This is a genomic window from Acidovorax sp. FW305-C-20-28, from assembly GCF_058783375.1.
Genome location: NZ_JBYSYM010000027.1, coordinates 1 through 52,937 on the forward strand (window position 1 = coordinate 1; position 52,937 = coordinate 52,937).

The 52,937-nt window shown below is 67.7% G+C and carries 62 protein-coding genes and 1 pseudogene (1 of these 63 running past the window's edge); 26 read left to right on the plus strand and 37 right to left on the minus strand.

Features of this window, described 5'->3' with window-relative positions; all coding sequences use genetic code 11:
- Nucleotides 1–113: 113 nt before the first annotated feature.
- The 6 genes from AC3WOH_RS25755 to AC3WOH_RS25780 all read left to right on the plus strand — a co-directional run bounded on the left by AC3WOH_RS25755 (nt 114) and on the right by AC3WOH_RS25780 (nt 5,530).
- Nucleotides 114–548, plus strand: coding sequence for an RNA 2'-phosphotransferase (locus AC3WOH_RS25755; RefSeq protein WP_492232182.1), 435 nt, complete (start codon nt 114–116; stop codon nt 546–548).
- Nucleotides 549–675: 127 nt separating this feature from the next.
- A complete protein-coding gene (locus tag AC3WOH_RS25760) occupies nt 676–1,521 on the plus strand; it encodes a hypothetical protein (RefSeq protein WP_492232183.1) in 846 nt (281 codons plus the stop codon).
- A 163-nt stretch (nt 1,522–1,684) separates the two neighbouring features.
- On the plus strand, nt 1,685–2,821 hold the full coding sequence (locus tag AC3WOH_RS25765) for a helix-turn-helix transcriptional regulator (RefSeq protein ID WP_492232184.1): 1,137 nt from the start codon (nt 1,685–1,687) through the stop codon (nt 2,819–2,821).
- Between the two features lie 95 nt (nt 2,822–2,916).
- Nucleotides 2,917–4,647 (plus strand): TPM domain-containing protein, encoded by a 1,731-nt coding sequence (locus AC3WOH_RS25770; protein ID WP_492232185.1) that lies wholly within the window; start codon nt 2,917–2,919, stop codon nt 4,645–4,647.
- Complete coding sequence (locus tag AC3WOH_RS25775; RefSeq protein WP_492232186.1) at nt 4,644–5,111, plus strand: lysozyme inhibitor LprI family protein; 468 nt, start codon at nt 4,644–4,646, stop codon at nt 5,109–5,111. The genes AC3WOH_RS25770 and AC3WOH_RS25775 overlap by 4 nt, the downstream gene beginning before the upstream one ends.
- Nucleotides 5,108–5,530 (plus strand): hypothetical protein, encoded by a 423-nt coding sequence (locus tag AC3WOH_RS25780; protein WP_492232187.1) that lies wholly within the window; start codon nt 5,108–5,110, stop codon nt 5,528–5,530. The genes AC3WOH_RS25775 and AC3WOH_RS25780 overlap by 4 nt, the downstream gene beginning before the upstream one ends.
- Here the strand turns inward: AC3WOH_RS25780 and phnX are convergent.
- From phnX to AC3WOH_RS25810, 6 genes are read right to left on the minus strand one after another with little or no spacing between them, the layout of a single operon-like run.
- The gene (phnX, locus tag AC3WOH_RS25785; protein WP_492232188.1) at nt 5,499–6,380 is read right to left on the minus strand and encodes a phosphonoacetaldehyde hydrolase; all 882 of its coding nucleotides are present in this window, start codon (nt 6,378–6,380) and stop codon (nt 5,499–5,501) included. The genes AC3WOH_RS25780 and phnX overlap by 32 nt on opposite strands.
- A 33-nt stretch (nt 6,381–6,413) precedes the next feature.
- Nucleotides 6,414–7,550, minus strand: coding sequence for a TIGR03364 family FAD-dependent oxidoreductase (locus AC3WOH_RS25790; RefSeq protein WP_492232189.1), 1,137 nt, complete (start codon nt 7,548–7,550; stop codon nt 6,414–6,416).
- On the minus strand, nt 7,547–8,245 hold the full coding sequence (locus tag AC3WOH_RS25795; RefSeq protein ID WP_492232190.1) for an HAD family hydrolase: 699 nt from the start codon (nt 8,243–8,245) through the stop codon (nt 7,547–7,549). Before AC3WOH_RS25795 ends, AC3WOH_RS25790 begins: the two co-directional genes overlap by 4 nt.
- Nucleotides 8,246–8,253: 8 nt before the next feature.
- Nucleotides 8,254–9,969 carry a putative 2-aminoethylphosphonate ABC transporter permease subunit gene (locus tag AC3WOH_RS25800; protein ID WP_492232191.1) on the minus strand — a complete coding sequence of 572 codons (1,716 nt, stop codon included), beginning with the start codon at nt 9,967–9,969 and terminating at the stop codon, nt 8,254–8,256.
- On the minus strand, nt 9,966–11,156 hold the full coding sequence (locus AC3WOH_RS25805; RefSeq protein ID WP_492232192.1) for a putative 2-aminoethylphosphonate ABC transporter ATP-binding protein: 1,191 nt from the start codon (nt 11,154–11,156) through the stop codon (nt 9,966–9,968). Before AC3WOH_RS25805 ends, AC3WOH_RS25800 begins: the two co-directional genes overlap by 4 nt.
- Nucleotides 11,156–12,190, minus strand: a complete 1,035-nt coding sequence (locus AC3WOH_RS25810; RefSeq protein WP_492232193.1) for a putative 2-aminoethylphosphonate ABC transporter substrate-binding protein — start codon at nt 12,188–12,190, stop codon at nt 11,156–11,158. The genes AC3WOH_RS25805 and AC3WOH_RS25810 overlap by 1 nt, the downstream gene beginning before the upstream one ends.
- Nucleotides 12,191–12,347: 157 nt before the next feature.
- On the opposite strand from AC3WOH_RS25810, the gene AC3WOH_RS25815 reads away from it, so the two are divergent.
- Genes AC3WOH_RS25815 through AC3WOH_RS25825 form a run of 3 tightly spaced genes read left to right on the plus strand, consistent with a single transcriptional unit; the run spans nt 12,348 to nt 14,541 of the window.
- Entirely contained in the window at nt 12,348–13,097 is a 750-nt protein-coding gene (locus AC3WOH_RS25815) for a phosphonate utilization associated transcriptional regulator (RefSeq protein ID WP_492232194.1), read from the plus strand.
- A 20-nt stretch (nt 13,098–13,117) separates the two neighbouring features.
- Nucleotides 13,118–13,678, plus strand: coding sequence for a phosphonate degradation HD-domain oxygenase (locus AC3WOH_RS25820; protein WP_492232195.1), 561 nt, complete (start codon nt 13,118–13,120; stop codon nt 13,676–13,678).
- A complete protein-coding gene (locus tag AC3WOH_RS25825; RefSeq protein WP_492232196.1) occupies nt 13,675–14,541 on the plus strand; it encodes an EamA family transporter in 867 nt (288 codons plus the stop codon). The genes AC3WOH_RS25820 and AC3WOH_RS25825 overlap by 4 nt, the downstream gene beginning before the upstream one ends.
- Here AC3WOH_RS25825 and AC3WOH_RS25830 read toward each other — a convergent pair.
- Nucleotides 14,519–14,893: a hypothetical protein gene (locus tag AC3WOH_RS25830; RefSeq protein ID WP_492232197.1), complete on the minus strand. Its 375-nt coding sequence runs from the start codon at nt 14,891–14,893 to the stop codon at nt 14,519–14,521. The two genes, AC3WOH_RS25825 and AC3WOH_RS25830, sit on opposite strands and share 23 nt — an antisense overlap.
- Nucleotides 14,894–15,039: 146 nt before the next feature.
- Here AC3WOH_RS25830 and AC3WOH_RS25835 point away from each other — a divergent pair, with 146 nt between their 5' ends.
- Both AC3WOH_RS25835 and AC3WOH_RS25840 read left to right on the plus strand, forming a co-directional pair.
- Nucleotides 15,040–15,861 carry a lectin gene (locus tag AC3WOH_RS25835; RefSeq protein WP_492232198.1) on the plus strand — a complete coding sequence of 274 codons (822 nt, stop codon included), beginning with the start codon at nt 15,040–15,042 and terminating at the stop codon, nt 15,859–15,861.
- Nucleotides 15,862–16,018: 157 nt separating this feature from the next.
- On the plus strand, nt 16,019–16,531 hold the full coding sequence (locus AC3WOH_RS25840) for an EF-hand domain-containing protein (RefSeq protein ID WP_492232199.1): 513 nt from the start codon (nt 16,019–16,021) through the stop codon (nt 16,529–16,531).
- A 106-nt stretch (nt 16,532–16,637) separates the two neighbouring features.
- On the opposite strand, the gene AC3WOH_RS25845 is transcribed toward AC3WOH_RS25840, so the two are convergent.
- The 6 genes from AC3WOH_RS25845 to AC3WOH_RS25870 all read right to left on the minus strand — a co-directional run bounded on the left by AC3WOH_RS25845 (nt 16,638) and on the right by AC3WOH_RS25870 (nt 22,782).
- A complete protein-coding gene (locus tag AC3WOH_RS25845) occupies nt 16,638–17,276 on the minus strand; it encodes a hypothetical protein (protein WP_492232200.1) in 639 nt (212 codons plus the stop codon).
- A gap of 5 nt (nt 17,277–17,281) precedes the next feature.
- Nucleotides 17,282–18,901 carry a T6SS phospholipase effector Tle1-like catalytic domain-containing protein gene (locus tag AC3WOH_RS25850; RefSeq protein WP_492232201.1) on the minus strand — a complete coding sequence of 540 codons (1,620 nt, stop codon included), beginning with the start codon at nt 18,899–18,901 and terminating at the stop codon, nt 17,282–17,284.
- A gap of 155 nt (nt 18,902–19,056) precedes the next feature.
- On the minus strand, nt 19,057–19,584 hold the full coding sequence (locus AC3WOH_RS25855) for a hypothetical protein (RefSeq protein WP_492232202.1): 528 nt from the start codon (nt 19,582–19,584) through the stop codon (nt 19,057–19,059).
- A 19-nt stretch (nt 19,585–19,603) separates the two neighbouring features.
- Entirely contained in the window at nt 19,604–20,206 is a 603-nt protein-coding gene (locus AC3WOH_RS25860; protein ID WP_492232203.1) for a hypothetical protein, read from the minus strand.
- Between the two features lie 109 nt (nt 20,207–20,315).
- Complete coding sequence (locus tag AC3WOH_RS25865) at nt 20,316–20,900, minus strand: hypothetical protein (RefSeq protein WP_492232204.1); 585 nt, start codon at nt 20,898–20,900, stop codon at nt 20,316–20,318.
- 58 nt (nt 20,901–20,958) lie between these two features.
- Entirely contained in the window at nt 20,959–22,782 is a 1,824-nt protein-coding gene (locus tag AC3WOH_RS25870) for a S8 family serine peptidase (RefSeq protein WP_492232205.1), read from the minus strand.
- Between the two features lie 186 nt (nt 22,783–22,968).
- On the opposite strand from AC3WOH_RS25870, the gene AC3WOH_RS25875 reads away from it, so the two are divergent.
- Nucleotides 22,969–23,433, plus strand: coding sequence for a PaaI family thioesterase (locus tag AC3WOH_RS25875; protein WP_492232206.1), 465 nt, complete (start codon nt 22,969–22,971; stop codon nt 23,431–23,433).
- 58 nt (nt 23,434–23,491) lie between these two features.
- The gene (locus AC3WOH_RS25880) at nt 23,492–23,944 is read left to right on the plus strand and encodes a PaaI family thioesterase (RefSeq protein ID WP_492232207.1); all 453 of its coding nucleotides are present in this window, start codon (nt 23,492–23,494) and stop codon (nt 23,942–23,944) included.
- A 12-nt stretch (nt 23,945–23,956) separates the two neighbouring features.
- Here AC3WOH_RS25880 and AC3WOH_RS25885 read toward each other — a convergent pair whose 3' ends face one another.
- From AC3WOH_RS25885 to AC3WOH_RS25900, 4 genes are all read right to left on the minus strand, one after another.
- Nucleotides 23,957–24,442 carry a MarR family winged helix-turn-helix transcriptional regulator gene (locus AC3WOH_RS25885; RefSeq protein ID WP_492232208.1) on the minus strand — a complete coding sequence of 162 codons (486 nt, stop codon included), beginning with the start codon at nt 24,440–24,442 and terminating at the stop codon, nt 23,957–23,959.
- Nucleotides 24,443–24,476: 34 nt separating this feature from the next.
- Complete coding sequence (locus AC3WOH_RS25890; RefSeq protein WP_492232209.1) at nt 24,477–24,887, minus strand: hypothetical protein; 411 nt, start codon at nt 24,885–24,887, stop codon at nt 24,477–24,479.
- A gap of 112 nt (nt 24,888–24,999) precedes the next feature.
- The gene (locus AC3WOH_RS25895; RefSeq protein ID WP_492232210.1) at nt 25,000–25,443 is read right to left on the minus strand and encodes a hypothetical protein; all 444 of its coding nucleotides are present in this window, start codon (nt 25,441–25,443) and stop codon (nt 25,000–25,002) included.
- Between the two features lie 41 nt (nt 25,444–25,484).
- Nucleotides 25,485–27,293 carry a S9 family peptidase gene (locus AC3WOH_RS25900; protein ID WP_492232211.1) on the minus strand — a complete coding sequence of 603 codons (1,809 nt, stop codon included), beginning with the start codon at nt 27,291–27,293 and terminating at the stop codon, nt 25,485–25,487.
- Between the two features lie 209 nt (nt 27,294–27,502).
- On the opposite strand from AC3WOH_RS25900, the gene AC3WOH_RS25905 reads away from it, so the two are divergent.
- The 4 genes from AC3WOH_RS25905 to AC3WOH_RS25920 are packed head-to-tail and all read left to right on the plus strand — an operon-like array spanning nt 27,503 to nt 31,229.
- Entirely contained in the window at nt 27,503–28,774 is a 1,272-nt protein-coding gene (locus tag AC3WOH_RS25905; RefSeq protein WP_492232212.1) for a hypothetical protein, read from the plus strand.
- Between the two features lies 1 nt (nt 28,775).
- On the plus strand, nt 28,776–29,777 hold the full coding sequence (locus AC3WOH_RS25910; protein WP_492232213.1) for a hypothetical protein: 1,002 nt from the start codon (nt 28,776–28,778) through the stop codon (nt 29,775–29,777).
- Nucleotides 29,753–30,244: a hypothetical protein gene (locus AC3WOH_RS25915; protein ID WP_492232214.1), complete on the plus strand. Its 492-nt coding sequence runs from the start codon at nt 29,753–29,755 to the stop codon at nt 30,242–30,244. Before AC3WOH_RS25910 ends, AC3WOH_RS25915 begins: the two co-directional genes overlap by 25 nt.
- A gap of 52 nt (nt 30,245–30,296) precedes the next feature.
- Complete coding sequence (locus AC3WOH_RS25920; RefSeq protein WP_492232215.1) at nt 30,297–31,229, plus strand: serine hydrolase domain-containing protein; 933 nt, start codon at nt 30,297–30,299, stop codon at nt 31,227–31,229.
- 18 nt (nt 31,230–31,247) lie between these two features.
- Here AC3WOH_RS25920 and AC3WOH_RS25925 read toward each other — a convergent pair whose 3' ends face one another.
- From AC3WOH_RS25925 to yidD, 7 genes are all read right to left on the minus strand, one after another.
- Nucleotides 31,248–31,580 (minus strand): hypothetical protein, encoded by a 333-nt coding sequence (locus AC3WOH_RS25925; RefSeq protein ID WP_492232216.1) that lies wholly within the window; start codon nt 31,578–31,580, stop codon nt 31,248–31,250.
- Nucleotides 31,581–31,593: 13 nt separating this feature from the next.
- Nucleotides 31,594–32,181: a hypothetical protein gene (locus tag AC3WOH_RS25930; RefSeq protein WP_492232217.1), complete on the minus strand. Its 588-nt coding sequence runs from the start codon at nt 32,179–32,181 to the stop codon at nt 31,594–31,596.
- Between the two features lie 36 nt (nt 32,182–32,217).
- Nucleotides 32,218–32,832, minus strand: coding sequence for a hypothetical protein (locus tag AC3WOH_RS25935; RefSeq protein ID WP_492232218.1), 615 nt, complete (start codon nt 32,830–32,832; stop codon nt 32,218–32,220).
- 71 nt (nt 32,833–32,903) lie between these two features.
- On the minus strand, nt 32,904–33,176 hold the full coding sequence (locus tag AC3WOH_RS25940; protein ID WP_492232219.1) for a hypothetical protein: 273 nt from the start codon (nt 33,174–33,176) through the stop codon (nt 32,904–32,906).
- Between the two features lie 100 nt (nt 33,177–33,276).
- Nucleotides 33,277–33,741, minus strand: coding sequence for a hypothetical protein (locus tag AC3WOH_RS25945; RefSeq protein ID WP_492232220.1), 465 nt, complete (start codon nt 33,739–33,741; stop codon nt 33,277–33,279).
- A gap of 81 nt (nt 33,742–33,822) precedes the next feature.
- Nucleotides 33,823–34,488 (minus strand): gamma-glutamylcyclotransferase, encoded by a 666-nt coding sequence (locus AC3WOH_RS25950; protein ID WP_492232221.1) that lies wholly within the window; start codon nt 34,486–34,488, stop codon nt 33,823–33,825.
- Between the two features lie 104 nt (nt 34,489–34,592).
- Nucleotides 34,593–34,958, minus strand: coding sequence for a membrane protein insertion efficiency factor YidD (yidD, locus tag AC3WOH_RS25955; RefSeq protein ID WP_492232222.1), 366 nt, complete (start codon nt 34,956–34,958; stop codon nt 34,593–34,595).
- Between the two features lie 188 nt (nt 34,959–35,146).
- Here yidD and AC3WOH_RS25960 point away from each other — a divergent pair, with 188 nt between their 5' ends.
- A complete protein-coding gene (locus AC3WOH_RS25960; RefSeq protein ID WP_492232223.1) occupies nt 35,147–36,529 on the plus strand; it encodes a TAXI family TRAP transporter solute-binding subunit in 1,383 nt (460 codons plus the stop codon).
- 125 nt (nt 36,530–36,654) lie between these two features.
- Here the strand turns inward: AC3WOH_RS25960 and AC3WOH_RS25965 are convergent, their stop codons facing one another.
- From AC3WOH_RS25965 to AC3WOH_RS25995, 7 genes are all read right to left on the minus strand, one after another.
- Nucleotides 36,655–37,335 (minus strand): hypothetical protein, encoded by a 681-nt coding sequence (locus tag AC3WOH_RS25965; protein WP_492232224.1) that lies wholly within the window; start codon nt 37,333–37,335, stop codon nt 36,655–36,657.
- A 17-nt stretch (nt 37,336–37,352) separates the two neighbouring features.
- Nucleotides 37,353–37,586, minus strand: a complete 234-nt coding sequence (locus tag AC3WOH_RS25970; protein WP_492232225.1) for a hypothetical protein — start codon at nt 37,584–37,586, stop codon at nt 37,353–37,355.
- A gap of 7 nt (nt 37,587–37,593) precedes the next feature.
- Complete coding sequence (locus AC3WOH_RS25975; protein WP_492232226.1) at nt 37,594–37,866, minus strand: hypothetical protein; 273 nt, start codon at nt 37,864–37,866, stop codon at nt 37,594–37,596.
- 94 nt (nt 37,867–37,960) lie between these two features.
- A complete protein-coding gene (locus AC3WOH_RS25980) occupies nt 37,961–38,977 on the minus strand; it encodes a DUF4259 domain-containing protein (RefSeq protein WP_492232227.1) in 1,017 nt (338 codons plus the stop codon).
- 121 nt (nt 38,978–39,098) lie between these two features.
- Nucleotides 39,099–39,500 carry a hypothetical protein gene (locus AC3WOH_RS25985; protein WP_492232228.1) on the minus strand — a complete coding sequence of 134 codons (402 nt, stop codon included), beginning with the start codon at nt 39,498–39,500 and terminating at the stop codon, nt 39,099–39,101.
- A 116-nt stretch (nt 39,501–39,616) separates the two neighbouring features.
- Nucleotides 39,617–39,976 carry a hypothetical protein gene (locus AC3WOH_RS25990; RefSeq protein ID WP_492232229.1) on the minus strand — a complete coding sequence of 120 codons (360 nt, stop codon included), beginning with the start codon at nt 39,974–39,976 and terminating at the stop codon, nt 39,617–39,619.
- 379 nt (nt 39,977–40,355) lie between these two features.
- A complete protein-coding gene (locus tag AC3WOH_RS25995) occupies nt 40,356–40,715 on the minus strand; it encodes a hypothetical protein (protein WP_492232230.1) in 360 nt (119 codons plus the stop codon).
- A gap of 631 nt (nt 40,716–41,346) precedes the next feature.
- Between AC3WOH_RS25995 and AC3WOH_RS26000 the strand changes: the two genes are divergently transcribed.
- Together AC3WOH_RS26000 and AC3WOH_RS26005 are read left to right on the plus strand one after the other, a co-directional pair.
- Nucleotides 41,347–41,841: a hypothetical protein gene (locus tag AC3WOH_RS26000; RefSeq protein WP_184861815.1), complete on the plus strand. Its 495-nt coding sequence runs from the start codon at nt 41,347–41,349 to the stop codon at nt 41,839–41,841.
- A 335-nt stretch (nt 41,842–42,176) separates the two neighbouring features.
- Complete coding sequence (locus AC3WOH_RS26005) at nt 42,177–42,743, plus strand: hypothetical protein (protein WP_492232231.1); 567 nt, start codon at nt 42,177–42,179, stop codon at nt 42,741–42,743.
- 96 nt (nt 42,744–42,839) lie between these two features.
- On the opposite strand, the pseudogene AC3WOH_RS26010 reads toward AC3WOH_RS26005, so the two are convergent.
- The 3 genes and pseudogenes from AC3WOH_RS26010 to AC3WOH_RS26020 form a co-directional block, all read right to left on the minus strand.
- A pseudogene (locus AC3WOH_RS26010) lies at nt 42,840–43,374 on the minus strand (P-loop NTPase family protein).
- 40 nt (nt 43,375–43,414) lie between these two features.
- A complete protein-coding gene (locus tag AC3WOH_RS26015) occupies nt 43,415–43,891 on the minus strand; it encodes a hypothetical protein (RefSeq protein WP_492232232.1) in 477 nt (158 codons plus the stop codon).
- A gap of 79 nt (nt 43,892–43,970) precedes the next feature.
- Nucleotides 43,971–44,900 carry a LysR substrate-binding domain-containing protein gene (locus AC3WOH_RS26020; RefSeq protein WP_492232233.1) on the minus strand — a complete coding sequence of 310 codons (930 nt, stop codon included), beginning with the start codon at nt 44,898–44,900 and terminating at the stop codon, nt 43,971–43,973.
- A 90-nt stretch (nt 44,901–44,990) separates the two neighbouring features.
- On the opposite strand from AC3WOH_RS26020, the gene AC3WOH_RS26025 reads away from it, so the two are divergent.
- Nucleotides 44,991–45,575 carry a DUF4865 family protein gene (locus AC3WOH_RS26025; RefSeq protein WP_492232234.1) on the plus strand — a complete coding sequence of 195 codons (585 nt, stop codon included), beginning with the start codon at nt 44,991–44,993 and terminating at the stop codon, nt 45,573–45,575.
- Between the two features lie 13 nt (nt 45,576–45,588).
- On the opposite strand, the gene AC3WOH_RS26030 is transcribed toward AC3WOH_RS26025, so the two are convergent.
- A complete protein-coding gene (locus AC3WOH_RS26030) occupies nt 45,589–45,753 on the minus strand; it encodes a hypothetical protein (protein WP_492232235.1) in 165 nt (54 codons plus the stop codon).
- A 101-nt stretch (nt 45,754–45,854) separates the two neighbouring features.
- On the opposite strand from AC3WOH_RS26030, the gene AC3WOH_RS26035 reads away from it, so the two are divergent.
- The 5 genes from AC3WOH_RS26035 (at nt 45,855) to AC3WOH_RS26055 (ending at nt 51,658) form a co-directional block, all read left to right on the plus strand.
- On the plus strand, nt 45,855–46,190 hold the full coding sequence (locus AC3WOH_RS26035) for a hypothetical protein (RefSeq protein ID WP_492232236.1): 336 nt from the start codon (nt 45,855–45,857) through the stop codon (nt 46,188–46,190).
- A 119-nt stretch (nt 46,191–46,309) separates the two neighbouring features.
- Nucleotides 46,310–47,245: a glycosyltransferase family 2 protein gene (locus tag AC3WOH_RS26040; protein WP_492232238.1), complete on the plus strand. Its 936-nt coding sequence runs from the start codon at nt 46,310–46,312 to the stop codon at nt 47,243–47,245.
- A gap of 37 nt (nt 47,246–47,282) precedes the next feature.
- Nucleotides 47,283–47,657: a GtrA family protein gene (locus AC3WOH_RS26045; RefSeq protein ID WP_492232239.1), complete on the plus strand. Its 375-nt coding sequence runs from the start codon at nt 47,283–47,285 to the stop codon at nt 47,655–47,657.
- A 273-nt stretch (nt 47,658–47,930) separates the two neighbouring features.
- Entirely contained in the window at nt 47,931–49,790 is a 1,860-nt protein-coding gene (locus AC3WOH_RS26050; RefSeq protein ID WP_492232240.1) for a glycosyltransferase family 39 protein, read from the plus strand.
- 8 nt (nt 49,791–49,798) lie between these two features.
- A complete protein-coding gene (locus AC3WOH_RS26055; RefSeq protein ID WP_492232241.1) occupies nt 49,799–51,658 on the plus strand; it encodes a hypothetical protein in 1,860 nt (619 codons plus the stop codon).
- A gap of 32 nt (nt 51,659–51,690) precedes the next feature.
- Here AC3WOH_RS26055 and AC3WOH_RS26060 read toward each other — a convergent pair whose 3' ends face one another.
- Both AC3WOH_RS26060 and AC3WOH_RS26065 read right to left on the minus strand, forming a co-directional pair.
- A complete protein-coding gene (locus AC3WOH_RS26060; protein WP_492232242.1) occupies nt 51,691–52,245 on the minus strand; it encodes an exonuclease in 555 nt (184 codons plus the stop codon).
- A 177-nt stretch (nt 52,246–52,422) separates the two neighbouring features.
- Nucleotides 52,423–52,937 carry the end of a DUF1631 family protein gene (locus tag AC3WOH_RS26065; protein WP_492232243.1) on the minus strand. Its footprint extends 2,122 nt past the window's final position, so 515 of the gene's 2,637 nt are visible here — the last part of the coding sequence; its start codon lies off the right edge, out of view; it ends in the stop codon at nt 52,423–52,425.

A 52,937-nucleotide genomic window follows, 5' to 3' on the forward strand; every position in this document is an offset into this window, starting at 1 on the left:
CGCTTGCAAGGTGCACACCTTGCTGCGCACGGGCGCCTTGCATCCAGCCCCCAGGCCGGGCAACGCGATCCCCGAAATCAGGGTGAACAGGCCCTGAGGCCGGCTGCGAGCGCGTGGGCAAGCGCATCAGCCCTGCCCTGCTGCACGAGGTGGTGGCCAGCAATGACAAGCAGCGCTTTGCCTTCAGCGACGATGGCCTGCGCATCCGCGCCAACCAGGGGCATTCGGTCGATGTGGACCTGGGCCTGGTGCCGCAGGTGCCGCAGGTGCCGCCGGACAGGCTGTACCACGGCACGGCATCGCGCTTTCTGACATCCATCTTTGCGCAAGGCCTGCTGCGTGGCAGCCGCCACCATGTGCATCTGACCGAGAAGCAGGACGTTGCGGTGTCCGTGGGCACACGCCATGGCGTGCCCGTGGTGCTGGTGGTGGACGCCCTGCGCATGCAGCGCGACGGGCATGCGTTCTACCGCTCGGACAACGGGGTGTGGCTGACGGACCGGGTGGATGTGGAGTACCTCACGCACCCGACACCCGCGGGCGGATGAATGGAACATGGCGTGACAAAAGTCACAATGGAAGGGCCGCCGGCCGTCTCGCATCCTTCACCTGGATGATGCGCCGGACCCGCTGGTTTTCTACATTCGCCTCCACTGCAACCACCCCAGCCCGTGCGTGAGCGAAGCCTTCACCCCGCCATCTGCCCCGTCAGAACACCTGCCCAACTCCCCGGCGGCCCATCAGGCGGGCAAGGTGGACGATGCGCTGTTCGACACCGCCCTGTGCCTGAACTGCGGGGCCGCGCTCACCGGGCCGTTCTGCGCGCAGTGCGGGCAGAAGAAGGCCGGGCGCATTGGCCGGGCCACGGTGCGCCAGGAGGCCTGGGCGCGATTTCGCTGGTTTGAATGGGGCGTGGTGCGCAATGCGCTGCGCGTGCTGCCGCAACCGGGCACCATGGCGCGCGAGTATGTGCTGGGCATGCGCAAGGACCATCTGCACCCGCTGAGCCTGCTGTGCCTGGCCATCGGCTTCCTGCTCGTGGTGCTGGGGCATACCGATTACCTCAAGCCAGAGCTGCCCAGCGAGGCGGCCGCGCGCATGTATGCGCTGGTGGCCAGCTACTCGAAATGGTCGTTCTCGCTGGGGGCGCTGGCCGCGTTCGTGAGCGCTGCGGTGGTCTTCTGGCGGCGGCTGGGCTACAACGCCGCCGAGCTGCTGGCCTTTGCGCTGGTGTGCCAGGCGGTGTTCATTGCGCTGCAGATCCTGAACCAGCTGCCGCTGGTGCTGGCCCCCTCACCCGGCCTGCTCAAGTGGCACAAGGCCTGGTCGCCGTGGTACATGACGGGGGTGCAGGCGCTGGTCTTCATGGTGGCGCTGTGCCAGTTCTACCTGGTGGACCTGCGGCGCGAGGGCTGGAGGCTGCTGCTGGCCGGCGCGCTGTTTGCCCTGCTCAAGTGGCAAACCACGGCGCTGTACGCGCGCGCCGTGGTGGAGCTGGTGCTGTGGCAGATGGGCCTGTGAAGGCAAAGCCGGCGCCATGCGTGGCACACCCACAACATCATCCATTTGGATGATGCCCGCCTCCAGACGCCCGACATACCATGCCCGGCACAACAATCCAACGACGACGACAAGCGGGAGCAAGGCCTTGACCCACGGGAACTGGCTGGGAGAGCAATTGGGGATGAGCGGGTTCGAGACCCTCATGGCCGAGAGCATGGAGGCCCTGGGCGAGCCCGGCATGGTCGAGCGGCTGCTGCAGCAGCTGGGCGAGCGCCTGGGCAGCCGCAAGGTGGTGCTGTTCTGCCCCCTGCCCGGCACCGATGACCCGCTGGCGGCCTTCCAGTCGGGCATGCCCGACGATTTCCTGTCGCGCTATGCCTCGCTGATCCAGGTGAGCGATGCCTGGAGCGACGCGCTGGAGCGCCAGCACGCCGAGGCCACCGCGCGGGGCGGCTCACTGAGCCAGCAGCTCATCGGCACGGCCGAGTTGCGCCGTGGCGCCTTCTACGCGGAATACCTGCGCCCGCTGGGCATCGATGCCATGGTCAACAGCGTGGTGGAGAGCTCGCCCGAGGTGGGCGTGCATGTGCTGGCCATGTACAACGAGCTGGGTCAGCCGGAATTCACGCAGCAGCAGTTTGCCTGGCTGCGGGCCGTGACGCCCTGGGTGCGCAGCCTGCTGCGCGCACAGCGGCGCATGCAGCAGGCGCAGCGCCACGCCGGCGCGCTGGAGCAGACGCTCAACCAGCTGCCACTGGGCGTGCTGCACGCCAACCGGCAGGGCGAGGTGCGCTACCTCAACGACCATGCGCGCACCTGGCTGGGCGTGGAGGACGAATGCCACTTGCTGCTGCGCCATGCCACGGGCTGGCACAACCGCCAGCCCCTGCGCCTAGCCCAGGTGGATGCCGCTCTGGTGCCGCTCATCGCCGCCAGCCTGGGCACGCGCACACCGGTCTCGCTGCGCCTGCGCACGGCGGGCAACCAGCCCCTGGTGGCGCTGGCGGCGCCGCTCAGGACCGCACCGGGCGCCATGGGCGAGGTGCTGGTGCAGTTCATCCTGGTGCCCGAGACGCCGCCCCATGCCTCGACTGCGGCCTCCGTCTGCAGCGCGCTCTACGGGCTGACACCGGCCGAGGCCGCCCTGCTGCCCCTGCTGCTGCAGGGCATGACGCCACGCGAAATGGCCGACACCCAGGGCGTGAAGATGCCCACGGTGCGCACCCAGTTGGCCAGCCTGTATGCCAAGACGGGGACGCGCGGCCAGGCCGACCTGGCCCAGCGCGTGCTGCGCGTGGCCGCACTGGTGGCGGCCTAGTGACCTGTCCCCCGGCTTTCCCCGTCTATCCGTTCCTTCTCGCCCTCTCCGGCACCCACCCACGGCCCTCGGCCGCATGAAAGGCAAGCACCCGCATGACCACCCAACGCCGCACTCCCCACCTGCACCCCGGCCTGCACTCCGTGGCGCGGGCCAGCATGGCGCTGCTGCTGGGGCTGGCCTGCGCCGCCCCGGCACTGGCGCAAAAGGCTTCGTCCACCACCTCCAGCAGCAGCGCCGGCAAACCCAGCCGCGCCCAGCTCACGGCCGAACTGGCGGCCACGCTGCAGGCCTGCTCGTACGACGGCAGCCCGGTGGCCTTCTCGCCGCCCGATCTGTCCAAGGGGGGCAGCACCGGCAAGGAGGTGGTGGCCGAGATCATGAAGTACACCGGCCTGCCGCCCAACTTCGTGGTGGTGGAGGGGCAGGTGCCCAACGCCGCAGCCGTGATCATGCAGGGCCCCGACAAGGTCCCGCGCCGGGTGATCGCCTACAACCCGGCCTTCATGGGCGATGTGATCCGTGCCACCAAAGCCAACAACTGGGCGCCCGTGAGCATCATGGCGCACGAGATCGGGCACCACCTGTCGGGCCACACCATCGTGCCGGGCGGCAGCCAGCCCCCGATCGAGCTCGAATCGGACAAGTTCAGCGGCTTCGTGCTCTACAAGATGGGCGCGCCCCTGGCCGATGCACAGCGCGCCATTGCCACGCTGATCCCCGAGCAGGACGGCCAGACCCACCCCGGCCGCCGCAAGCGCCTGGCCGCCATCGAGGCCGGGTGGAAGCAGGCCTGCGAACTGCAGGGCGGCAAGGACTGCGCAGGCGGCACACCACCCGCCGTGGCCGTGGCGGCCGCGCCTTCCGCCCCCTCCGCCCCCAAGGCGGCGCCTGCGCCAGTGCCTGCCGCGGCCACCGCCCCCACTCCCACGGCCAGGCCTGCGCCCACCGCCCTGGCCGCAGCGGCCGAGACCTTGCCACGCCCCGATGCGCAAGCCCTGCCTTCCAAGGGCACGCAGTTCATCTACGACGAGTTCGGTTTTCTGGAGCCGGCCCAACGCGCCAAATTCGAAAAGCAGATGTACGAACACGCCCAGGCCGTGGGGGTGGAGATCGTCACCATGCTGGTCAAGGACCTGGGCGGCCTCACGGCCGAGCAGTACGCCTGGGCCATGATGCGCCAGTTGCGCGTGGGCAAGCTGGATGTGGGCAACGGCGCGGTGCTGGTGGTGGCCCCCAACCAGCAGCAGGTGGGCGTGGCGCTGGGGGCCGGCGTGGCCCTGGAGATGGGCGGCAGCGACAAGGCCGCCCAGCTCAAGCGCTGGATGGATTCGGCCTGGAAGCTGTGCCAGTCCAAGGGCAACTGCGGCAACTGGACCGAAAACCTGATGCTGGCGGCCGACCACATCCGCCGCGACACCCGCCACTGGGACTGGAGCATTGCCTACAACTCGCTGGGCGACATCCAGAAGGCAGCGGCCGAGGAAAACGGCAAGCCATCGGCCGACCCCAAGCAGAGCAAGGTGTGGCGCAAGGTCGTTCGCCTGACCGGCACGGTGGAAAACCTGGCCCCGCCGCCAGGCAACAAGGCCGCATGGGTCAACGAGCCCAAGCTCGACGGCGGCCGCAAGAAGGCCGTGCTGCTGCGCAGCGGTGAGGGCTTGACCACCATGCTCTATGTGGATGCGCACACCGAAGCCCTGATGCCCGGTGGCAAGCTGCAGCAGGGCAAGACCTATGCGCTGGTGGCCCGGGAGTCGGGCCTGTCATGGAACCCCAAGGACACCCAGTCCCTGGACCTGCTGAGCTACGCCCTGGCCGAATGATGGCGCGCACCGCCCCCATTCTCCCCAGGCTGTGCGCCGCACTGCTGTTGCTGGCCGGGGCGCAGGCCACGGCGCACGCCCAGCAGGCCACCGCACACCACTGCGGGCGCACGGCAGCCCACCCCATCGATGCGGCCTACGCAGCCGCCATGGAGCGCAGCGGCGGCGTGACCGCCGACATGCGCGATGCCCAGTCCACCGCCTACGCGGCCTGGGACAAGGAGCTCAACCGCCTGTACGCCCAGGTGCTCAAGGCGGCAGGCACTGCGCGCCGCGACAGCCTGCGCGCCGCGCAGCGCGCCTGGCTCGCTTTCGACAAGGCCCAGGCGCAATGGGACATGGCCGTGCATGCCGACCAGGGCAGCTCGGCCGCCCTCAACGTGGCAGGCGCTGGCCTGGCGCGCCTGCGCGCGCGGGTGTGCGACCTGGACAGCGATTTGCAGGCGCTCAAGGACAGCCCATGATGCGCCGCCATGCCCTGCACCACCTGGGAGCCTTGCTGGCCGGCATGGCGGGCCTGATCACGGGCGGGGCCCACGCCCAGGGGCAGGCCCACGGTGGCAAGGTCTGGCTGCGCGTGCGCAATGACAGCGGCATCCCTTTCGGGCATGTGTGGCAAGGCTGGCCGCAGCGCGGCACCGATGTGGACCTGGGCCCCCTGCAGCCCGGGCAGACCAGCCGCTGGCATGGCTTTCCCACCGAACTGCCGCACTACCGCAAGACCCGCATCCAGCTGCCGGACCGCCAGGTGACGGACGTGATCGACCGGGCCTTCCCCGCCGGGCGCAAGGCATTGGCACCGGGGTACTACACCCTCGCCTACTCAGGGAGCGGCAGCCCGGGCCTGCAGCTCAGGCTGATCGAAGACCCGGAACCGCGCTGACGCCGCCCGGCTGCTCCCCGCGCGCCAGCCGCGCCGCAATCGCATCGAGCACCGGCGGCAGATCGGCCACCGAGTCGATCACATAGTGCGCGCCGGCAGCGCGCAGCTTGGCCTCGGCCGCCGCACGGCGCACGGCCTGCTCGGCCGGGCCCAGGGCCTGCCATTCGGCCAGGGGCAGGCCCATGGCGTTGCCGCTGACGGCCAGGCCCACGGCCCAGGTGCCGGCGGCCAGGCCTTCCTGCACGCCCACTTCGGTGTCGTCGACCTTGACCACGGTGGCGGGCCAGCAGATGCCCAGGTCGGCAAAGCACTGCCACATCATCAGCGGTGTGGGCCGGCCGGTGGCCTGGTCGCCGGCGCAGACCAGGTTGTCGGGCACATAGCCGCCCTTTGCGGCGATGGCGCTCACGACTTCCATGATGGGGCGGTTGTAGCCCGTGGTGGACCCGACCTTGAGGCCGCGTGCGCGCACGGCGGCAATGGCATCGAGCGCGCCGGGGATGAAGTCGCAGAAATCGGGCACGACGGCGGCGTTGAGCGGGGTGAACACTTCGTAGAGTTGGTCCACATCGGCATCGGTCAGGGGGCGGCCATACTTGGCTTGCCATTGCGCCGCCACCTCGGGCAGGCGGCCCAGGGCATGGATGTGGTCCCACTTGGCCATGCCCATGGGGCCGCGCGCCTGGGCGATGCTGAGGCTGATGCCGAACTGCTCGAACAGGCGCACGAAGGCGCCCATGGGCGCGCAGGAGCCAAAGTCGAGGATGGTGCCGGCCCAGTCGAAGACGACGGCGCTCAATTGGTCGTGCGCGGACGATACGGCGGGGACGGACGGGGTGGTGTTGCTCATGGTTCTGAATAAATGCAAATCGGAGGCGGTGGCTTACCAGGCGTTGAACACGTCCTCGGCAATGCCGAAGGCAGTGCTGGCGCCGGTGCCGCTGGTGACCAGCACCACGCGGGTGGCGCCGTCGGGGGCGTCGATCAGGCAGTCGGTGCTGGCCGACGAGGGGTAGGTGCCGACCCAGCGCGCGCTGACGGTGGCTTCGCGCAGGCGCAGGGTCTCGCGCAGGTGGCGCAGGATGAGCGCGTCCACGCGCTCGCTGGCAAAGGGCTCGGGCGCCGCGCCGTAGTGGTGCGAGTCGCCCACCACGAGCGAGCCGTCGGCGCTCTGCACCACGATGAGGTGGATGCCGTGGTCCAGCGATTCGCCCTCTTCACGGCGCATCTGTTCCAGCAGGGGCGCGGCCTCGGGCAGGCGGCTGTAGCCGTGGTAGCGCACCAGGCTCAGGTCGGCCATCACGGAGCCGGGCAGCTGGAAGCCCGGCTCGGGCACCACGCGCAGCATCTGCAGCTGGCACAGGCGCAGATCGTGCGGCGCCAGGCGCTCGGCGAACAGGCCATGCAGCTCGGTATTGGTGCACACGGCCACGCGCTCGGCATGCAGCACGGCGCGCGATGTGCGCACGCGCGGCGTGGCCACTTCGAGCACGGCTTCGCCGAAGCGGAACTCCACGCCATGCGCCTCGGCCAGCCAGCGCGCCAGGAGGCCGATGGCGGTGCGCGATTCCACCCGCATCTCGTGCGGGCTGTACAGCACGGACTGGGCGCCCTCCAACTGCAGCGCGGGCGCGCGGCGTGCGGCTTCTTCAATGCCCAGCAGTTCGCAGCCCTCGGCCATTTCGGTGCGCATGAAGGCTTCGAGCACGGTGTGCGCCAGCGGGCGGAAGGCGCTGAGGTACAGGCCGTGGTGCACGGCGGCTATGCCGGCCTGGGGCGCCACATCGCCCCAGACTTCGCGCGCACGCCGGGCGCGGCGCCAGGTGTCGCCCGCGCCCTGGCCGGTGACGGTGATGAAGCCGAAGTTGCGGATGGATGCGCCCACGCAGGCGGCATCGCGCTCGACCACGCAGACCTTGAGGCCGCGTTTCGCGGCGGTGTAGGCATGGGCCAGGCCGACGATGCCGGCGCCGACCACGATGAGATCGAAATGGTGTTCAGAAGAATGGTTGGTCGTCATGTTGTCTCGGAGGCAAGAGAATTGCGCGCCAGCCGCAGCACGGGCCAGGCACGTGCCTGGGCCTCGGCCAGCAGGCGCGGGTCGGGGTCGACCACCACGGGGTGGCCCACGGCCTGCAGCAGGGGCAGGTCGTTGATGGAATCGCTGTAGAAGGTGGCGCTGGCCAACGCGGCATCGGCATCTGCGCCACGCGCAGCGAGCCAGGTGCGCAGCCGCTGCACCTTGCCCTCGCGCATGTTCAGCGTGCCTTCGGTGCGGCCGGCCAGGCAGCCATCGGGAAGCAACTCCAGCTCGGTGGCGATCAGGTGCTCGAAGCCCAGCGCCTGGGCGCTGGGCTCGGCCAGGATGCGGCTCGACGCCGTGCTCAGCACCAGCACATCGCCCGCACCGCGATGGCGCTGCACCAGGGCGTGCGCGGCCTCGGGGATGCGCGGGGCGATCACGCTGGCGAACCAGCCATCCAGCAGCGGCTGCCATTGCTGCGGCGTGCGGCCGGTGAAGAGCGCGGCGTAGAAGCTGCAGAACTCTTGGGGCGCCACGGTGCCGGCGTGGTAGCGGCGGTCCATGTCGGCATTGCGCTCGGCCATGGCGGCATCGAGCAGGCCCTGATCGCCCAAATACGCCAGCCACAGCACCTCGCTGTCGCCGGTGAGCAGGGTGTTGTCCAGGTCGAAGATGGCAAGGCGCTGTGTCATCGTCATCTTCATCGCGTCGGCGAACGCCAGGCCTGGGTTCGCTTGTCCACCAGCTTGCCCAGTCCCAGGTACAGCAGCGTGACCACCGCCGACGTGGCGGCGATGAGCACGGCCATGGCGGCGGCGGGGCCGGTGTCGCCGGCTTCGTCGAGGTTGAGGATGGCCAGCGAAGCCAGCCGCGTGTCGGGCGAGTACAAAAAGACCACGGCCGAGATGGTGGTCATGGCGTTGATGAAGAAGTAGCGCGACACATCGAGCAGCACGGGCAGGCAGATGGGCAGGGTCACGCGCCAGAAGGTGATGTACTGCGGCACCTTGAGCGAGGCCGAGACGGCTTCGAACTCCGCGTCGATGGCCTTGAGCGCCGTGACCATGGTGATGTGGCCCGTGGTATAGAAGTGCACCACGGTGCACAGCACCATGAGCGGCAGTGTCTGGTAGAGCCCATTGAGCGGGTTGCCCGGTGCGTTGAAGAAGAAGATGTAGCCCAGGCCCAGCACCAGGCCGGGCACGGCCATGGGCAGCGTGGCCAGCAGGCGCACCACGGGGCGCAAGGCGTCCATGCCGCGCGTCTTCTCCAGCAGGTAGGCGCCCACGAAGACCACCAGCGTGCCCACCACGGCGGTGCCGGCGGCAAGCTGGAGGCTGTTGAACAGCGCGGTGGACACGCCCGCATCCACCAGGCCGGCCACATAATGGTTGAGGCTGGGGGTGAGGTTGTAGGGCCAGAATTGGGCGAACGAGGCGAACACCGCCATGCCGAACATGGCCAGCACCAGGGCCGCAATGGCCAGGCAGTACAGCAGCATCAGCGTGTCGAACCCGCGCCGGGGCCGGGGCACCAGGGCCACGGCACGCGCGGTGAGCGTGGCGGTCTGCTTGCGCTGCACCAGAGCATCGACGCCGAAGGTCAGCACCGCGGGCAGCAGCAGCAACAGGGCCACCACGGCACCGCGCTGAAAGTCCTGCTGGCCGATGACGAGCTTGAACACATCGGTGGCGAGCACATTGAAGTTGCCGCCCACCACCTTGGGGATGCCGAAGTCGGTGATGACCAGGGTGAAGCAGACCAGCGCGGCCGAGATCAGCCCATACTTGGCGCCCGGCAGCGTGATGGTGAAGAACTTGCGCACCATGCCCGTGCCCATGGCGTCGGCCGCCTCGTACAGGCGCGCGTCGGCCAGCGAGAGCGCCGTGACCAGGATCATCAGCACGTGCGGAAAGGTGGCGAAGCACTGCGCCAGCACGATGCCCGAGGCGCCATAGATGCCGCTGAAACCCAGGCCCTGCCAGAAATCCTTGGCAATACCCTGGTTGCCGAACCAGTAGATCATGGAGATGGCCGACAGCAGCGAGGGTGCCAGCAGCGGCAGCAGCATGGTGCTGCGCAGCAGGCCCTTGCCCGGCATGCAGCTGCGCGTGAGCGCGTAGGCGAACGCGAAGGCCAGCGGCACCACGATGGCCGTGACCAGCAGCGACACCCAGACGCTGTTCCACAGGCTGCCCAGCAGCGCGGGCGAGGCCAGGTAGGCAGTAAAGGCCGCCAGCCCTGCGGTCGCCCCGTTGCCCTGCAGCGACTGCGAGAGAATGGCCACCAGCGGCGCCAGCAGGCCCAGCACCAAGAGCAGCACCACGGCCAGCAGGCCCGCGTGGGCCACGCGGTCGCTCCAGTGCAGGCGTTGGCGCAGTGGCGGGGCGGCCACGGGCAGTGCCATGGCGTTCATGCGCCCTCCCCTTCGGATTCTTCGGATTGCGCCGCGAACACGCGCAGCCGGTCCATGCGCAGCGCGAAGCGCAGTTGCGCGCCTTCGCGCACGTGGAACTCGTCCATCTGGTTGAGCGAGTACTGCAGCTGCAGCGGCTGGCCCGGCAGGCCGTCCACATCGACCTCCACCAAGCAGTTGCCGCCCAGGAACTCGATGCGCAGCACCCGGCCCGTGCACAGGCCCGGCGCGTCGTCCGGCAGCGCGCCGACCACGCGGTCCTCGGGCCGCAGGTACAGCTCCACCGGCCGGCCGGCGCGGAAATCGGCGCCCGCGCCGGGCGCGCACTGCAGGCGCTTGTCGCCGCAGCGGAACCAATGGTCTCCTTCGGCCACGGCCTGCAGGCGGTTGACCTTGCCGATGAAGCGGGCCACGAAGGGCGAGGCCGGCTCACGGTAGACCTGGGCCGGCGTGCCCACCTGCTCGATCACGCCATGGTTCATGACCACGATGCGGTCGGCCACGGACAGGGCTTCCTCCTGGTCGTGCGTGACCATCACCGTGGTCACGCCCAGTTCACGCTGCAGCGCACGGATCTCGTTGCGCAGGTGCACGCGCACGATGGCGTCGAGCGCCGACAATGGCTCATCGAGCAGCAGCAGCCCCGGCGAGGTGGCCAGGGCGCGCGCCAGCGCCACGCGCTGCTGCTGGCCGCCGGACATCTGCGCCGGGTACTTGGCGCCGCTGCCGGGCAGGCCCACCAGGGCCAACAGCTCCTGCACGCGCGCGGCGATCTGCGCACGCGGCTGGCGCCGGTTGACCAGGCCGTAGGCCACGTTGTCGGCAATGCTGAGGTTGGGAAACAGCGCGTAGGACTGGAACACGATGCCGTAGTCGCGCCCCGCCGGCGGCAGCACGGAGATGTCGCGCCCGGCCTGGTGGATGCGGCCGGCGGTCTGCGTCTCCAGCCCGGCGATGATGCGCAGCAGCGTGGTCTTGCCGCAGCCCGAGGGGCCCAGGAAGCACACGAACTCGCCGCGCGCGATCGCCAGGTCGATGCTCTGCAGCGCCGTGAAGCCGCCGTAGCGCTTGTGCACGCCATGCAGTTCCAGGTAGGCATCGCTGGCGGTAGTGGGGGTGTGCATGGTCGCCTTTGCGGGCAGCGGCTCGCCGCTGCGCCCGTCCATGGCCTCTCGGGGGGCGAACATCACTTCTTCGCTTCGCTCTTGGTGTCGTAGCGGCGCGTCCACTCGGCCAGCACGCGCTCGCGGCTGGTGGCCGACTGGTCGAAGTCCATCTTGATCAGGCGCGCCTCGTAGTCGGCCGGAATGTGGGCCAGCTTGGGCGCCACGCCGGGCTGCGCGGTGATGGCGAAGTTCTTGCCGTACAGGATCATCGCGTCCTTGGACGAAGCCCAGTCTGCCAGCTTCTTGGCGGCGTCGAGCTTCTTCGTGCTCTTGTAGACGGCAAAGCCCTCCAGGTCCCAGCCCAGGCCCTCCTTGGGGAACACCAGGTCGATGGGGGCGCCCTTGGCCTTGTTGGTGTAGCCCCGGTACTCGAAAGAGATGCCGGCCACGAACTCGCCAGCCGCTGCCATGTTGCAGGGCTTGGAGCCCGAATGCGTGTACTGGGCGATGTTCTCGTGCAGCGCGTCCATGTACTTCCAGCCACCACCCTTGCCGCTGTCGTCGCCCCACAGCTGCAGCCAGGCCGCCACGTCGAAGTAGCCGGTGCCCGAGGAAGCGGGGTTGGGCATGACCACCTGGCCCTTGAACTCGGGCTTGAGCAGGTCCTTCCACGTCGTGGGCAGGGCGATGTTCTTCTTCTTGGCCTCGACGGTATTGAAACACACCACGGCACCGAACACGTCCATGCCCCACCAGGCGGGGACCTTCTTCTTGTCGCGGTACTGGGGCATCAGCGCGTCGAGGTTGAGCGGCGCGTAGGGCTCGAGCATGCCGCTCTTGTCGAACAGGGCCAGGCTGGAGGCGGCCACGCCCCAGATCGCGTCGGCCTGGGGGTTGGCCTTTTCGGCGAGCAGCTTGGCGGTGATGACGCCGGTGGAGTCGCGCACCCACTTGATGGCGATGTCCGGGTGCACCTTGTTGAAGGCCTCCTGGTAGGCCTTGAGCTGGTCCGTCTCGAGCGCGGTGTAGACCACGAGCTCGGTCTTTTGCGCGTGGGCAGCAGTGGCAACAACCAGCCCGAGGGCTGCGGCAATGAGGTGTTTGGCAATTTGCATGGAAGAACTCCGGGTCAGAGAAGCGGCGAATATGCCGATGCGACAAGTCATCTTCATGACACATTGCTGATGCAAAATGCAGGCCAACCCGGTTGATTGTCTATTGCCTATCGTAGATTGTAGACAATCTGTGCTCTGCAACGTACCATTGCACCCCATGGCGACACCCTCTTCCAGCACCCGCACCACCATTGCACAGCTTCAGGGCAATTCGCTGCCCAAGCTGGTGCAAAACGAGATCGAACGCATGATTCTGGACGGCGCCCTGCTGCCTGGCGCCAAGCTCACCGAGGCCACGCTGGCCGACCAGTTGGGCGTGTCGCGCGGGCCGGTGCGCGAGGCCTTTCGCCTGCTCGAAGAAGCCGGCCTGGTGCGTACCGAGAAGAACCGCGGCGTGTTCGTGCGCGCCGTGCCGATCGAGGAGGCGCTGGAGATCTTCGAGGTGCGCGCGGTGATGGACCTGTATGTGGGCCGCAAACTCGCGCAGACGGCCACGGCCACCGAAGTGCGCGAGCTGCGCCAGCTGGTCGATGCCATGGACCAGGCCGTCAAGGGCGGCAACGCGCAGGACTACCACCGCTTCAACCTGCAGTTCCACGACCGGTTGCTGGAGCTGGCGGGCAATGCCAAGCTGGTGGCCACCTACCGCAAGCTGGTCAACGAGCTGTCGCTGTTCCGCCGCCAGAACCTGACCGAAGAGTCCATGGCCGTGTACTCGCGCGAGCACAAGGCCATCGTCAAGGCGATTGCCGCGGGCGATGCCGAGGCCGCCGGCCAGGCCATGCACGACCACGTGATGAACAGCCGCGAGCGCACGCGCCTGAACTACGAGGCCCGGCATGCCGACCCGGCCCAGCCTGCTGCGGCCCCCACCACCCCGGGCGCACGCCGCACGGTCACCGCCTGAGCGGACACAGGGAGCACGCCATGGCACTGACACTGGACGACATCGGCCAACTGTTCGCCCGCAAGGGCGGCGCGCAGTACAGCGGCGAGCCGGTCACGCAGCGCGAGCATGCGCTGCAGTGCGCCTGGCTGGCCGAGCAGTCGGGTGCCGACGATGAGCTGATCACCGCCGCCCTGCTGCACGACCTGGGCCATCTGCTCAACGACCAGGGCGAATCGCCCACCTTGCGCGGCATCGACGACCTGCACCAGTTCTACGCCCTGCCATTTCTGCGCGGGCTGTTTTCCGAGCGCGTGCTCGACGCCATACGCTGGCATGTGGATGCCAAGCGCTACCTGTGCGCAGTGCAGCCGCACTACTACGAGAACCTGTCCGAAGACTCGCGGCGCAGCCTGCAGCTGCAGGGTGGCGTGTTCAGCGCCGAAGAGGCGCAGGAGTTCCTCGCGCGCCCGCATGCGCACGATGCGGTGCGCGTGCGGCTGTGGGACGACCTGGCCAAGCAGGCCGACTTTGCCACCCCGCCCATGGTCCACTACCTGGCCCGCGCACGCCGCTGCATGCAGGAGGGCGCCCCCGCGTGACGCTGGCTGCACCTGTGGTTCTGGCCGTGCTGTTTGGCGCATTGCTGCACGCCAGCTGGAACGCGCTCATCAAGTCGGCCGCCGACAAGGAACTCGACACCGCGCTGATCCACAGCCTGGGCTTTTTCATCGCCGCGCCGCTCCTGCTGGCCACGGGGCTGCCAGTGGCGGCGGCCTGGCCGTACCTGGCGGCCTCCAGCGCGATCCACATCGGCTACTACCTGGCACTGGCGGGCGCCTACCGGCATGGTGACCTGGGTCTGACCTACCCCGTGATGCGCGGCTGTGCACCGCTGCTGGTGGCGCTGGGCAGCCACCAGTTGCTGGGCGAATCGCTGTCGCTGCTGGCCTGGGGCGGCGTGGCCGCCGTGTGCGCCGGCGTGCTGCTGCTGGGGCTGTCGCGCGCCAGCGCGTCGCCGCCCGAACAACGCCGCCGGGCGCTGCGCTTTGCGCTGGTGAACGCGCTCATCATCGCCGCCTACACCGTGATCGACGGCCTGGGCGTGCGCGCCGCGGGCGATGCGGGCGCCTATGTGGCGGCGCTGTTCCTTTTCGACGGCATTCCCTACCTGCTGGTGGTGCTGTACCAGCGCGGGCCGCAGGAGCGGCGCGCCGCGCTGGCCTACATGGCGGGGCGCTGGCGCATTGCCAGCCTGGGCACCGTGGCCTCCCTGGGCAGCTACGCCATCGCCCTGTGGGCCATGACGCGTGCGCCCGTGGCCGTGGTGGCGGCGCTGCGCGAAACCTCGGTGCTGTTCGCCGCGCTGCTGGGCACGCTGTGGCTGCGCGAGCCGTTTGGCGCGGGCAAGGCCATGGGGGTGTGCACCATTGTCGCGGGTGTCATGGCGTTGAGGTTCGGCTAGCCAACAGCAAGGCCCCTACGGCGACCAGCGCCACCCACGACAGGTGCTTGCCACGCGTGAAATAGAGCGGAAAGGCGGCCGACACCAGCGCGGTGGTGCCGATCACCAGCAACAGCTCATTGCGCCCCAGCGGGCCATGGCCCAACGAAAGCACCACATAGGCCAGAGCCCACCACACCACGGTGAGCAGGTGCCACACGAAGCGCAGCGTGCCGGCAGTGAAGGCCGTGCTGCCCAGCACCTTGGGCAGCGCATCGGCGCGCTGGAACAGGCGCATGAGCAGGTAGCGCTCGCCCAGGACGGAATGGGCAAGCCCGGTCAACCAGATCAGCACGGCAGCAGTTATCAGCATGGTAGACCGTGATGATAGGGCCCGGCCTGCCTTCTTCTCTCAAGGCGACACACCGAGCCCACATAATGCACCCAAGAGATGGATGCTGCCGGCGCACGGCCCCGGCACGGTGGACGTAACCCATTGCAACAAGGAGGAATCACACCATGACCCGACACCCGAACCGCATGCGGCGCAAGGCCTGGCTGCTGTGCGTGCCACTGATGCTGGCCCAGGCCCACCCGGGCGTGCAGGCACAGCAGACCCAGGACCAGATCGTCGAGCTGCGCTCCAACGGCGGCTACACCTCGGCCCGCCTGGCCGACGATGTGACCCAGGTGGACCTGGCCGAGCAGGTGCAGGGCGCCTGCCGCTTCAACCGCAGCTGGGGCTATGACCTGACCAACCGCGAACTCTGGACCAACGATGGCTGCGGCGGGCGCTTTCGCATCACACGCACTTACGCACAGAACAATGGTGGCGGCAGCTCCAACAACGCAGGCGCCGCCGTGGCGGCCGTGGCCGCGATCGCCGGCATTGCCCTCCTGGCCAACCAGCACAACCGCGACGACGACCGCCGCCCCGACTACCCGGACTACGGCGGCGGTGGCGGGCGCGGCGGCGAGATCCGCGTGGACGGCCGCCTGTGCCTGGATGTGACCAAGGGCAACTTCCGCCCCGGCAATGCATTGCAGGTGTTCGAATGCAATGGCACGGATTCGCAGCGCTTTCGCGTGGGCCGCGGTGGCGAGATCCGCGTGCGCGACCTGTGCCTGGACGTGGAGCGCGGCGACCCGCGCGACGGCGCCCGCGTGGTGCTGTGGTCCTGCTCGGGCTCGCGCAGCCAGCAGTGGGGCACGCGCGGCGGCCAGATCGTGAGCCAGCTCAACGGCAAGTGCCTGGACGTGGTGGACGGCCGCATCCGCCCCGGCAACCCGACCATGGTGTACCAGTGCAACCGCAGCCCCAGCCAACGCTGGTGGTGGTAGGAGCGTCTGAAAAAGCCCTTCTGGCGTCGTTGCTGCGTCTTGTCGTACTGGCCGTACTGCCTGCGACGCAGCGCCTAGCCAGAACCGCTTCGCTGGGCTTTTTCAACCGCTCTGAAGCGCATTCTTGATCCTGGACAACAGCCAAGAGGACAACCTCATGACACTGATGACAATCCGAGCCCTCCCCCTGCTCTGCGCAGTTGCCTGCAGCCTGGCGCTGGCGCTGCCCGCCATGGCACAGACAGGCACCAGCACACCCGCTGCCGCGCCCGCCAAACCCACCGCCGGCGCCCAGCCGCACCGCCCGGCCGGCAAGCACTCGCTCGACGAGCGGCTGCAGGCGCGCTGCGCCGCCGCTGACATGGACCACGACGGCAATGTCTCGCTCGACGAGTTCCACCAGGACATCGTGCAGGGCTGGCACAGCCTGGGGCCCGACGCCAGCGGCCACGTCGTGCTGCTCGAACTGGCCCAGGTGCCCGGCATGGGCAAGGGCCGCGTGCGCCGCCTGGCCGCCACCGACAAGGACGGCGACGGCAAGCTCTCCTTCAAGGAGGTGGTGGAGGCGCGCATGGCCTACTTCGATGCCGCCGATGCGGACAACAACGACCTGCTGTCGGTGCAGGAGTGCGTGGCCTTCGAAAAGAAGCGCCGGAGCAGCGGAAAGTAGGCATCCTTTCTGTTGCTGCCCCTGGGCGACACCCGCGTGTGACCCAGGGCGTCCCCCCTCCCTTCAGGGTACGGACATCAAAAACTGAAGCGCAAGGCAAAGCGCACTATTTGCACGGCACCTCACTGGCAGCGTCGCCCTCGCGTTTGATCACCAAGAGCAGGTTGCCGAAGTTGTTGCCGTAGAAGCGATGCGCATCATTCACATAAAAGGACAGCTCTCCAGCCATACACGAAAGTCGTGAGCCATCAGGCACGTGTCGTGGATTCTTGCTTTCGCTGGCAGTAGCCATCAAGGCAAACCAGTTTTCCCCCTCGTGCTTTTTCATGTGCCCCAACCATTGGGTAATGAAACCGCCCGTGTCCCCCCGCGGCGCGGGCGTCTTGCGATCCTTGTCGTACCAGGTGCGTGATGCAGCCTCAGGAATAGAAATCGTATATACGTCCTTGGACTCCAACATCAGGCCTGTTCCCATGCCTGACTCTTCAAAATGGACGGCTGATTGCACGACAAACCAGCAACTTGAACCTGGCTGGAGCCTATGCGGGCGCCGCACATCGCTCGACATACCCAAACAAGGCGGCATAGGGGGATTGGTCACAGCGACCGATGCAAACGGCAAGGGCTGGTCGATGCGATGCTCCGTGATCTCATTGGACGCGCACCCGGCCAGCAATGCGCAGCCGCCAATGGCCAGCGTGGTGAAGACGGCTTTCAGGCTGAACGAGGAGAAGGTGTTCGACATGGCGTTCACTTGGTAGATGGGTCTTTGCAGGTCTTGCTGCTTGCGTCCCACTCTCTTACCTGGATGGCGGCAGACCCGACGGGGCAGCGGAAGTCACCTGTCCCACCGCTACCGGCAGAGAACGCCACCTCGCGCAGAATTGGAGGGTTGGCCAGCTCCGTGTCTGGCGCCACGCAAAAGGTGCCTGTGCGGCGCAGATCGAGATACCGGTTTTCATTGGGCCGAGGCGGCATCGCCACGCGGCGCTCGGCCACACTGGGGTGCATGCACAGTTGCCCAGCAAACTGGGCCATGGGCTCATGCACACCCGCGTCGCCACAGGCCAACGGATCCCCTGCCAGACTGCATGCCTTGGCCTGGCCCAGTGCGTAGGCGGCCAGGTTGCGGTTCATGCGGTGGTAGATGGCCGACATCGCAGACTCCGGGTCGTGGCTGCTGCCGTAGGTGTCTTGCCTGACTCTGGTATCTGCCGGCAACAAGCGCTGCTTGGCCTCTATTCCCGCTTCTACATGGTTCAGCATGGTGACCATCCAGTTCAGGCTCAAACCCGACATGTCCGACCCCACGTATCCCCCCCCCACATCGGAGTGGGCCCCCGGGAACCAGACCTCCTCAATGAGCTTGGGCTGCCCTTGCAGGTCGCTCGGAGCCACGGCGTCAGGCGTGCCATCAGGGCAGTTGTCGTGGATCTTGGCCAACGGATCCGAGCGCTTGGGTAGGCGCTTGTTGCTCAAAAGATGTTGGCGCGTGACCAGCAGGGGCGTGAAGATCCATTCCCGGTTGTCGTCCAGCGACACGGCATGCAGCACGTTCTCAACGTTGTGCAGTTGGTCACCATACCTTTGGTTGGGTTCGTCGATATCGACATGCAGGGCCCGTATGTCACCCTTGTGCAGAAGCCGTGCAGGCCAGCCGGACACACCGCCTCCCAGGGCGCCCACCGTGTCCCAGAGGCCGAGCACCGCCACGGGGCGGGACTGGTAGGCAGTGGATCCATCGGAGTTCAAGCCACCGCGCACGCGGGCTATCTTGCAGGGGTAGCGGCGATGGAGGAAGGCCTCGCGCATCTCGTCATACATCGCAGAAACGTACTGCACCTGCTCAGAGAAGGTCCGGGGCGTCACGCCTTTGGCCACAGTGAGCTGCGGGGGCTTGTCGGGCAAGCCTACATACTGCAGCATGGAAGCCAGCACCCGTGCCTGGTAGGCACCGCGGCTAAAGCCAAAGATGTAGACCTTGTCGCCGGCCTGGTAGTTGCTGAGCAAAAAGTTGTACGCCAGCACCACCCTGTTTTGTGCCCCCAGGCCCAGGCCTGCGCCAAACGCATCATTGCCCACACCGACCCCCTCGACATACAGTGTGGACAGGTGGGGCTTGTCCTGCAGCGACACCAGCGAGTGCAGGCGTTTCACATTGGTGCTGCTCTCGGCATCGTTGGCCGTGCCATCGAAAAAGATCGCATGTGTCCTGGGACCTGCACTGGTCGCCGTGCGTGCAGTGACTCCCGGTGGGGACTCGGCCCCGATACGAATCAGCTGCTGCTGATGGTAGATGCCGGAGCATCCCGCCAACGCAAGCGCTGCCACACCCGCCAGCAATGGCTGGAGAAATCGTTTTGCAAGCATCCCATCCCTCTCATATGTTTCTTTTCAGTTACATATATTAGGACGCTCTTCTCGGACCTGGCAAGCAAAGAATGGCACTGCCGCACGGTCGGCTCCGGTGCGCAAGCGGCGCCAGACCTCAGGCTGCAAGCATCCCCGCAGTTCAGGCCCGCGCTTTACCCCATCGCATGCACCAGCCCCCAGAGCACCCCCACCCCTGACAGCAGCGCACAGGCCGCCAAGGCCGTGTCGCCCCAGGGCATGGGCCGGCGACTGCCCAGGGCCCACAGGAAGGCGATGGGCAGCGGCGCCACGGCGACCACGGCGGCGCCCACCCAGAGTGCGCCGGTCCACCAGCCGATGAGCCCGCCCCAGACCAGGCCGAGCAGGCACAGGCCGAGCGCGGCGATAGGGCGGGAGATGTTCCAGGGCTCGCCCTGCCAGGCGAAGTCCGCCGGCGTGCCGGCGGGGGTGTGCACGGTCGCGGGCTTGCCTGCGGCGGCGGCCTGGGCATCGGCGTGCCAAAGGATGCCGATGCCGGCAGCCCCCAGCACCAACCAGATGCCCATGCCGCCCGTGAACCAATCCACCCACTGGGCCAGCGCCACGGCAGCCAGCAGGCCCAGCAGCAGGGGCAGCAGCAGGCGCCCATAGCACCGGTCGGCCAGGGTGGCGATGAATCCGGCCGGTGGTGTGGCGTCCATGGTGCGATCGGTCCTGACCTCAGCGGGGGTTGGCGTGCGCGGCGGGCGCACCCCGTACCAGGGTGACGGCCGGCTGCGCGCTCTGCCAGAACGCAGCCTCGCGCACGGGCGCGCCCCAGGCGTGCAGGCAGTCGAGCACGGTCTCGCGCTGCAGGCGGTCGCGCACGCGGCGGGCGGTGTAGGCGTGCGTGGCCTCGTAGGGCAAGGGCTCGCCCTGCTGGAAGAACTCCCAGCGCGGCGCATCCTTCATGGCGCGCACCGCACGCTGCATGCGGTTGCCCGTGTAGGTGATGAATTCGTTGATGGGCTCGGCGTCCGACGCTGCGCTGCTGCGCACGGCCACGCCGTCGTGGCCGAAGCGCTCACATGCATACGACACCACGAAATAGTCGCCCGAGCCCACACCCGGCATGACCGCCGTGAGCCCCGGGTCGCACGCTGGCGACCACAGCAGCAGCGGCAGTGCGCCGCGCTGGTAGCCCTGCGCCGGAAAGTCCAGCGCGGTGCTCTCGGCGCGCGACGCCACCAGCGGGGGCAGGCCGGCGAACTGCCCGATCAGCCCGTGCAAGGGCGTGCGCACCACCGACAGGTTGAAGAACGGGCGTTCGAGAACGGGGGGCATGGTCGTCAATGGCCTGCGCGGCAGGCATGCCGCGGGCGCATCATGGCACAGCCGCGCCCCCCGCAAGGGGCGGGCTGCAGCAGCGCTGGCCAGGCCTGCCGCCACGGCCTTACCGCGTGGCCGTCTGCTTCCACCAGTTGGGCATGGCGGCCAGCACCTCGCCGCCGGACTTGAGGCTGTTGGCCAGCTCCAGCGCAGCGCTGCCAGGGGCCGTGGCGATCAGGTACCAGTTGCCCATGGCTCCGGTAGCGCCCATGCGCTGGGTGATGGCCAGGCCCTTGGCCTGCGCCCAGGCGCGCACCTGGGCATCACTCCAGTCGGGGGCGAACTTCACGAGCACGCCACCGGGCAGCGCCATGAGCCGGCCCGCGGGCGAGTTGCCCTCGCGGTACACGGGCGAGGTGTGCGTGCCCGCGCCTTTGGCCACGGGCTGGCTGGCGGGCTGCAGCTGCACCAGGGGTGCGGGGCTGGCGGCATCGCCCACGCTGCGCGCCTGGGTGTTGCTGCTGCCGGCCTCGGGCGTGGGGTTGATGATGGCGACCAGGTTGGTATCGAGCGTGATGGTGCGCTGGGTATCACCGTCGAAGTAATGGGCCGCGCCGGCGGCCAGGGCGCCCGTGGTGAGGGCACCGGCGGCCAGGGCCAGGGCGGCGTGGCGCAGCAGGGAGAAGGAGGGAGTGGTGGTGAGCTTCATGGTGTGAGGCCTCGGCAGGTGTTCGGTGAAAGGGTGTGGCGTGGAGGGCATGCCGGGCTCAATAGCCATAGGCCTTGATGCTCCAGGCCGAGACGCTGCCGGTCTCGCCCGTCTTGCCGTCGCGCACGGACAGGGTCCAGTTGCCGTCGGCCGCCTCGCCCATCAGGCGCACGATGCCGAAGGTGAAGCCGCCTTCGAGCGCGGCGCCACAGCTCACGGCATTGCCTGCCGTGTCCTTGCAGTCGCGCACTGCCGACACCGTGCTGCGCGTGCCCGCGGGGCTGGTGAGCGTGATCTCCAGGTTGCCCACGTTGGTGTGGTTGGAGGTGATGGCCAGCTCCACGAACTCGAGCTTGCCAATGCCGCTGCCCTGCAGCGTGAGGCTGCTGGTGGCGGCCGGGCCGTCGTCGGCAATGGCCAGGGCACTGCCCAGCGTGGCCGCCTGGGCGGCGGTCTTCTGCGCGGGCAGCAGCGACCAGCCGGCGGCGGCGCGCACGGCGGCCAGGGCGTCGATGGCGCCGTAGCCGTACTCATGGTTCACATGCAGGCCGCCGCCATTGGTCACCCAGCCGGCGTTGTTGGGATCGGTCTTGCGCGCGGTGCGGGCGAAGATGGCGCGCACATCGCGCCAGGTGAGCGCGGGGTTGGTCTCCAGCAGCAGCGCGGCCACACCAGCGGCCTGGGGCGTGGCGGCCGAGGTGCCATTCATGCAGCGCGTGTAGTTGGGGCTGCCGGTGATGTCCTGGGGCTTGTTGCCGTCGTTGTAGCCGCCCGCGCCCGACACGTCGGTGGTGGTGGTCGTCTGCGTGCTGCAGAACTCGCCGCCATAGGCGGCGACCAGCACGTTGGAGCCGGGTTCGGAATACGAGGAGCGCTGGCCCTGGTCGTTCATCGCGCCGATGGCCAGCACGCCCTGGAAGTTGGCCTGGCCATCGTAGTCCGACCGGTCTTCAGGAGCACCGTTGCCGGCCGCCCAGGTGTAGATGGCGCCCTTGCCGCCGCGCCCGCTGGTGATGCCGGTGCGGATGGCGTCGCGCCACAGCTCGTCGGCCGGGGCCAGCAGGCCGTTGCTGTCGGCCGCGCCGTAGCTGTTGGTGTAGATGTGGTTGCTGGCCAGGTCCTTGGTCACGGCGTCGGCCCCGAAGGCGCCGGTGGTGGCCGCCAGCAGGTTGTAGCCCACCAGGCGCGCATTGAAGGCCACGCCCGTCACGCCCAGGTTGTTGTCGCCAATGGCCGCGGCCAGCCCGCCGCAGCTGGTGCCGTGCGAGCTGGTGGAGGACGAGGGGTCGCCATAGCTGTTGGTGCGGTAGTCCCAGCTCTTGCCGGCCACCACGCGCAGGTCCTCGTGGGAGACATCGAGGCCGTCGTCGATCACCGCGATCTGGATGCCCGTGCCCGTGGCCAGCTGCCAGGCCTTGCCCACGTTGAGGTCTTCGCCCGCGAGCGCCGCCGGGCCGCCCGCGCCGCTCTGGCCGGTGTTCTTGAGGTGCCACTGGCGGCTGAACAGCGGATCGTTGGGCACCAGCGCGGCCAGCGGCGCGCCGCCGCCCACGCTGACCAGCCCGCCCAGCGTGATCACCACGTCATAGAAGGACTGGCTGCCCACCGTGAGCGTCGCAATGGTGAGCTGCCCGTTGGACGGGTTGAAGCTGTCATAGCTGCGGTTAGGGCCCGTGGCGCTGAAGCCCAGCACACTGCCCACGGTGACGACGACGTTCTCGTACCTGTTGTCCCCTACCACCAAGCTGCCGATGCGCACCTCGGTGGGGCGGTCGGGGGACCAGGTGGTGGCCGCACCCGACAGCCCGCAGGTGGCGGCCAGCACGGCGGTGACGAGGGCCAGGCGCGCAGGCCTGCGGATGGTGGATCGTGGAAGACGCATGGAAGACACCCCTGTTGGTTTGATTTGATGGCGGCAGGATCGTGGTTTCAGGTGCCGCTTGGCGATTATCAAAACCGCTTTTGCTTTGCGCCAGCGAAATATGGCTGAGCGGTCGCCCCTCCCGCAGCACGGGGGCTTGCGCGGCATGCCTTGCCCTGGGTTCATTTTCAAGTCAATAATGTTGACATGAAAAACCCTGAAGACAGCCTTCCCCCAAGCAGCGCCTCCCCGGGCCCCACCGGACTGCAGATCCTGCAGGCCATGCAGGCCGGCCGCATCCCGCCCTCGGGCATTGCCACCACCATGCCCATGCGGCTCACCACCGTGGAGCGCGGCCTGGTGGTCATGGAAGTGAGTCCCGATGCCCGCCACCTGAACCCCGCGGGTGCCGTGCACGGCGGCTTTGCCGCCACCTGCCTCGATGGCGCAGCCGCGCTGGCCCTGCTCTCGGCCCTGGGGCCGGGCGCGCAGTATTCGACCGTGGACCTCAACGTGAAGTACGTGCGCCCACTGACCGAGGGCGTGGCCTACACGGCCACCGGCCGTCTGGTGGAGCAGACACGCAGCCTGGGCATCTGCAGCGCCGAGATCCGCGGGGCGGATGGCAAGCTGCATGCGATGGCCTCGGCCACGCTGATGGTCAAGGCGTAGCGCGGCGGCTGGCTGCTAGCATGGAGGCGGATACACCACCGCCGCCCTCTTTCTTTCCATGCAAAGCCCCACGGTTCCGTTTCGCCTGCCCGCCGATCGCCTGGCGGGGCAGCTCGCGCAATTCAACGCACGCGCGGAGGTGCAGTGGTTCGGCTTTGCGGGCGCCTTCCAGGCACCGGGCTCGGCGCTCATCACCTTCACGCGAAGCAATGAGGGCCTACAGGGCGGCGGCGGCACGGCAGCCATCAACGGCGGGGTGATTGCCGCGGGCTTTGACGCCGCCTTTGTGCTGGCCGGGCTCGGGCAGTACGACACGCCGGTCGTCGTCACGCTGGAGCTGTCGGTCAAGTTTCTGTCGCTCGCGCTGGCGGACAAGCCGCTGGCCTTTCAGGCGCATGTGGTTCGTTCGGCGAAGAACTTCTCGTTTGCCGAGGGCTTTCTCGCCCCGCTGGGTGCGGCAGCAGGCCCGCACATGGCGATCGCGACGGCCATGGTGGCGCCGGCGCGCTGAGCAGCCCGCCCGTCAGGCCATGCGGGCCAGCGCGGTCATGACCTCACGCCACGCGCCCTGCCCGTCGGGGGAGACGGTGCGCATGGCCTCTTCCATGGCCTCGCGCTCATGGCGGGATGCTGTGGCCTCCACCTCACGGCCACGCTCGGTGAGCGACAGGCGCTTGGTGCGGTGCTGCACGGGGTCACGCCGGGCCACGACATAGCCCTCGTCCTGCAGAAACTTGAGCGGCCGGTGCAGTGCCTGCTTGCTCACGCCCAGCAGTTCGATGAGCTGCCCGACCGAGATACCCTCGGCCCGCGCCACCGCGTAGAGCAGCCGGTGGTGCACGCGCGACAGGCCCTGCTCCGCCAGGAACGCATCGGCCTTGACCACCAGCCCGCGAAAGGCAAAGTGCATGAGCAGCAGCGCCCCATCGAGCGGCTGCAGCGGGCGCATGCCGGCGCTGGCGGCGCGCGGCAGGTCGAAGGCGGGGTGGTCGGCAGGCTGGGCGGGCATGGGCGCAGTCTACCTACAGCTCGAAGCGGCAGGTTCACGGGCCGGTGACATCCGCGCTGAGCCCTTGCATCTTTCGCCAGATGAAGAAAACCGCGTAGGCCGCCATGCACAGCCAGCAGGTGGCCACGAAACGCAGCACGAAAACGGCCTGAAAGCCGCCCCACCCCTTGAAATCCACGCTGGGGTTCATCTCGCTCGCCACCCAATGCACGAGGGCCTGCGCCAGCGGAAACAGGACCAATGCCCCGGTCATCCACGCAAGGGGGTTGTATCTGCGAAACGCAAACCAGAGAAAGACAAAGCCCAGCCACTCCAGTGCAAAGCCCATGGCGGGCAAGCCTACAGGTTTGGGCCATGGTGATGCGTACCAGTATGCCGAACATGCGGCACTGGCAATGCCCAAGGCCATCAACAGCAGGCAGCGGGCGGCAAGTGCCAATGGCATACGGAGGACCTTCATCGTGTTGTGGATGCATCCAGCGTAGCGGCCCGGATTGGTACTGCACGCCATGGACTGCAGGAGAGGCCTGCGCCGCTACCAGCGGGCGCACCACAGGCTACCTGGCGGGCACCTGCTCGTACGCCACCGCAACGCCAGACACCGCGTCCTTCTGCCCAAAGACACGGGCGCCTGCATGGTGCGTGATGACCAACGCACGGCCCGACGCCCACCGCACCTGCACCTCCGGCCCGCCCGCGGCGCTGGTGGGCACGGAGCCCCGGTTGTCGTCGGCCGTGAAGACGTTGCCGGATGCATTGGGCAGCGCCTCCTGCGCGCCGATGACCGACACCTGGGTGGAAAAGCTGGTGGTCGCGCCGCAGTCGCGCTGGAACACCACGGCCTTGAGTCGCTGGTCGGGCGATATGGCTTCGGCAAGCACCTTGTTTCCGCACAGATCCGGGAACAGAAGTGACAGCCCATAGATGCCTGCCGCGGCGACCAGGAGCAAGGCCAGGGCGGCGATGGCAAGGACGGCAAGTTGTTGGAAAAGGTACTTCATCCCATGGCGAGTGTGCTGGACCGGCAATATAGCCCCTGCCCTCAGCCCCCTGCGCCATGCGCATCGAGCCAGTCGGCCATCCGTGTCCACAGGTCTTCGAGGTGGGCGGCCTTGGCCAGCACATGCCCCTCGCCCCAGTAGCGCGCGAACTGCACCTCCTTGCGCAGGTGCAGCAGGGCCGAAAACATCTCCTCCCCCTGGGTGATGGGCACATAGTCCTGGTCGCCCTGCACGATCAGGAGCGGCGCGGTGATGCGCTCGGCCTGCATCACGGGGCTGTTGCGCACGTAGCGGTCCAGGTCCTTCCACGGCGGGCCGTCCAGGCCAAAGATGCGCTCGCACATCTCGGCCAGAGCGAAGGTGCCTTGGTCAGTACCGTCGTCGTAGCGCATGCGCGGGTCGGCAGCGCCGTGGAAACTGATCAGGTTGGAGATGCCCGCCGCCGCGATACCCGAGCGGAAGAGCTCTGTGGTCGCCAGCAGGGCCATGGCGGCCCAGCCGCCATGGCTGTGGCCGTAGACGTGCAGCCGGGCCGGGTCGACCAGGCCGGTGGCCACGCAGGCATCCATGGCCTCTTGCGTGGCCTGGGCCACCACGGCGGCCAGGTCCAGCGGGCCGGGCGTTGCGGGCAGGGGCAGGGGCACGTCGATCACCGCGTAGCCCCGGGCCGCCAGCAGTTGCATATTGAACTGGCTGGCATCGTGCAGGCCGAAGATGCGGCGCGGCCGGGCGTGCGGCACCGCGCCCGGGTACACCCAGGCCACGGCCGGCCAGGGGGCGCTGCCGCCCAGGCAGGCCGGCGGCAGCAGCACGCGGGCCTTGCGCGGCGGGCCGCCATCGCTGCCGGTGAATTCGACATCGCGCACCTCGCCGGCCTGCACCTGCGCCAGGTGGGTGTTGGTGCGAAACAGCTCGCGCAAGCCCCCACCGCCCTGCCCGGCCAACACCAGCCGGCTGCCCAGGCCGTCTTCCACCAGGAACAGGGCCTGGCCCGATGCCGCGTGCAGGGCCACCAACTCGCTGGTGCCGCTGGCGGGCACCTCGCCGGCCCAGGCGCATTGCCGGCGCTCCAGCACATCGGACCGGCCCGTAGCCAGGCGCTCGTGCAAGGCGATGAGCGCCGGGTTGTCCGCATGCTCCGCCAGGGGCACGCGCTGGCCCCGGCGCACGTCGTACACCACCAGTTCGCGCGGCAGATGCGCCATATCGGCCGATGCGGGCATACGCGTTGCCGCCAGCTCCCCTGCGCCCGAAGCCAGCACGCTGACCGCCGCCTGGCCCGGCACATCGAGCGCCTGCAAGAAGGCGGCGGCCTTGCGTGCGCCGCGCGAGTCGAGCCCCGCCATCCAGGGGCTGCCGCCATCGGGCACACAGGCGCAGGCCAGCAGGCCGTCGCCGATCCAGTCGAACGGGCGCATGCCCAGCAGTTGCAGCGTGCCCAGATCGGGGATCGTGGGGTGCTGCACGCCGCCGGCCATGGCCGCACCGGCCGGCAGCCAGCCCACGCGGATGGAGGCGCCGTCGGCAGACGCCAGGCCCAAGGCCAGGTACTGCCCGCAGGGCGACCAGGCGGGTGCGAAGCAGTCGTGCGGAACATCGAGCCGCCGGACCTGTCGCGTGGCAAGGTCTACCGTGCGCAGCTCGCCCCGGGCAATGCCGGAGAGAAAGAGGTCGGCATGCCGCGTGGCCTGCGCCAGCGGGCGCTGCATGCAAAACGCCAGCGTGGCGCCGTCGGGTGCGAAGGCGAACCCGCTGCCATGCGACTCATGGAAGCTGTGCAGGCCCAGCACATCGGCGATGGCCAGGGGACGGAGATCGGGGTGGTGGTGGCTGGGCAGGGTGGCGCTCATCAACATCCTGGAGGGCAAGAAGGCGGCAAGGAATGTGGCTGGGCGCAGTGCACGCGTGGGGCGTGCGCCAGGGCGCTGGCTGCGGTGCGGGAGGGCGAGTCTACGCACAGTGCCGGTAACCGAATGCAACGCCTTCAGGGCCGGCGGGGCGCCTAGAATTTCAGGGCCCGCCCTTCCTCCTTTCTCAGCCTGTGTTGGAGACGCTGCCGATGCGCATTGCCGATCACCCCCTGCCCGCCCTGGACTGGCCCACGCTGCTGCGCCGCGCGCCGTTTTTCAGCGCCGCGCTCATCGATGCGCTGTGCGAAGGGGACATGCCGCCCGACACGGCGCCGCACCTGCGCGCGGTGGTCGACTTCGATGTCTTCGATGCCCAGGTCTCCAATGGCGGGGTGGACCAGTACTTTCGCAACGTGCTGCTGGCCATGGACGGCGACCCCGACCGGGTGCCCGCCTCCATCGCCCAAAACCCGGCGCTGGCAGGCGCCCTGCCCTTTGTCGAGGAAGTGCATGCCCTGTGGCGTGAGATCGCGACGGCCTATGCCACTGCGGCCGACAGAGAGGACGATGACGATGGCGAGGACGGCCCCGGCTGCGACGCCGTGCTGGCCCCGCATGCCAAGCACATCGAGGCGCTGCAGCAGCGCTTCTTTGCTGCCCACCATGCGATCCGCCAGGCGCTGGAGGCCGACATCGTGCGCGCACCCGAACGCTATTTCTCCATCGAGGCCGTGCCTGGCCTGCGCGGCCAGGGCATCGAGCATGTGGTGCTCGATGGCGGCGCGCACCGGCTGCGCTTTGACGCTGGCTTCCCCGTGGGGCCGAATGTGCTGGAGAACGAGGACGGCAGCTGCGACGTGGTCTGGTTCTCGCGCGACCGCATGCTTCTGGAGGCCGAAACCTCGGGCTGGGCCGGCAACCGCGACCGGCGCTGGATCCACTACCCCAGCCAGGCCAGCGGCAGCTGGAGCTTCAACTTCAATGGCGAAGGCGAATCGGTGCGGCAGGACTCGCGCTCGCTCGGGCTCACGCAGCACGGCGTGCAGGAGTTTCTGGGCGCCGACGGGCGGGTGCAGAACTCGGCCGTGTACTGGCATGGGCAGGAGCTGCGCCAGGAGTTCTTCTACCCCGATGGCAGCCTGCAGCTGCTGACCGAGCGCACCAGCGAAGGCGACGAGCGCCACCAGCGCCACTGGCCCGGCGGCCAGCCCCATACCGACAGCGTGCTGCAGGCCGCCGATGGCCGCACGCGCTACACCCGCTGCCTGGACGCCGAAGGCCACGACCTGGCCCCCGGCGGTACCGGCCGGCTGGTGGAGTTGCTGAGCCTGGACGACGGCATGCGCCAGTGGCGCGAGGGCACGCTGGTGGAGGGCTACCTGCATGGTACGGTGGTGCGCATGGCGAGCCACCTGGACGGCACGGGCGCGCGCGAGACGGAGCGCAGGGAGTTCGACCACGGGCAGGCCCGGGACTGGTGACATGGGCACCGGCACCAGCCCCGACAAGGCCCTTGCCAAGCTGCAGCAGTGGCTGGCCCACCCGGGCAACCGCGCCACCCTGCTGGAGCGCCCGGAAAGCGCGCTGACCGAGTATGCCGCCTTGCCCGTGCGGCGCTTTTCCAACGCCCACACCGAAAAAGCCGCGGGCTACATACGCTCGCCCTCCACGGCGCGCATGGACAGCTTGGGCTACTGGCTGCAGGCCGAGGCCATCCACGCCTGGGCCGCCCAGGGCACGGACCCCGGCCCCGCCTGGTGCCGCGCCGCGGCCTGGCGCCTGTGGGGCATGGCCGTGCAGTGCGCGCGGCTGGAGGGCGGCGAGATCACCGACCCGCACATCCAAAGCGACAAGGCGGCCGAGGTGCTCTACCTGCTGGCCGCCGTGGGCGACAGGCTGCGCTGCGAACAGTGGGGCCGGCGCATGCTGGCGCTGCGCAGCGCCGGCCATCTGCAGGATGCGGGCTCCAAGTCGGGGCCGTTTGCGCTGTCGCTGCTCACACACTGGCTCACGCCCGCGCAGGCCCAGCCTGTGGGCGCGTTCTGCGTGCCGTACATGGTGGATACCTCGGGGGCGTGCGCGGCGTACCAGGGGCTGGTGGACCATCTGCACACCGACGGTGGCTCGCCCGTGTTGGCCGCTGCACTGAGCGCTGCAGCCGAGGCGCACCAGCGCGAGACCCGCGTCACGACCGATGAGGAGACCTTCGACTTCGATGCCTTCCACGACATGGTGGTGGCCATGGAGCTGCTGGGCTGGTTGCGCATACGCAGCTGGCTGGGCCATGCGCCGCCACCCGACTGGCCCGCGCCGCCGCTGCATGCGGCCAGTGCCTTGCCGGCTGGCTGGTGGGGCGTGGAACGGTCCATCGACGCCAGCGACCCGCTGCTCCTGCGCGTGATGCACCGCGTGCAACAGGTGCTGCCCGGGCGCGAGATGCTGGCGCGCGAATTTGCGCCATGGCCTGGCCCGACGCCCCCATGAACGTCATCGACCATGAACCCGCCAGTTGGTTCCTCCTGGAGCACGGGGATGCGATGCTGCTCGACGTCAACTGCAGCCACAGCTTCGTGTCGTACACCGTGCTGATTGCGCTGAATGCGCAAGAGACAGCCCTGTACCAGCAAAAAGGCCACGCTTACCTGGATGAGCTGGCCTATGCGGTGCACTACTCCGCGCCCGGAGTGGCGGGCAGCCAATCGCCCTACAGGGACCGCAATGTGGACCGCGAGTTCGGCGCCCAGGTGACGGCCGCCATCCAGGCGCACCGGGCGCGCCAGGCAGGGGCGGCTGATGGCGCGCCCTCGCTGGCCCCGCAGGGCCGCGCCGCGGGTGGCGGGCCTGGTGGTGGTGCTGCTGCTTGCCGGCGGCTGCACGACCGCCCCACCGGCCTCACCGCCCAGCACCGCGGAACCCACCGCTCCTGGTGCGGCCTGGCAGGCCTGGCCTGAGCCCCTGGCCGGCAGCACCTGCGCGCAGGACCTGCAGGCCGCACGCGATTAGGTGCGCACGCTCGACACCACGGCCCTGATGGCGGTAAAGGATGGCCGCGTGCTGTTCAGCGAGGGCCCGGTGGAGCGCGTGAGCATCGTGTTCTCGGTGCGCAAGAGCATCCTCGCAATGATGTACGGCAAGCACGTCGCCAGCGGCGCTATCGACCTGGACCGCACCCTGGCCGACGCGGGCATCGACGACGCCGTGGGCGGGCTGCTGCCCACCGAGCGCCAGGCGCGGCTGCGCGACCTGCTGGCCGCGCGCTCGGGCGTGTACCACCCGGCGGCCAATGGCGGCGACGATGCAGGCGCCGCGCCCGCACGCGGCTCGCAGGCGCCGGGCCGCTACTTTCTGTACAACAACTGGGACTTCAATGCCGCCGGCACGGCTTTCGAGCGGCTGACCGGGCGCGGCATCTACCAGGCCTTTGCGGACGACCTGGCCGCGCCGCTGCAGCTCGAAGACTTCAACCCCGCGCGCCATGGGCGCAGCGGCGATGCCCGCCGCTCCGAGCACCTGGCCTACCCGTTCTACCTGTCCACACGCGACATGGCGCGGCTGGGCCTGCTGGCGCTGAACCAGGGCGCCTGGCAGGGCCGGCAACTGCTGCCGCGCGGCTGGGTGGCGCGCATGGTGCAGCCCATCACCCCTGCGGCCGAGATGCACCCCGCCCATGTGGCCCGGCGCGGCTTTGGCTATGGCTACCTGTGGTGGCTGCTGGAGCACGAGCCGCCGGGCTCACCCCTGCACGGCGCCTACATGGCCTGGGGCGTGCATGGCCAGTACATCCTGGTGCTGCCCGCGCGCTCCATGGTGATAGCGCACAAGCGCGAGGTGCCCGTGGCCGGCAACTGGAAGGTCAGCTGGGTCGGGCCCCGCGAATTCTTGCGCGCGGCGCGCATGCTGGCCACGGCACGCTGTGGTGCAGCAGGGCATTCCTGACCCAGGCAAGGGCCGGGGTCACCGGCTACCGCCCCGGCCCAGCCACAGGGCCACCGGCAGCGCCAGCGCCTCGGCCACAAAGCCCAGCGGCGCCCACAGGGTGTACCAGCCGAGGATGCGGAGGTCGCGCACGCCCAGTGCGCGCACCAATCCAGCGGGCCCGTAGGCCATCAGCAGCGCGGTGAAGGCGATGCCCACCACCACCAGCAGGCTGGCAGCCCGCCAGGGCCGCAACCCCAGGCGCGCGCCAAAGCGCGCATGCAGGGCATACAGCACCATCAGGCCCAGCACCACGGCGGGTGCCACCAGCCACAGGCCGAGCAGGATCAGTTCGGTGGGGTGGATGGTCATCGGATCACGCGGCTCACAGTTGCCCTGCCGCGGTCCACAGCCGCTCGGCCCCCACACGGGCATGCCAGGCCTTGAATTCGCGCCGGTGCCCCTCCCACGGCTCGGCCAGCGGGGTGCGCGGGTCTTCGCTCAGCGCGTAGGCCATGCCTTCCACCCACCAGGTGGGTTTGAGCAGGCGCGGCAGCAGGCCCAGGCGCTGGCCTTGCAGGTGGTGAATGAGTTCGTGGCGCACATAGTGCGGCGCCCAGGCGCGTGGGCCGATGACGGTGCCCCAGGTGCCAGCGGTGACGGCTGAGCGTGCCCCCAGGCCGAAGCTGTCGGCGCAGGCCTGGGTGGAGCAGAACACAAAGCGCGGGGCACCCTCCACCGGGGCGATGTGGCTGGCCACAAAGGCCATGCCGTCGGCCACCAGTTGGCGGGCCTCGGCGTTTCGCGCCGGGTCTTCGACACATACCGAGACGTCCTGGGCACAGTCCAGGCCGACCAGGCCCGGGGCGATCACGCGCACGGGTTTCACCAGCGCCCATGCCGCCACGGGCACCACGACCAGCAGCAGCAAGGCCAGGCGCGCGGCCTGTCTGCGCAGCGGCACCCTGCTCATGCGGGGTCTGCCCACGGGCGGTGGGCGGTGCGCCGGCTAGAACGCATCCTTGTACATCTCGGTCGCCAGCTCCAGCGCCAGCGCCTTGCCGCCGATGGCGCTGAGCACGTTGGCCATGTCCTCGGAGGTGTCGGTGTAGAACCAGTCGATGGTGAAGCGCAGCGTGCGGCCCAGTTGCTGCTCGCCCGCCACCATGGGGGGCTGGCCCAGGGTGCGCAACTGCATGTTCTCGCCCAGGCGCGACTGCTCGCGCACCCACCACGAGAGGAATTCCGCGGCGCGCAGCCCGCCCTCGTTGCGCTGGATGCGGAATTCCAGCGACAGCAGCAGCTCATTGCCCAGCGCACCGCCCGAGCGGCGCAGCGCGGCGATGGGCAGGTCGGCGTGCGGGCCATTGGGCAGCGACAGGTCGGCCAGCGCCACATCGGGCAGGTAGGTGTTGTCCAGCTGCGCCTGGGTCACGCCGGGGATGGCCGTGATCGCGGCGATCAGGCGCACGACCTCGGGCGGGGCGTCCTGGTCGGGCTCCGCGCCGGAGGCGTCCCCTGATCCGTCCAGCTCCGCGGGTTGCGTGGTGTCCGCATAGTCGGCGGCCAGGGCCGCGGGCTGGGTGGTTTTCGCCGGGTCGTAGGGGTCGGTGGGCTGGGTCATCGGCAGGTCTTCTTGCGGGGGAGGCCAAAAATCAGGTGAGCGACGGCATATTGTCAGCCCTCAGCCAGGGCTCAGGCGGCCCATTCGTGGGCTTCGATGCCAAAGGCATCGGCTGCGAAGGCCTGGGCTTCGTCCAAGGTGGGAAACCAGTGGTCTGCCGGGGCCAGGCGGCCGTCGAGCGAGGCGTATTCCAGCAACACGCCCCGGCTCTCCTCGCCCGTGATCTGAAAGCGCAGATCCACGTCTTCGGCGCCGGGCGTACCTTCGTCGGCGCCAGACCAGCTGCCATCGGGGTTGACGGAGACCAGCAGGCTGCGGCGGGGAATGGCGGCACGAATGGGCATGGAGCAGGCGATGGGGCCGAAGCAGATTGGATGGGAGGTGCCGAAGTCTACCGTGAGCGCCAGGCCCGGTCAGGCCCGCCGGCTCCAGGCCCGGCGGGCGTCAAGGTTTGCCGGCGGCCCCAGGCACAGGGGCGGAGGCGGCGGCGCTTTCGTCGCGCATGCGGCCCAGCGTCACCAGCAGGGCATAGGCGACGACCAGGGTGGAGTGGATGGCGATGTCCGGCCAGGGGTTGCCGATGAGCCAAGCCTGGCCCACCTCGTGCAGCCCCTTGGCACCGGCCCAGGCGTGGTTCACGGCCATCACCAGCGCCAGCCGGCGCCGGTACACCGGCGGAAGAGTGGCCGCCACCAAACACACCAGGCCGACCACCACGTAGAGGATGGACAGGCTGGACAGCGCCGCCAGCACCAGCCCCGGCGCACCCGCGCCCCGGATATCGACGATGGTGCCAAAGGTCGCCATGGGCGCCCACCACGAGGCCAGGCCAAAGCCCAGGGCGAGCAGGCCATCGAGCACCAGAACGGCAGCCAGCAGCTTGCCGGCAGTGAGGGGGCGAAGGGGCATGGCAGGAAAAAAGAAAAGAGAACAAGAAAAGCAAGGAGGGCCGTGTTTGCTTGTCCAGCGCCGCGCCGCGCCGGCCCGCCCTCAGCCCCCCGCGGCGGCGGCAGCCTCGATGTTCTGCACGATGGCGTCCACATACGGGTCGTGCAGGCCGCGCTCGCGCAGCGCGCGGTGCAGCGAGAGCACGTAGTCGATGTTGGGCCCGAACACGCCCTTGGCCACCGCCACCAGGCGGGCCACGGTCTGGGCGCAGGCATCGTGCTCGTGCTGCGGGTGCTCGGGGTTGGCCACGAAGGTGATGGCGGTGACGCTGCGGCCGTCTTCGAGCTGCACGGCCTGCCAGCGCGGCCAGTAGCCGCCGCCGGTCATCTCGCGCGTCCAGAGCATGCGCACCTCGTCCTGCGCCTCGGCCTCGGGCAGCTGCAGCGCCACGCCCTGCACAAAGCCGCCCGGCATGAGCGAGAGCACCCTGCCCGGCCGCTCGGGGCTGCCCCGGCCGGAGACGGAGCGCAGGCAAAAGCTGCGGTGCCAGCCCTGCAGCGTGGCCGTGTGCTGCGCCTCGAAGGGCATCAGCGGGTTCCAGATCAGCGAGCCATAGCCAAACACCCAGACCGGCCCCGCGGGCCGCTGGCCCCAGGTCTCGGCAAACGAGGCGTCGATGCGCTCGTTGGACCAGGCCGTGCCTTCGGGCATGGCCATGCGGCTGCGCAACGTACCGTTGCGGAGGTTCTCGCGGGTCAAAATGCTCATCTTGTGTCGACAATGCCCCAGGTGATGGTGCAAGTTTGCCATGGTGCACGCCCCTGCGGCTCAGGCCCGCCCGCCAATCTGTAACCGGTTTCGTGCAGCAATGCCTACATGAACGGCCCGCACGAGGCCAGCGAGGTGCCACCGCAGCACTTGGCATTGCGCAGGGTGAACAGGGGGCATGGTTCGTTGAGCGGCTCGGTGTCCGGCGCTTTCGGCCCGCCTGCCATCAAGGCCCGGTAGGACGCGGCGCAGGCCAGAAACCGGCGCCGCAGCAGGCGCAACCCCGCGAGCAGCCCGCAGCGCTCGATGGCACGCCGCGCAAACTCCGAGCACGATGCATGCCCGGTGCGCGCGCGATGGGCACAGCAAAAGCCCTTGTGCGGAGAGACGTAGCGCTGGTAGACGCCGATGGCCGACAGCGCAGCCGATGCGGCGGGGGCCGGGTGGCGAAACATCAGGGGGTTGCGCATGGGGTCATGCGGCCATGTTACTGCGTGGAGCCAGGGAGCTGGCATACCAACAGATACCTTTCGCCATGGTGGCGTGCTCTTGCCGCTCGCGCATGCACAGATAATCGTGGGTTCGCTGGCGGCAAGCCATGCAGACGGCTCGCGCCCCGACCGAAGCAACCGCCCCATACCAACACCCCACCTCCCCCATGCCCCAGGCCCTACGCAACACCTTCCTCACGCTGCGCGACCTGATCGTCTCGGCCGGCCCGCTGGCCTTTCTGGCCGTGGGCCTGCTGATCGCGGCCTATTGGTGGCTCAACCCCAACCCGCCCAAGTCGGTGACGCTGGCCACCGGCCCGGCGCAGAGCGCGTACGAAGAGTTCGGCAAGCGCTACCAGAAGGCGCTGGCGGCCGATGGCATCGAGGTGGTGCTCAAGCCCAGCGCGGGCTCGTCGCACAATTTGCAGTTGCTGCGCGACGGCGAGGCCGACTTGGCCTTTGTGCAGGGCGGCACGGCCGAGCTGCTGCCCGATGACCCGGACAACCTGGCCTCGCTGGGCAGCCTGTTCGTGGAGCCCATCTGGCTGTTCTACCGCGCCGACTCGGCCCTGCGCGTGAATGCCGCGGGCCGGCTTGACAACCTGCGCCAGTTGCGCGGCCTGCGCGTGAACGTGGGGTCAGAAGGCAGCGGCGTGCCGCGCCTGATGGAGCAACTGCTGGAGGCCAACCGCGTGGAGCTCAAGCAGGTGCGCCTGTCGCAACTGGAGCAGACGCCCGCCACGGTGGCTTTTCTCGACGGCAAGCTCGATGCCCTGGTGTTCGCCTCGGCCCCCGAATCGCTGATGGTGCAGATGCTGCTGCAGACCCCTGGCGTGCACCTGATGGACTTTGCCCAGCACGAGGCCTATGCGCGGCGCTTTCCCTACCTCACGCCCGTGACCCTGCCGCGCGGCGTGGTCGACCTGGCCAGCAACATACCGCCGCTGGACGCGCGCCTGGTGGCCACCACCACCTCGCTGCTGGCACGCGACGGCACCCACCCTGCCCTGCTCACGCTGTTTGCGCAAAACGCGCAGAAGCTGCACGGCGGCGCCAGTTGGTTCAACCGCGCACGCGAGTTCCCCAGCACCCGCCACAGCGAGCTGCCCATCGCCAAGGAGGGCGAGCGCGCCATCAACGAGCCCGTGCCGATGATGCAGCGCTATCTGCCGTTCTGGATCGCCAACCTCATCGACCGCATGTGGCTGGTGATGGGCCTGTTGATCGCCGTGCTGCTGCCCCTGTCGCGCATCGTGCCGCCACTCTACCAGTTTCGCGTGCGCTCGCGCGTGTTCCGCTGGTACGGCCGCCTGCGCGAGATCGAAGACACGCTGGAGAGCAACCCCGCCGGGCACCCCGACATGCTCAAGGCGCTGGACGGGCTGGAGGCCCAGGTCGAGAAGATCAGCGTGCCGCTGTCGTATGCGGATGAGCTGTATGCCCTGCGCAACCATATCCAGATGGTGCGCAGGAAGTTGCTGCGGGTGCAGGCGGGGGGTGTGGCGGAGGAAGCGGCGCCTGCGGTGCAGCCCACGGGGCAAGCGGGTTGAATCCTGCGGGTGAGACAGTACAGTCTTGCATTTCCTCATGGCCGAGGCTGCTATTGCCCCCTCGGTTACCGCAAAGACCTTGAATCGATTTCTTCGCTGACCCTATTGGCCCTCGGGGTCACAGCCTAGCGAGACGGGCATACCCGGAAGGGGCCGGAATTCTCACGGATCTTTGCCAGGAAATCCTTGCGCCATGCCTCCTTCAAGCTGGCCTTCAATTTTTCAAGCAGCTGGTCGGTGGTGTTGCAGTTGCGGGCCAAGGCGATGACAGCAGCGCGAAACCGGCTCTCGGCAATGTCCTCGGCCATGCCTTCCAGCAGCGACATGTCGGCAGCGCTGCCTGCAATGCCGAGCACCAGCATGGCCTGGTTGGCGACCTGCGTATCGTTGGCAGCAATCAGGCCCCGCGCGTACTGAGCGAAAGCGGTTTTGTCCAAGCCCTGGTAGCCGTTCTTTTCCTGCTGTGCGAGCACATCGGCGATTTCGATCCTGATCCGCGGATGGTTCAGGAAATCGGGGTCGATTCCATGCAGGTCCGTCCCATTCCAGAAGCCGACAAGGATGGGCGTCAAATGGCCTGCGTACCGCGCGCCTTTGACATCGTTCATGGTCCGCACAACGCGATCGAAATCCTGGGAGCGAAGGTCGTCCAGCAGGCGCGCTTCGCTGACGTTGGACTCCGCTGGCGCACGGCTCTGCGCTGGCGCCGATGCGCTCTGGGTGGGTGCCGCGGGTGCGCCGCTGCTCGGCGGCGCAGTGCTGGATTGGTCACAGCCGCTCAGCGCACAAGACGCAATGAAGAGCATGCTGGGCAGTAGATTTCTCATACCTGTTTGCGATCAACGGCAGCATCCCTTGGCTTGCTGCGCACATCAACGAAATAAGCAACGACGCGAAACCCCACGTATCCCAGAAGTGCCCCCATTGCCAGCCCCACCCTCAGATCCAACAAGCCGCGTTCCCTTGCGGGCATGAGCCAAGCCATGGCAGCAGCGCCGATCAATGCACCGCTGAACATGAAAAGAGCCGCGGCAATATTGTTTGGGTTGTGGTGCATGGCCGACCTATGCGCGGTCTTCCTGAAACAGGTCCTGAACCAGGCCTCGGCGCTGCAAGAACCTCAGCACTGGATAGGCGGCCAGTCCCATCAACAAAAACACTCCGCCCAAAATAAATGCCCCCACAACAGCCATCACCAGATCCATCCAAACAGAGGATGCAAAGCTACTGAGATCCCCCCGAAATAGCTCCACAACATACAACAATGGGGTCCAAACCAATGCCCCAACCAATCCTACAACGAACTGAAGCTTGAGCAATGCAGAGAGTGATTTCATATAACTTTGTGCTTATTGTTGGCAATCATTTTTGCATGGTATGGGGTTTCAAAGCCCATCGGCCCAGGGCAGTGACAGCGAGCTGCAACAGCTCTCATGGCAACGCCAAGCGCCGGTGAACTGCCTTGAGCCCCCGCACCAGTTGGCCCATGCGCTTGCTCCAGGCGGCGCCCAGTTCGGCATGCTCTTGCGTCACCATCAGCCCACGCAACTCCGAGCGCTCAGGGTCTTGCACCGCAGCCAGCGCCAGCAAGGCGCGCTGCACCAGGGCCGCCGTGCTCTTGGGTGACCGCCTCTTGGCCCGCTTGGCCAATGCAGCCATGCATTCATCGCTGGCGATGTCGGCAGCGAAAGCCAGGCCATGCATCTTGGCAAGCACGGTGGCCGCTGCGACCACCTCTGCGCATTCGGTGACCTCCAGGTAGGCGGATGGCTCGACCGAGAGAACCTGGTCGAAAGCCTCGTCGATACGGCCAAGATTTGGCTCTTCTTCCAGCCCGGCCAGCCAGTCGCTCGCGTCGTCGTTTTCTTGCGCTCTGGCACCCCAGGGGCCGGTGGTAGAGGGGTTGGGGGCCACCCGCATCACCTGCGGTGCCAGTGCGGGGGCGGCAGCAGCGCCACTGCTACTACTGCCACTGGGGCGCACCTTGTAGTACGCGTGGTTGCCATCGATCAGGCGGTCCACAATCGTGGCGGCGACCAGTTCTGGCTTGTGGCAGAACAGCAGCCGGTCCAGCCCCGCGACCTCCTTGGAGGTCACAAACTTTTCGGTTCCCTTGTGGGTGACCATGGGCCGCCCCATGGTCCAGGTGTTGTCGTCGTAGTCATAGCAGATCGCCACAGGAGGCGGGAACGAGGCTTCGGCATCCTGGAAAGGCACATGCCCGACCACGGGCCAGGTGCCGTCCTTGATCGCCGAGTCGGTGCCGGAGACAAAGAACGCGATCGGGTGGGATGCGATTTGCGCCAAAGGCCCGGGATTTGCCGACCAGTGCGCGAATATGCCGAAGGTGTGGTCTTCGAAGATTCTGGCGTAGGCGAAGCGGGCTTGGCGCAGGGGGATGGTGACGATGTCCCCGGGCTTGTATTTGATTTTTCCTGGTTTGGCCATAGCCTCCTCAAGTCACCTCTTTGACGTTGCATTCACGCATGCTTGAACACTTCCGTGATCGATCGGCACGGGGCCTGAAGCGATGGGCAGCTGCAGGCCATTGCTCGTACTCTTTTTCTCGCTAAACCCACTTTCCTTTTGCCTTCGACAGCTTCGGAAAGCCCAACGCTTTGGCGCGTTGAATAGCCCCGTCAATCACGGTGGGCAAAGCCAGTAGATCAACGATCGACACGCCTATCTCCTGTGCCTCATGGCCATAGTACAAGCGATCCTCGTCATTGCCCGGGCTCAGCTCTGATGTCTCGTCAACGGGTTGCATTTCTTCCCCAAACTCGGTGCCCAATCCAAACCGCACAACAGAGACCGTATCCTGGAAGTAGTACCTCGCCGAGCCGTCAGAAGGTGGGTCGAATAGGTTCATGCCTGCATATACCAACGGCTCAATGCCCGGCATCGTTTGAGCCGCGTCCGCGTATGTAATGCGATAGTAGGTTGCACCTATCTCAAGCGAACTGGCATCCATGATTTCTTTCAAAAAATAGCAACAAGGATCAGATCCAAACCGACTATCACCACGGGTTGTATCTATTTCTAATCGACACTATGGCCATAGGCAATTTTTCGGTCGACGGCAACACCCTATGCGTTGCGAGAAGCTCGCTTTCGAGACTCCTTCAACAACATTGACCCGGCCGGATCAAAGGGTGCGCCATCGGGCGTAGTCAGTTTGCCTCCATAGACCCTTACCAGGTTCTGTAGAAACGATTCAATGAACTCCAACGCCGCGGCCAGCGCCTCCATCTCATCCTCCCCAAACATCTCGGTAGTAAGCTCTGGGTCGTCGCACGTAAGGACAAGACAGGCCGCGTACTTTTCCATACCTGCTGTTCTGGCATTCGCGTATGGAGCCCCAACGGCCACATGAATAGGGGTCTGATGACCATCAGGCCCGACGAATATCAGATCACGTTCCGCAACGGCTACGAATGGGATGGTCATGGTTTTGGTGCTAAAGGTGTGGTGGATGTCGGCTCTGCCGAAATTCTCTCGGGTGATCCACGCTGCATCGCGCTATCCATATCGCATGAGCCCCGAAGCACCCAATTATTTTTACTGGGCAAAAAAGCAAGACCTGCCCCCTTGATCCTACATCCCTACGAGGTCACGTGTTAGATGGCACCGGGAAAATCGATTCGCAGTGGTCTTGCCATTTTCAGGCCCTCCGCAAACTGAAGGCTCATTTTGGTGGTGGATGGAGGTGGATTTCTATGGTTTGGAGGCAAAAGACAAGACCTGACCCTAGGTCTTGCTTCAGCATATTTTAACGAGCAGTATTGAGACCCGATCCTTCCTGGCTTTAAATTCAACCCAGTCTCTATCATTTATTTTTGAACATATATTTTATTATCAAAAACGATAGCAACAAAGCAACCCCAAACGATACACCCAGCTCAACCACAAATGGCAGCCATACCCCCAATTCTCTTAAAATATCCCATAGAAAAAAAGCACCAAAGAATGTCAGCGGTGCTACAAGTGTCGCCAAAAAATACGCGCCCCTCTTGCCCCCTTCAACGGGATAGGTTAACAACCCAACTCCCACAACATAAATAACAATCGATGATATTACATAAAAAATATTGACTTTGTTTAGAGTTGAAATGGAAATCAAAAATATCCCACACCCTGAAAAAAAGGCGAAAAACCCCAGCAATTGAATAGCCAACTTGTGCTTCATGCAATTAATTATTTTTAATTGGCCTAATTGTATTTCGCCAAGGATAATAATAAATCGTTGGATTTTTTTGGATTTCCAGAATTTGCTCGGCCGGTTGCATGCCCAAAACCGTAGCTGCGGAAGTAGTTGTAGTGCCAAACCCTGGATCCGGCAGTTGACCGCGCCAGTGTCCTCCAGTGACCGCATTGGCGCAAGCAAGGTATGGCGCCTTTGTGCACCCCGGTTGGGCGATTGACAAGGCGCCATGCCCCCGACGGCACCGCGCTCGCCGCGCCATGCCGCGTTGCTCGTCCTTGCGCACAAGGGTGCACCGCGTCCTCACGCCTTGCCTGGCACGCCGATCACGGCACCCTCGGGTGCATTCAACTGCCGCATCCAGGGGCGCTCTCTTTGCCGTAGTACTGCCCCGGGTAGCGCAGGTTGAAGGTCACTTCGGGAATCGTGCTGCTGCCCTTGGTGGGGTTGGTGAAGCGTTTCGATCCCAGGTGGGCTGTTCGTGGCCGGAGGCGCTGCAGGCCCACTGCCAGGCCACCTGCCCCCCCGAGTTCATAGGCTGCCACCGCAATTCGCCTGACTGCCTTCCTTCATGCAGAATGCCGCGATCTGCCCCCAAGCGCAGGAAGGAGCCCCCATGGAACGTGCCATCGAACTCGCAGGTTTCTTTGCCGCGCACGGCATCTGGTGCGTGGCCGAGGGGGAGCCCCTGACGCCCATGCTGGCCCAGGAGTCGGCGGCCTATGGGCGCAACATGCTGCGCTTTGCGGCCGACCAGCTCGAAGAAGGCGTGGCCCAGGCGCAGGACTACCTGGACCAGAACCCGGGCCAGGCGGAGCGTGCGGCCATGGTGTACGACGGCTTCATCACCCTGCCCTCGGGCCGCACGGATGCGCTGATCATCGTGGTGCGCTCGTATGCCAAGCCCTCGGCCACCACGCTCACCATGGCCGTGCCCTACCGCAACGCGCAGTCACCCGACGGCTTTGCCGTGCACCGGCCCAAGTTCATGGGCTGGCAGGGGCCGGGCACGGCGGACTACAAGGTGCTGGGCGATGCGTTCTTTCGCGGGGTCGAGTCGCACGAGGCGGCGGCGCCGGTGTGGGCGCAGCACAATGATGATTCGATCTGATGATGAATGAGGCGGTACACTGCCTCCCGAGAGAAGCCCCGCCAACACACGACCCAGTTTGATGGTGGAGGAAAGCTGCTGTTCTGTGGGCTGGGAGGCGCAAGAATGCCAAGACCTGGCCCCACCACCGTCTGGTTGTCAGATCGATGCCGAAGGCGACAATGGCAGACATGAGCGTCCCCTTCCAACAACCGAGTGAGTGAGAAAGTAAGTGGGTGAGCGGATGAGAGATCGCACCTCCCATCGTGGCACTTCGATGCCGTACCCCGCAACGGCATGGATCACCCGGCACGGGCAAGCCCCATTCATTCGCAAGCCATCAGTGGGCAGAAGACATGTCACTACAGTCCCAAGTTGACGAGCTCGGTGCAAGGCTCTCGGGTCTGATCCGCAGCCTTCAGGAATGTGGCTACGTCTTTGACCGGCCAGAAGCTGTGTTCCCAGGCCCCGACCCGCGCGCTGCGGAGGTGATCGACAAGATTTCGCGGGAGGTTGGGCCTGTTCCTGAAGCGCTTGCATTGTTCTGGCTTCGCGTGGGGAGCGTTGATCTCTCAGGCTCACATCCCGATTGGAAAGAGCCGGCCCAGTGCCCCGATCAACTGATCGTGTTTCCGGCGTCTCTCGCGCTCTACCACCTTGAGGACGATGAGGGAGGTCGCCTTGAGTACGGCCTTCCATTCCAGATCGTTGTTGCGCCAGACGAACTGCACAAGGCAAATACCAGCGGCGGCCCGCCGTACTCGGTATCGGTTCCTTCGGAAGCGATGGACCCACCTCTCAACAATTCGTCGGAGGCGGAAACGTTCCTGGAGCACATTGACCGCGCACTGCGTTTCGGCGGCTTCCCTGGCTTGGCAGGGTGCAAGGACCATGGCTGGCCGTTGGACTCCTTGAAGTGCTGATGGCCAAGCCGCAATGCGCCGCGCTGCAGGCTCTTTTCCCTTCGGGCGGCCCTGGCATGCAATGGTGATTCGATCTGGGGCAGCGCCGGGTGGGCCCTATGCCGCGTGGGAGGCGTGCCGCTGGATGAAATCTCGCGCCTGCGCCGGCTGGGTGAGTTCACTCCATTGCAGATGCCCATACGCCGGGTCCTGGCGCAGCCCTGAGAACTTGACCCGGTTGCGCGCAAAGGTGGTGTACGACCACCACAGCACCGATTCGCGCGACAAAAACGCCATGCGCAGCGATTCGCGGTTGCCGTGGGCCAGACGGGTGCGCAGCAACCCGCGGCTCAGCGTGCGCCACAGCACGCGCGGGAAGACCGTGGCGCGCCCATAGTTGAGCCAGACGATGTGCGTGGCGCGCCCCCACAGCAGCTCGCGCACGGCGGTGTAGTTGCCGTCGGCCACCCAAGTGCTCGCCCTCGGTCGCTGTGCGCACACTGGCCTCGAACTGCTCGGGCGGCACGGCCGCCCACCCGGGGCCCCAGTACAGGTTGTCGAGTTCGATGTGCGGGCTGGCGGTGGCCTGCGCGAGTGCAGTCGCAAAGGTGGACTTGCCGGCACCGCTGGTGCCGACGACTACAACGCGCATTGCTGCATGGCGGGCCTTGAGGGGCCGTGGTTGTTCTTCGTCATGCCGCCGCCCCCGGCCCCTGCCACCAGGTGAAGGCCTTGCGCGCGGCGGCCACCGAGGGGTAGGCATAGTCGGAGCCGTGTGCATCGGTGATGCGCACGCTGCCATCGCTGAGCTGGTGCCAGGTCCAGCCCTCCACACCCATGGAGCCGCTTTGCAGCACCTCGGCTGTCGGTGATGGCGGTGCGGGCTCGGGGGCCACGAGCACCGGCGCGGCGACCTGGGGTGCGGGCGCGGTGGTGTCCATCGGCCCGCAGGGCCGGGCTTCGAGCAGGCGGCGGATGGCGGCCAGATCATCGGCCTGCCGCAGGGCCTGGAGCACGCGGAAGAACACGTACGGGATCACCGCAATCGCGATGGCCAGCGCCGCAATGGCCGCCTCCTGCGGGGCGCTCTGGGCGGTGAACATGCCCGTCAGCAGCACCAGCGCGGCCACGATGGCGCCGAACAGGCTCAAGAATCCAAAGAACTTCATGTTTCTCTATCCTCCCGGTGGTTGCTTGTGGAATGGTCTGCGCCGGCTGCCCCGGTACGCCCAGGGTTTTGAATCGGCGTCAGGCCGTTGAATGTAAGGCAGCGGACCCCAGTTGCCCCGCCGCTACTTCCTGCACCACCGCCCGCAAATGCTCCACCGCGGGGTTGGCTGCGCCCACGCTATCGCGGTGCAATGACACGCCCACGGACGGCAGCGCGGGCAGCCCCAGCGGCTTGCCCACTGCGGCCAGGCCCGCAGGCACCTGGGCCGTGGCCCGGGGTGCCACGCCCAGGCCGGCTTGGGCGGCGGCCCAGATAGCCGAGACGCTGGCGCTGGTGAGCACGACATGCCAGGGCCGGCTTATACGCTCCAGCGCAGCGATGGCGGCTTGGCGAAAGCTGCAGGGCTGCTCCAGCAGCAGCAAGGGTACGGATGCGTCCGGCGGCAGCGGCAGGTCTGGCTGCGCGATCCACTGCGTGGGCAGGCGGGCAATGGTTTGGGCACCGGTCTGAGCGCTGGACTGCGCACCCGAGGACTCGCCAAACGCCAGCACCAGGTCCACCTCGCCGGTCTGCAGGTGCGCCAGCAGCGCGCTGCTGCGGTCCACGCGGATGTCGATGCGCACTGCAGGGTGCGCCCGCGCAAAGCGGGCCAGCGTGGCAGGCAGCCAGCCGTCGGCAAAGTCCTGCGGCATGCCAAAGCGCACGCTGCCCTGCATGCGCGCGCCCTGCAGCGAGAGCACGGCCTCGTCATTGAGCGCAATGATGCGCCGCGCATGGCCCAGCAGCAGTTCGCCCGCCTCGGTCAGCGCCTGCTGGCGGCCCTGCTTGCGGAACAGAGGCGTGCCCACGCGCTCCTCCAGCGCCTTGATCTGCAGGCTCACGGCGCCGGGCGTACGGTGCAGCCGCGCAGCGGCCTTGCCGAAGCCACCGAGTTCGACGGCGGTGACCAGAGTTTGCAGGGAGGACAGGTCGAGCAGCATGACCAATAGATTAGCCAGTTTAAACATTCAGATCAAAACAATTCTATTGTTTAAAGTGACGGCGGCTTCTACAGTGCATGCACCTCCACCCTGCCCCACTCTAGAAGGACACCTGAGATGCTTGCGATGCAATACGGTTTCGACCTGCCCGATGATTTCGACCTGAACGCCCTGCGCCACCGCATCCCGGAGATCGGCGGCCGTTTCGACGCGCTGCCCGGCCTGCATCTGAAGGCCTTTCTGCTGGCCGACCGCACGGCCACGGCACCCAAGCGCTACGCGCCCTTCTACCTGTGGGACGACCCGGCCGGCGCGGCCGGCTTCGTCACCTCGCCCGACTTCGCGGCCGTGCAGGCCAAGTACGGGCGCCCGGTGGTGCACCACTGGGACCCTATCGCCCATCTGCAGGGCCCTGCGACCGGCGAGGTGCCAAGTTTTGCAACGCAGCATTTTGAAGACCTGCCCGACAGCACGGACCTGGTGCAGCGCGCGGCCGGGGAACGCGCCGCGGCCGCCGACCTGGCCGGCGCACCGGGGGTGCACAGCGTGTTCGCGGGCCTGGACGCCCAAGGCTGGCAGGTGAACCGCACGGTGCTGTGGTGGGGAGCGCCGCCGGCGGGCGTCGCGGGGCGGGTGTTCGAGTTGCTGTACCTGTCGGCACCCAGCGGGGTACGCAGCAGCGGAACGGTGGAGAAGGGCTGACTGGCGGCAACTGTCAAGCCTGGCCCGGCGTCCCGGTGCCGAAGTACCCGGCCATGAAGGCAGCACCCAACACGGTGTCTGGCGGCATGGCGTCCAGGCCGCTGCGCAGGTCTGCCGTGTGCGGCGCGTCCTCTGACAGTTCGCTGTAGCCCTCGGTCAGCTGCAGCAACTCGCCCACCGTGATGGGCCGGCCGGCGCGATGGCATAGCGCTCGCGCTGGCGCGACAGGCCGACCCACTGGCCCAGCGATTTACCCACCCGACCTTGCCAAGTGAGGGCATGGAACAGGCCCTGGGCATCGATGAAAAAGGCCAGCCCGCCCTCGCCCAGGGCGTTGATGCCGATGTGGAGTTCTCCGCGCTCTGCATCGAGCCGGCCGATGCCGTCGAACCAGCCCTGGGACGTGATGGCAATGCGCCGGTGGCTGCTGAGGATGAAGGGGGTTGCATGACGATCATGGTGCCGTGCGCGGCGGCGCAGCGGCGTTGCCGGGGTGCCGCCGCGGGGGCCGGGGTGATCGCCGTCACGCGCGGCGGGTGCCGCTTGCCCTGGCCAGTATGCCGCATGGTGTATCTTCAACGGTTAGCGCACTGCGCCGCCCGCGACACTTTGTGACATTCTGGGCATGCCCACCCGAAGCCCCATTGAACGACACCACTTTTTCTCCCCCTTCGCCAAGCCGGCCCGCTGTTGATCGCAGCGGCACAACCGCCCTGCTTTCGGTGGTGTGCCCCATGTTCAACGAAGAGCCCACGCTGGACCTCTTTTTTGCGCAGCTGGTGCCGGTGCTGGCGCAGACCGGTCTGGCGTTCGAAATCGTCTGCGTCAACGATGGCAGCCGCGATGGCACGCTGGCGCGGCTGCAGGCGCTGCGCGCCACGGTGCCAGGCCTGCGGGTGGTCGACCTGTCGCGCAACTTCGGCAAGGAGGCGGCGCTGACCGCGGGCATCGACCATGCGCGGGGTGCGGCGGTGGTGCCCATCGATGCCGACCTGCAAGACCCGCCCGAGCTCATTGTGGAAATGGTGCGCCTGTGGCAACAGGGCTTTGACGTGGTGCTGGCCCAGCGCACAGACCGCAGCGCCGACCATGTGCTCAAACGCAAGACCGCAGAGTGGTTCTACCGCCTGCACAACCGCATTTCCGACTCGCGCATTCCGCCCAATGTGGGTGACTTCCGGCTCATGGACCGCCAGGTGGTAGATGCGCTCAAGCGCCTGCCCGAGCGGCGCCGTTTCATGAAGGGCCTGTTCGCCTGGGTGGGCTTTCGCCAGGCGACGATCCCCTACACCCGGCCGGCCCGCGCGGCCGGGGACAGCAAATTTTCGGGCTGGAGCCTGTGGAACCTGGCGGTGGAGGGGGTGACCTCGTTTTCCACCGTGCCGCTGCGCATCTGGACCTACCTGGGCCTGGCGGTCGCGCTGCTGGCCTTTGCCTATGGCCTGGTGATCGTGGGCCAGGTGCTGCTGTTCGGACGCGATGCGCCGGGCTATGCCTCGCTGATCACGGTGGTGCTGTTCCTGGGCGGGCTGCAGCTCATCGGCCTGGGCGTGATCGGCGAATACCTGGGCCGGGTCTACATGGAGTCCAAGGGCCGCCCCGTCTACATCGTGCGTGAAGAGGCCGAAGACGGCGCCGCGCAGCCCCCGTACCACCGCGACGCCCCCTGACCAGGGCGCGCGCGCATTTTTCCTTTTGCCTTCTTTCATGAACACTTCTCGGTCATTGATCGGATTCGCGCTGATCGGTGTGCTGTCCACCCTCACGCATGTGTGCGTTGCCACCTTCTGCATCGAGCTGCTGGGTGCACGGCCGCCCGTGGCCAATGTGGTGGCCTTTGCCGTGGCCACCATGTTTTCGTACACCGCCAACACGCTGCTCAGCTTTGGCCAGCGGCTGAGCGCGGCCACCGCCTGGCGCTTTGGCCTGGTGGCGGGTGCCGGCGGGGTGGTCAGCACCTGCATCACCTGGATGGTGGAGCAAGCCGGCGGCCACTATGCAATAGGCATCGCGCTGGTGGTGACGGTGATCCCGGCCTTCAGCTACCTGGGCCACCGTTTTTTCACCTACCGCGTGGGCTAGGGCGTGTCATCGTTCATTTCGCCCCCGCGAAAGCCTGCAGCGCGGTGCAGTGCAAGGCGCCCTGAGTGCCGCGTAGCACCGCTACGCAAGCGAAGGGCAACGCCGCAATGTGCCGCGCTGCAGGCTTTCCCTTCGGGCTGGCCCCGGCATGCGGCGTCTGCTTTGTCGCACGGCTTGCCCATAGTCCACTATGGGCTGCGCCGCGCTTCGCGCATCCATCCGCATGCCGGGGCCAGCGCGGGGGCGAAATGAATGATGACACGCCCTAATCCCGTGAGCCCTTCATCGCAAGCACCTGGCTGGCACCAGAACCTCATCGCCCTGTTGCTGCTGGCCCTGCTGGTCTTCGTGCTGCATGGCAGCGCTCTGCACGCCAACTGGCGCTGGGACGACGGCACGCACCTGTTCAACACCACGCAGTACACGCCGTGGTCGGTGTTCCTCAACCCCGAGGTGACGCGCGCCGCATCGGGCAACCAGTTCGCGCCCTGGAACCTGTTCATCTACCAGCTCAACAGTGCCCTGTTCGGCATGGCGCCACAGGCCTTCTACCTGCACCACCTTCTGTCGCTGGCCATGGCCGCCTGGGCCCTGTACCTGCTGCTGCGCCAGTGGCTGCAGCCCTGGCGTGCGTTGCTGGCCCCGGCCTTGCTCGTGGCGGGTGTGCCCGCCTTCCACATGGCCCAGCAGCTGATGGTGGGGCACTACCTGGACGGGCTGACCTTTGCCTGCCTGGCGCTGTGGGCGCAGCTGCGCACCCTGGATCGCAGGCAATGGCGCTGGGCCTGGCTGGCGGCCGCGCTGTACCTGGTGTCCACGCTGTGCAAGGAGGTTTATGTGCCTTGGATCGCACTGGCGCTGTTCATGCCGCTGGGCACCGCAACAGCCCCCCTGCCATGGCTGCAGCGCTGGCGCTATGCCCTGCCCGCGCTGGCTGTGGCCCTGGGCTATGCGGCGGTGCGCGTGCTGGTGTTCTCGGGCGCGGGCGGCTACCAGCCCAGCACGCTGACCGGCTGGCACGATGTGCCCGGCGTGCTCGGCGCCATGGCCCGCATGCTGAGCCAGGGGCTGGTGGGCCCGGGCCTGCCAGGGCTGCTGGCCACGGCGCTGTGTGCAGCCTGCGCGGCCGCCCACCTGGCCACGCAGCCGCCCCAGGCGCGCCTCAAGGCGCTGGCGGCCTTTGCAGCGGCCATTACGGTGGTCGCCTTTCCGCTCTTGTTCGTGGCGCGGCCGGGCCTGGACTGGCAGCTCCACGCCCGCCTGCTGTGGGTGCCCTGGGCTGCGCTGTGCGTGCTGTGGTGCCTGCCCTGGCCGCAGCGCCTGGCGCGCTGGCATGCGCTGGCGCTGCTGGTCTTTGTGGCCGCGGCGGGCCAGCAGGCCTGGGTGCAGCGCCAGCATGACCGCCCCATCGAGGCCATGTTCGACGCGCACTACGGCTTTGCCCTGCAGCCACCGGCCGGCCAGGTGCTGCTGCCCGTGCAGTTCAACACCCCCGGCTACATGGCCGCGGTCGCCATGAGCGCCCATGCGGCGCGCGAGCGCATGGAGCCCGGGCGGGCGCACGCCCAGCCTGCCCTGCTGCACCGGTGGCCCGCCAATGCCGGCGAGCGCGCGCGCATCCGCGTCTGGCAGGAGGGCTGCCAGTGCCTTGCGCCCCTGGACACGCTGCCCCTTGCACAGCAGCAGGCCGCATTGCACGCGCAGCTGGACGACCAGGCCATCGCGGCACCGCTGCGCCAGCCCCTGCCCTACATCGCTAACGACTGGGGCGGCGCCATCGACGCCATCACCACCGAAGGCGGTGTGGTGCACGTGCGGGGCTGGACGCCGACCCTGGGCGCCGGCAGAAAACTGTTCCTGACGGGCTTTGTCGGCGTACCGCCGGTGACCCTGGAAGGCGTGCAGCGGCCCGATGTGGCCAGCGCGCATGGCAACCCGGACCTGCTGGACTCGGGGTTCCACGCCACGCTGCGCTTTGCCAGCCCGGCTGCCGCCCAGGCCGCGGCCGCCAGCCTCTGCGCGGTGGTGGCCGGCCAAATGCCCGGGAAGGAGCACCAGTTCCTGCTGCTGCCCATCGAAGGAGGCACGCGCTGCAAGAGCGTGCTGATGCCGGGCAGGACACGGCCTTTGTGATGGAGCGCATGCAAACCCTTGCACGCACGGCCTGGGCGGCAGACCTCGCCGCACTGGGCGCGCTGTGCCTGCTGGCGTTTGCGCTGCACGGCAGCGCACTGCAAGGCTCCTGGCGCTGGGACGATGGCCAGCACCTTTTCTACCTGGGTCTGTACAGCCCCTGGTCGGTGTTCCTGGACCCCCAGGTGACGCGCGCGGTATCGGGCAACCAGTTCGCACCCTGGAACCTGTTCGTCTACCAGGTCAACCACGCGCTTTTCGGCCTCGCGCCCCAGGGCTACTACCTACACCACCTGTTGTCGCTCGCGGGCGCCGCGGGCGCGCTGTACCTGCTGCTGCGCCACTGGCTGGCGCGCTGGCAGGCTCTGGTGCCCGCAGCGCTGCTGTTGGTGGGCGCCCCCGCCGTGCACATGGCACAGCAGCTGATGTCGGGCCACTACGTGGATGGCATGCTGTTCGCCTGCCTGGGCCTGTGGGCCTATGTGCACGCGGTGCAAAAGGCGCAGTGGCGCTGGGCGCTGCTGGCCGCGGCGTTCTACCTGCTGTCCACCCTGTGCAAGGAGGTCTACGTCCCCTGGATCGCGCTGTACCTGCTGCTGCCGCTGCCGGCGGGCACGCCGCGCAGCCTGCTGGCGCGCATGCTCCTGGCGGCCCCTGCCCTGGCCGTAGCGCTGGGCTATGCGGTGCTGCGCATCGCCGTGTTTGCAGGCGTGGGCGGCTACCACCCGTCCGCACTGGACGGCTGGCATTCGGCACTGGACTTTGCCGCCCGCTTGGCGCGCGTGCTGACCGAGGGGCTGCTGGGCCCCGGCCTGCTGGGCGTGGCCGCCGCCGTGCTGTGCCTGGCCTGCGCCGTGCTGGCGCTGCTGGCCAGGCCCACGGCGGGGGATCGTCTGCGCATGCTGGGGGGGCTGGGCGCGGCAGCCCTGGCCGCGGTGTTCCCGCTGCTGTTCGTGGTGCAGGACTATGCGGACTGGATGGCCTACGGGCGCTTTCTCTGGGTACCCTGGGTCGCAGCGTGCGTGCTGTGGTGCCTGCCCTGGCCCGCGCGCCTGGCGCGCTGGAAGCTGGCGGCGCTGGCCGTCTTCGTGGCGGCGGCGGCCCAGCAGTCGCTGGCCCAGCGCGCGCACGACCGCCCCATAGACGCCATGTTCGAGGCCCACTACGCGTTTGCAATGCAACCGCCCGAGGGCCAGATCCTGGCGCCGTTCGAGTTCTTCTCGCCCATCTCCATGACCTCGATGATCATGAACGCGCATGCGGCGCAGGAGATCCTTGAGCCGGGCAAGCCCCACGCCCGGCCAGTCCTGCTGCGCCAGGCGCCTACCGACGACGCCGAGCGCTCGCGCATTCGGGTATGGAACGAGGCGTGCCTGTGCCTGGTGCCGCTCGACAGCCTGCCGCCTGGACAGCAGGGCGACGCCATCCGCTCGCAGTTGGCCAATGTCGGCGCCGTCATGCCGCTGGGCAAGACCCTGCCGCGCGTGGCCCATGGCTACGCGGGGTCCATCGACGCGGTGGCTGTCACCGGCAAGCAACTGCAGGTGACGGGCTGGACGCCAACCATCGGGCCGGGCCGCAAGATCGTGTTCACGGGCGTTGCGCCCGAGGCCCAGGCCCGCCTGGAAGAACTGGTCAGCATCGAGCGCCCCGACATCGTGCAGGCCTACCAGCGGCCCGACATGCTGCAGTCGGGCTTTCGCGCCACGCTGGGATTTGCCGACGAAGCGAGCGCCCAGGCGGCCAGCCAAACGCTGTGCGCCCTGGTCACCGGCCACCTGCCGGGCCAGGAGCACCAGTTTCTGCTGCTGCCGGTGCAGGGCCACAAGCGCTGCGACCGGGTACTGATCCCCACGCCGACGCACTGATGGCGGTCGGGCTGTAGCCGCCCGGGATGCTCTCAGCGCCCGCGGTTCTCCGCCAGCATGTTGCAGAACAAAGCGCCCTGTTCGACAGCGTCATCCAGCGCCACATGGTTGTGCGGCAGCTTGTCGAACCAGTGCGCGGGCATGTTGCGCTTGGTCGTGGCTCGGAAGTCGGTTTGGAGCTGGGCCATGGCAAAGGACTTGATGTCCAGGGCCGAGTGGCTGAACGGGCTCTCTCCCACGAAGCGGATCAAGTACCAGTACATGAACAGAAAGTCGAAGCCTGCCGGGTAGGCGACGAAAACTGGCTTGCCCGGCAAGCCGTTGATCCACTGCACGCAGTTGCGCATGGCGGCCTCGGGCGCCTGCAGGTCGGTGCGGCAGGCGACCCAGGCTTCAGGCTGGGTGGTCCACCACTCGGCGGTCTTGGGGTCAGCCGCAGCGCCCGGCAGGGTGTGCAGGTTGGCGCTGAAGGTAGACACCAGGGTCTTGTCCGCCGTGTACGCGGCGCAGCCGAAGCTGAGCATCGAATGCGGGCCAGGGATGGGACCGTCGGTTTCGACGTCCGTGCTGATGTAGATCTCGGTCATGGGTGCTCGGGTTTCTTGTCATTGGCTGTGCGCCCTTTGCAACTACGCCCCTGGCGCCGCGAACTCCGTGGCGCAGGGAATGGGCGCAAAGGCTCCAGGGGCCGAAGCAGGCATGACGAGCCCTGAGGCGATGGTGCCCTGGGTCAGCGGTACGCGCTGCCAGGGCCTGGGCGCGCGTCAGCGCCCCTTGGTCGGAGACGAGGGTTTGCCCGACAGTGGTGCCTGCTTGCTGCTAGGCGCACCGGCGAGCTTGCCGCGCGCGGTTTCCAGCGGCGCGGGCAGGCTGCCGCGCGTGGTGGCGATGCCGCCTGCGCGCGTGGGCGTGGGTGCAGGCGGGCGCACCTTGGGGGCGGGCACCACGCGCAGCGAGCCTTCGTCGGCCAGCTTGTCGCGCATGCGCCGCGTCATGGACTGGGTGCTCTTGTCCGGCGCGGTGAAGAGGAACAGCGTGCCGTGCGGGCTGGTCCAGGTGAGCTGGGTACGTACGGCGCGGCCGTTGGTGATGAGCTCGACCCAGGCACCCACGACGAATTCGGCATACGGCTCGGCGGGGGCCGCAGGCGTGGCGGGTGCGGCCGGGGCAGCGCTGTCCACGGGGGCCTGGGCGCTGTCGTCGTAGCCAGCGACCGCTGCCACCGAGTCCATGGGGTCGCGCGAGTCCGGCGCCGGCTCTTCGGGGTCGAGGGTGATCT

Excerpts from the sequence above, each read along its gene's own strand:
- AC3WOH_RS25765 (WP_492232184.1), top strand. The coding sequence starts at position 1,685 with ATGAGCGGGTTCGAGACCCTCATGGCCGAGAGCATGGAGGCCCTGGGC.
- AC3WOH_RS25770 (WP_492232185.1), top strand. The coding sequence starts at position 2,917 with ATGACCACCCAACGCCGCACTCCCCACCTGCACCCCGGCCTGCACTCC.
- AC3WOH_RS25775 (WP_492232186.1), top strand. The coding sequence starts at position 4,644 with ATGATGGCGCGCACCGCCCCCATTCTCCCCAGGCTGTGCGCCGCACTG.
- AC3WOH_RS25780 (WP_492232187.1), top strand. The coding sequence starts at position 5,108 with ATGATGCGCCGCCATGCCCTGCACCACCTGGGAGCCTTGCTGGCCGGC.
- phnX (WP_492232188.1), bottom strand. The coding sequence starts at position 6,380 with ATGAGCAACACCACCCCGTCCGTCCCCGCCGTATCGTCCGCGCACGAC.
- AC3WOH_RS25790 (WP_492232189.1), bottom strand. The coding sequence starts at position 7,550 with ATGACGACCAACCATTCTTCTGAACACCATTTCGATCTCATCGTGGTC.
- AC3WOH_RS25795 (WP_492232190.1), bottom strand. The coding sequence starts at position 8,245 with ATGACACAGCGCCTTGCCATCTTCGACCTGGACAACACCCTGCTCACC.
- AC3WOH_RS25800 (WP_492232191.1), bottom strand. The coding sequence starts at position 9,969 with ATGAACGCCATGGCACTGCCCGTGGCCGCCCCGCCACTGCGCCAACGC.
- AC3WOH_RS25805 (WP_492232192.1), bottom strand. The coding sequence starts at position 11,156 with ATGTTCGCCCCCCGAGAGGCCATGGACGGGCGCAGCGGCGAGCCGCTG.
- AC3WOH_RS25810 (WP_492232193.1), bottom strand. The coding sequence starts at position 12,190 with ATGCAAATTGCCAAACACCTCATTGCCGCAGCCCTCGGGCTGGTTGTT.
- AC3WOH_RS25815 (WP_492232194.1), top strand. The coding sequence starts at position 12,348 with ATGGCGACACCCTCTTCCAGCACCCGCACCACCATTGCACAGCTTCAG.
- AC3WOH_RS25820 (WP_492232195.1), top strand. The coding sequence starts at position 13,118 with ATGGCACTGACACTGGACGACATCGGCCAACTGTTCGCCCGCAAGGGC.
- AC3WOH_RS25830 (WP_492232197.1), bottom strand. The coding sequence starts at position 14,893 with ATGCTGATAACTGCTGCCGTGCTGATCTGGTTGACCGGGCTTGCCCAT.
- AC3WOH_RS25835 (WP_492232198.1), top strand. The coding sequence starts at position 15,040 with ATGACCCGACACCCGAACCGCATGCGGCGCAAGGCCTGGCTGCTGTGC.
- AC3WOH_RS25840 (WP_492232199.1), top strand. The coding sequence starts at position 16,019 with ATGACACTGATGACAATCCGAGCCCTCCCCCTGCTCTGCGCAGTTGCC.
- AC3WOH_RS25845 (WP_492232200.1), bottom strand. The coding sequence starts at position 17,276 with ATGTCGAACACCTTCTCCTCGTTCAGCCTGAAAGCCGTCTTCACCACG.
- AC3WOH_RS25850 (WP_492232201.1), bottom strand. The coding sequence starts at position 18,901 with ATGCTTGCAAAACGATTTCTCCAGCCATTGCTGGCGGGTGTGGCAGCG.
- AC3WOH_RS25855 (WP_492232202.1), bottom strand. The coding sequence starts at position 19,584 with ATGGACGCCACACCACCGGCCGGATTCATCGCCACCCTGGCCGACCGG.
- AC3WOH_RS25860 (WP_492232203.1), bottom strand. The coding sequence starts at position 20,206 with ATGCCCCCCGTTCTCGAACGCCCGTTCTTCAACCTGTCGGTGGTGCGC.
- AC3WOH_RS25865 (WP_492232204.1), bottom strand. The coding sequence starts at position 20,900 with ATGAAGCTCACCACCACTCCCTCCTTCTCCCTGCTGCGCCACGCCGCC.
- AC3WOH_RS25870 (WP_492232205.1), bottom strand. The coding sequence starts at position 22,782 with ATGCGTCTTCCACGATCCACCATCCGCAGGCCTGCGCGCCTGGCCCTC.
- AC3WOH_RS25875 (WP_492232206.1), top strand. The coding sequence starts at position 22,969 with ATGAAAAACCCTGAAGACAGCCTTCCCCCAAGCAGCGCCTCCCCGGGC.
- AC3WOH_RS25880 (WP_492232207.1), top strand. The coding sequence starts at position 23,492 with ATGCAAAGCCCCACGGTTCCGTTTCGCCTGCCCGCCGATCGCCTGGCG.
- AC3WOH_RS25885 (WP_492232208.1), bottom strand. The coding sequence starts at position 24,442 with ATGCCCGCCCAGCCTGCCGACCACCCCGCCTTCGACCTGCCGCGCGCC.
- AC3WOH_RS25890 (WP_492232209.1), bottom strand. The coding sequence starts at position 24,887 with ATGCCATTGGCACTTGCCGCCCGCTGCCTGCTGTTGATGGCCTTGGGC.
- AC3WOH_RS25895 (WP_492232210.1), bottom strand. The coding sequence starts at position 25,443 with ATGAAGTACCTTTTCCAACAACTTGCCGTCCTTGCCATCGCCGCCCTG.
- AC3WOH_RS25900 (WP_492232211.1), bottom strand. The coding sequence starts at position 27,293 with ATGAGCGCCACCCTGCCCAGCCACCACCACCCCGATCTCCGTCCCCTG.
- AC3WOH_RS25905 (WP_492232212.1), top strand. The coding sequence starts at position 27,503 with ATGCGCATTGCCGATCACCCCCTGCCCGCCCTGGACTGGCCCACGCTG.
- AC3WOH_RS25910 (WP_492232213.1), top strand. The coding sequence starts at position 28,776 with ATGGGCACCGGCACCAGCCCCGACAAGGCCCTTGCCAAGCTGCAGCAG.
- AC3WOH_RS25915 (WP_492232214.1), top strand. The coding sequence starts at position 29,753 with ATGGCCTGGCCCGACGCCCCCATGAACGTCATCGACCATGAACCCGCC.
- AC3WOH_RS25925 (WP_492232216.1), bottom strand. The coding sequence starts at position 31,580 with ATGACCATCCACCCCACCGAACTGATCCTGCTCGGCCTGTGGCTGGTG.
- AC3WOH_RS25930 (WP_492232217.1), bottom strand. The coding sequence starts at position 32,181 with ATGAGCAGGGTGCCGCTGCGCAGACAGGCCGCGCGCCTGGCCTTGCTG.
- AC3WOH_RS25935 (WP_492232218.1), bottom strand. The coding sequence starts at position 32,832 with ATGACCCAGCCCACCGACCCCTACGACCCGGCGAAAACCACCCAGCCC.
- AC3WOH_RS25940 (WP_492232219.1), bottom strand. The coding sequence starts at position 33,176 with ATGCCCATTCGTGCCGCCATTCCCCGCCGCAGCCTGCTGGTCTCCGTC.
- AC3WOH_RS25945 (WP_492232220.1), bottom strand. The coding sequence starts at position 33,741 with ATGCCCCTTCGCCCCCTCACTGCCGGCAAGCTGCTGGCTGCCGTTCTG.
- AC3WOH_RS25950 (WP_492232221.1), bottom strand. The coding sequence starts at position 34,488 with ATGAGCATTTTGACCCGCGAGAACCTCCGCAACGGTACGTTGCGCAGC.
- yidD (WP_492232222.1), bottom strand. The coding sequence starts at position 34,958 with ATGCGCAACCCCCTGATGTTTCGCCACCCGGCCCCCGCCGCATCGGCT.
- AC3WOH_RS25960 (WP_492232223.1), top strand. The coding sequence starts at position 35,147 with ATGCCCCAGGCCCTACGCAACACCTTCCTCACGCTGCGCGACCTGATC.
- AC3WOH_RS25965 (WP_492232224.1), bottom strand. The coding sequence starts at position 37,335 with ATGCTCTTCATTGCGTCTTGTGCGCTGAGCGGCTGTGACCAATCCAGC.
- AC3WOH_RS25970 (WP_492232225.1), bottom strand. The coding sequence starts at position 37,586 with ATGCACCACAACCCAAACAATATTGCCGCGGCTCTTTTCATGTTCAGC.
- AC3WOH_RS25975 (WP_492232226.1), bottom strand. The coding sequence starts at position 37,866 with ATGAAATCACTCTCTGCATTGCTCAAGCTTCAGTTCGTTGTAGGATTG.
- AC3WOH_RS25980 (WP_492232227.1), bottom strand. The coding sequence starts at position 38,977 with ATGGCCAAACCAGGAAAAATCAAATACAAGCCCGGGGACATCGTCACC.
- AC3WOH_RS25985 (WP_492232228.1), bottom strand. The coding sequence starts at position 39,500 with ATGGATGCCAGTTCGCTTGAGATAGGTGCAACCTACTATCGCATTACA.
- AC3WOH_RS25990 (WP_492232229.1), bottom strand. The coding sequence starts at position 39,976 with ATGACCATCCCATTCGTAGCCGTTGCGGAACGTGATCTGATATTCGTC.
- AC3WOH_RS25995 (WP_492232230.1), bottom strand. The coding sequence starts at position 40,715 with ATGAAGCACAAGTTGGCTATTCAATTGCTGGGGTTTTTCGCCTTTTTT.
- AC3WOH_RS26000 (WP_184861815.1), top strand. The coding sequence starts at position 41,347 with ATGGAACGTGCCATCGAACTCGCAGGTTTCTTTGCCGCGCACGGCATC.
- AC3WOH_RS26005 (WP_492232231.1), top strand. The coding sequence starts at position 42,177 with ATGTCACTACAGTCCCAAGTTGACGAGCTCGGTGCAAGGCTCTCGGGT.
- AC3WOH_RS26015 (WP_492232232.1), bottom strand. The coding sequence starts at position 43,891 with ATGAAGTTCTTTGGATTCTTGAGCCTGTTCGGCGCCATCGTGGCCGCG.
- AC3WOH_RS26020 (WP_492232233.1), bottom strand. The coding sequence starts at position 44,900 with ATGTTTAAACTGGCTAATCTATTGGTCATGCTGCTCGACCTGTCCTCC.
- AC3WOH_RS26025 (WP_492232234.1), top strand. The coding sequence starts at position 44,991 with ATGCTTGCGATGCAATACGGTTTCGACCTGCCCGATGATTTCGACCTG.
- AC3WOH_RS26035 (WP_492232236.1), top strand. The coding sequence starts at position 45,855 with ATGGAACAGGCCCTGGGCATCGATGAAAAAGGCCAGCCCGCCCTCGCC.
- AC3WOH_RS26040 (WP_492232238.1), top strand. The coding sequence starts at position 46,310 with ATGTTCAACGAAGAGCCCACGCTGGACCTCTTTTTTGCGCAGCTGGTG.
- AC3WOH_RS26045 (WP_492232239.1), top strand. The coding sequence starts at position 47,283 with ATGAACACTTCTCGGTCATTGATCGGATTCGCGCTGATCGGTGTGCTG.
- AC3WOH_RS26055 (WP_492232241.1), top strand. The coding sequence starts at position 49,799 with ATGCAAACCCTTGCACGCACGGCCTGGGCGGCAGACCTCGCCGCACTG.
- AC3WOH_RS26060 (WP_492232242.1), bottom strand. The coding sequence starts at position 52,245 with ATGACCGAGATCTACATCAGCACGGACGTCGAAACCGACGGTCCCATC.